Consider the following 57,431-nt stretch of genomic DNA (forward strand, 5'->3'; position numbering starts at 1 on the left):
CCTGATACTTTCTCTTTTTACAGATTATAATTTCATTACTGTAATGATTTTCAGTTAAACCAACATTATTATCGTGCATTATTTAATTAAAACCCATCCAGGAAACATCGAGGTCCACAATGAACGTAAAATCTTTCATTGTTGCATTTTTCGCTTTGTTTTTTTTCTCTCCTTTGTCGCTGGCTATGGTATGCCACGACCAACTCCATCAACAAATTTTTTATATTGATGAAAGTAGTGGCTATTCTTATCAGATAGGGTTTCCTGCCAATAATGGCATCTCTCAACGAGATCCTACCGGCCAATATTATATGCGTCTGCAAGCTGCAAATCCTTTCATGGAAGCCTATTTTGCAAGCTGGGATAGGAAATTAGTCCTGTTGAGGGTAGGTAATCCAGGACCAATGATCATTGGGTTCTGTAATCAGCAAACATTAATGGGAACGCAACCGGTAGTGTTCATACCAGAACTAACATCGGGTAATTATCAGGTTATTGGCGTTCCTGCTAATGCACCTAATATACCAAAATATTTTTCTCCAACACAGCCCGGATACATAAAGATGGTATATGCCACTCAAAAAAATTTAGAAAGTTGCCTCAACAACTCGAAAAGTAAAAATGATTTTTTAAATTGCTCAGTTGAAAGTTTATTCCCACAAACACAAAGAAAAATATATAAATGCGTAGTTTTGTCCGATAATGAACGAGAAGAATGTATTGCTGCCGCAATTTTAGGCCAAAATGAGCAAAAAATCTATCATCAAGTGCGAAAGTGCTATGAGAAACATGATGGGAACATTGAAGAAATGCCCCTTTGCATGGCATCACAACAATTTAACGAAGACACTCAACAGGCTATTCAATGCGCACAAGAGCAATTGCAGGAGGGGCAATTTTCAGCATGGGGCACGATTGCTTGTGTGGGAGGATCCAGATTAAAAATGAATAAAGAAATGACAATAGCCGTACAATGCGCCACGACTTCAGGGGGTGATCCCTGGGTTTGGGCTGGTTGTACTGGTGGACAGCTCACTAAAAATGAAATCGAAAAATGTTTTTCAAGCGGAATCGGTGGTGAAAATGGATGTTTTGGTGATAACAATACAATTGTACAATATCTTAGAAAAGCAGGAGAAATGATTAATTCAGAAATGGGTTCAAACAATGAATTATCAATTGTATTTAACAATGCCATAAATGATATAAGTAATGGCCCCGGTCCCAGTAACGATATAGTCGAAGCAGCGAACACAGTTGTTAATGATCTACATAACGGCCCAGGAGAAGGAAATGACATCAGGAAAACCTTAAATCAAATTTTTCCTGGAATATGGTAAGACAAATTTCATTTCTACATGGTTTATCGATAAATATTTATGCCTCGGACAGAGAGCTTAATTTTAAATCAACAATAAATCATTCATCCTGACTTTTTATTTTATTTAAAAATGATCACATATGAAAATAGAGTCATTGAGAATATTAGCGGTTCGGCCACTCGGAATGCGAGTGAGAAACATCCCGGCAAAAAATGCCAAATCCCTGTCGTGCGTTCTTTTCCATCGGCGTTTATCTGGAATGATTTTTACAATATTCCGCCTTGCTTGGCTGGCATGGACGACAGCGTATGTCTGGCATAGCTGGGCAAAGACCAGCTTCAGGGCAACCTCACTTGTTTGTGGCTGCCATCCGCTTCTTACAAGATTAACCTTCCGGCACTGACATCCAGCGATTCAGGGGCTGAATATAGTCACGTAGCTTTTTAAAATGCCTGTCCAACCTATCCACGTCTTTCCCAGAGATCCCCGGCTATAACATCCGGTTTCCCTCTCCTCCATAACACAGCCCATAACCATTCCCACCCTCACACCACCAGCCGGTCATACCCCTTACAGCGATAATTAATCACAGAGATCGCCCAGAACAGCGCGAAAATTGCGATAGCGGCGTAGCCGACGCTGCCCATGTTGTCATTCAGCGTGCCGACTACCTCCCACAGCCCGCCGTGTAGCGCCAGTTTGTCAGCCAGCAACCCCAGCGCCTCCAGCCCGCCGATCAGCAGTGCGATAACCACGCTGGCCGCGGTGATGGTCATATTGTAATAAAGTTTGCGCACCGGCTGATCGAAGGCCCAGCCGTAAGCGCCCACCATCATAAAATTATCCAGCGAATCGACCAGCGCCATCGCGCTGGCGAACAGCACCGGAAACACCATAATGCTCCAGACCGACATCCCTGAAGAGGCCCCCGCCGCGGAGATGCCGAGCAGACAGATCTCGGTCGCGGTATCAAATCCCAGCCCGAACAGAAAACCCACCAGATACATCTGCCAGCTTTTATTCACCATATTAAAAGCGAAGCCAAAAATCCGGCTGATCACGCCCCCCTGGATGGCGTGAAGTTGTTCATCTGCGGCTGACACTCCCTGTTTTAGCTGCTGAAAACGGCGATAGACATCGCGCAGGATCAGGGTATTCAGCAGGGCCATCAGCAGCAGAAACAGCGCCGAAACCAGCGTGCCGATGGTGCTGCCATACTGATGCAGCCAGCTGATTTTACTGCCAAACACCAGAGACGTGGCAGCGATAGCTACACAGGCCAGCACCACAATGCTTGAGTGCCCCAGCGAGAAAAACGCCCCTACCGCAATCGGACGCTGTCCCTGCTGCATCAGCTTACGGGTGACGTTATCAATCGCCGCCAGATGATCCGCATCGACGGCGTGACGCAGCCCATAGCCATAAGCCAGCAACGCCGCGGCAATCAGCGCCGCATGATGATGGAACAGCGCCAGGGCCCAGCCCCAGGCGAGCAGATTGATCGCCACCAGCCCGGTTAACAGCCAGAGTGCGCGGCGATGCGAAGCAGGGTTAATCATAGAAGTCCTTCTGTGTTATCTGAAGCGTGGCGCTGACGCCGGGCGCAGGCGATTACCGCCTGCCCCAGCGCCAGTCCACCGTCACCCGCCGGAAAAGCCAACGGCATCAAAATGTGAAAAGGCGAAAGAGAGTGGTGCAACAGCTGACGCATCAGCCGGTTATGCAACACACCGCCGCCGAGCGCGATCGTGCGGATGCCGGTCTGGTCGGCGTGAAAACGGGCCAGCGCCGCGAATCCCTGCGCCAGCGCATCGTGAAAGGCAAACGCCCGGGCGGCTGGCGCGGCCTGCCAGTTGAGCCACTGCTGCCAGAAGGTGGCCGAATCGAGCCAAACCCCTGAAGCGGTATGCTGCAACGGAAAAGTGACCGGATGTGAAACACCCCACGCCTGGCGGGCCAGCGCCTCAAGCCGACAGGCCGCCTCGCCCTCCCAGCTCAGCGCCGCGGGCGCACAGCCGACGGCTGCGGCGACAGCGTCAAACAGCCGTCCGCAGGAGGAGGCGAGCGGCGCATTAATCGCCGCGTCGATCGCCTTTGACAGCGGCTGCCACGGGTGGGAAAACAGCACCTGCGCTTCGGGGCGCGTCTGCCAGTCCGGCACAAACGCCTGCCACTGCGCCAGCAAATTACGCCAGGGTTCGCGCGCCGCCCGATCGCCGCCTGGCAGCGCCACCGCCGGAAGTCCGCCCAGATGGCGGCAGTGAAGGTAATCAGCCACAAAACATTCACCGCCCCACAGCGCCGCATGCTTATCCTCAGTGACGCCATAGCCCAGCCCATCCAGCGCCAGCCCGATCACTTCACCGCCATCCAGCGGCCACTGATGCTCGGCCAGACAGGCGGCGATATGGGCGTGATGATGCAGAACATCGACCACTTCAGCGCCGTGACGGGGTGCTGAGGCATGGCTGACATAACCCGGATGCGCATCGCGAACCACCGTCAGCGGCGAGCAGTGATAGAGCCGCTGAAAATGTTCAATCGCCTGCTGCTGCTGGTCGGCGATGTCGCGGCGCGTCAGTGAACCGAAATGGGGACTGAGGATCGCCTGCCCGTCCCCGGCCAGACAGAAGCTGTTTTTGAGATCGCCGCCCAGCGCCAGTAGCGGCGGCTGAGGCGCAAATCCCACCGGCAGCCTCAGCGCATCCGGCACATAACCGCGCGCCCGGCGCAGCACTTCAGTACCCTGCGGCGTCAGCCGGACCAGTGAATCATCGGCGCGCTGGACAATATCGCGGTTATGCAGCAGCCACAGGTCGGCAATCCCGTTCAGCTGACTGAGCGCATCGTGATTGGTCAGCGCCGGGGCGCAGCCGCTGGCATTGCCAGAGGTCATCACCAGCGGCGTCTGGCACGCCTGCATCAGCAGATGGTGCAGCGGCGTAAACGGCAGCATCAGCCCGACCTCATCCAGCTCAGGCGCAATCGCCGCACACAGCGGCGAGTCTGCGCGCTGTTCCACCAGCACAATCGGCGCGGCGGGCGAAGTCAGCAGCTGCCGCAGCGCCGGTTGCGCGCTGTCGTCACTGCATCGGGCGAGCCAGCTTATCTCCGGCAGCATCACCGCCAGCGGTTTAGACGGACGCCGTTTACGCTGGCGCAGACGCAGCACGGCCGGTTGCTGCGTCGCGTCGCAGGCCAGATGAAAGCCGCCCAGCCCTTTGATGGCGACAATCTGACCCGCCCGCAGTGCGGCCACGGCGCGTTCAATCGCGGCCTGATCCCACGCCAGCGGCTGACCATCCTGCAACGTGGCGCTGAGCCGCGGACCACAATGGACACAGGCGACCGGCTGGGCGTGAAAACGCCGGTCAGCCGGGTTCTGATACGCCTGCTGACAGTGCGGACAGAGCGGAAACGTCGCCATGCTGGTCGCGGCGCGGTCGTAAGGCATGGCGTGAATCAGGGTATAGCGCGGACCGCAGTGGGTGCAGTTGATAAAGGCGTAGCCAAAGCGCCGATCGCGCGGCGTCGCCATCTCGCGCAGGCAGTCGGGACAGGTCGCCGCATCGGGCGCGATCTGCGTCGCCATCAGGCTGTGACGGCTCGGCACAATGGTAAAATCGTGCGGCAGCGCGGCCCACTCAAAAGGGGTGACGTGAAGAGCGTCAATGCGCGCCAGCGGCGGGCAGTCACGCTGTAACTGTTCAATAAACAGATCGATATTGACCGGCTGAAGCAGTCTGATCTCCACACCCGCGCTGTCATTACAGACGTCGCCGCATAGCTGAAAGCGCGCGGCCAGTTGCCAGACAAAAGGCCGGAAGCCGACGCCCTGAACTTTGCCGCAGACGCGAATGCGCAGACCAGACATGATTTAATTACACCTCAACCACCGGGATCACATCCTCAACCGCGCTGCGCAGCCGTGCTTTCATCTCGCTGTAGGTCTGCTGTGCATAGTTTTCAGCCCAGCGCTGATCGGCGATCGGTTCAAGCTTCACCGCGCAGTACTTGGTTTCCGGTGTTTTGGAAATCGGGTCGAGGTTATCCTGGGTCAGTTCATTACAGGCACCGATCCACCACTGATAGGTCATGTAGACCGCGCCGGCATTGATGCGCTCATTGAAGTTGACGCGGCTGATCACTTTGCCGCGCCGGGAAGCCACCCAGATCAGCTGCTGATCGCGCACGCCCAGCGCCTGCGCATCAACCGGATTGACCTGTACAAAGCCCGGCTCATCCGCCAGGGTCTGCAACGCCGCGCAGTTGCCGGTCATCGAGCGACAGGAGTAGTGGCCGACCTCGCGCACGGTACACAGCACCAGCGGATAGGCATCATCCGGCACCTCTGCCGGTGCACGCCACGGGGCGGCAAACAGCTGGCCTTTACCGGTCGGCGTGTCGAAGTGGTTGTCGGCGTAGAGGTACTGGGTGCCGGGACTGTCGAGCGTGGTGCAGGGCCACTGAACATGGCCCAGCTCGCCCATCTTCTCGTAGGTCACGCCATAGAACAGCGGGCAGAGGCTGCGCATCTCATCCCAGATTTGCTGGTTATCCTGATAGTGCATCGGATAGCCCATTTCGGTCGCCAGCAGGCTGATAATCTCCCAGTCACGTTTAACGTTATACTGCGGCTCGATCGCTTTTTCGAAGCGCTGAAAACCCCGGTCAGCACAGGAGAAGACGCCACCGTGCTCGCCCCAGGAGGTCGACGGCAGGATCACATCCGCCTGCTCGGCGGTTTTGGTCATAAAGATGTCCTGCACCACCACGAACTCCATCGCCTCAAACCCTTTACGCACCAGGCTTAAGTCCGCCTCGGTCTGGAGCGGATCTTCGCCCATGATGTAATAGGCTTTGACCTTGCCTTCCAGCGCCAGGTGCGGAACTTCGGTGATACGATAGCCGATCTCCGCGTCCATCTGGTTAACATCAATGCCCCAGGCGTCAGCAAATTTCGCCCGGACCTTCGCATCCGTCACCGACTGATAGCCCGGAAACTCATTCGGCAGCACCCCCATATCACAGGCACCCTGCACGTTGTTCTGGCCGCGCACCGGGCCGACGCCGACATTGGCGCGCCCCAGGTTGCCGGTCAGCAGCGCCAGACCCGCCAGCCCTTTCACCACGTCAACCGCCTGACCAAACTGCGTCACCCCCATGCCCCACATAATGGTGGCGGACGGTGCCGCGGCGTAGGTACGCATCGCCTGGCGGATCTGCTGGGCGGAAACACCGGTCAGTTCCGCCACCGCTTCCGGCGAATAATCGGCGACGTTTTTGCGGTACTCTTCAAAGCCTTCGGTATATTTCGCGACGTAGTCGTGGTCATAGAGATTTTCTTCAATCAGCACATGGGCAAAGGCGTTCACCAGCGCCATATTGCAGCCGTTTTTAATTTGCAGATGCTGATCGGCAATGCGGGCGGTTTCGATGCGGCGTGGGTCGCAGACAATAATCTGCGCGCCTTTCTCTTTGGCCTTGATCACCCGGCGGGCAACAATCGGGTGGGAGTCGGCGCAGTTATAGCCGATCACCAGCAGACATTTGGAGTTCTCAATATCGCCGATGGAGTTACTCATCGCGCCGTTACCCAGGGTCGCCTGCAAACCGGCAACCGACGGGCCGTGACAGACGCGGGCGCAGCAGTCGACGTTGTTGGTGCCAATCACGGCCCGCGCGAACTTCTGCATAACGTAGTTGGTTTCATTGCCGGTTCCGCGTGACGAGCCGGTGGTCATGATGGCGCGCGGGCCATGTTTTTCTTTAATCTGCTTCAGGCGCTGGGCGGTGTAGCGGATCGCCTCATCCCAGCTGACGGCTTCAAATTTGCCGCCTTTCTGCCGACGGATCAGCGGCTGGGTCAGACGCGGGGTCAGCAGTTTAGTGTCATTGAGAAAATCCCAGCCGTAGTAGCCTTTCAGGCACAGCTCGCCCTGGTTGGTGACGCCCTCTGCCGCTTCTGCGCGGATAATCCTGCCGTTATCAACAACCAGCTTCATTTTGCAGCCCGCCCCGCAGTAGGGGCAGACCGTGGTGACTTTTTTCATGGTATGAGTTCCTCTATCCGGGGTTAAAACAGCAGCGGGGAGGTGCTGTCGAGCGCAGCGCGGCGGCGTTTTTCTGCGTTCATTTCCTGTAAGTGATTGCGGTCAATCGCAAAGAATGCCTTGGTGGGACAGATCTCCATGCAGGCCGGGCCGGCTGCCCTGCCGTGGCAGAGGTCGCATTTATGCGCTTCCGCCTTGTCAGAGACGGCGGTCATGGCTGCGCCGTTCTGGCGAAAGATCGGTTTGGTGATCACCTCCATCGCGCCATAGGGACAGGCGACGACGCAGGTTTTGCAGCCGATGCAGCGCTCCTGCATCACCTGCACATGGTCGCCGGTACGGGCGATCGCCCCGTTCGGGCAGACGTTGGCGCAGGGGGCGTCTTCACACTGGCGACACATCACCGCCGTACTGAGATTGACGCCTTTAATCACATGCAGGCGCGGGGCAAAGGTGGCGGCCGTCAGCTGCGAGATCTCCTGCGAATCACTGTGCGCCATCACGCAGGCGATTTCACAGGTGCGACAGCCAATGCATTTTTTGGGGTCGGCGATAATAAACCGGTTCATTCTGCTCTCCAGCTACCCGCGCCCGTGACGCCTCAGCCTGCTGGCTACGCAGCTTCGCCTGACTCCCTGACGCCGGTCAGCTCATCACACGCCTCTGCCTGCCACCCTGCCGCGACGCCCGTGACTCAGGGGATCCCTGTGGGTGCTCTTCAGTGGGTTAAAGGTTTTCCTCTGTTGCTATACATAAACCATGCCAGCTTGCGCACGGTTTATTTATTCATCTGATTCAGTAAGTTAAACGGAAACGATCGGAGGTAAGACGCAGGTGTCACTGACGACACCTGCGGTTTCGTCACTGCATCGACAGTTATGTCGAGGGGATAAAGCGGTCGATAGCCAGCCCGCCATCCAGCGCCGCTAAGCAGTGATGCAGCCGATTTACCGCCTGCTCAACCGCCGGGCTGAGAGGAAAGCAGAAGGCGACCACGTCGGGCTGGATACCGATAAAGGTGATGTCGGGAATATCCTCCCGCAGCTGCTGGATTAAAAAGGTCAGCGGCAGGTTGTGGGTGGTCATCATGAACATGTCGGCGATAGCGGACTCGTCGATAATCCGCATTTCACCCGGCAGCAGCCCCATGTCAGTGGCATCGACAATCACCAGACGATCGGGGCGCAGCTCACGTAAATAGCCGATGTCGTTTTCCGGTATCGCGCCGCCATCCACCACCGTCCAGCCGCTCAGGGGCTGGTCGGCACAGAGTTCGGCCAGCCGTGGCCCGGCCCCGTCATCGCCCATCATGCTGTTGCCAACGCACAGCAGTGCGTAGTGGCGAGGAGAGTCAGCCATCGATCCTCCTGACCATCAGGTAGAGCGCGGGATCGTTTTCGATCCGGCCAAGCAGCGCCATCAGCGTATCGCTCCACGCCTGCTGCTGCTGGCTCATCTGCGGACGCGCAGCATGCAGCGCCAGCGCCAGCAGATGGGTATGACTGCTGTCGATGGTGATCTCGCCGAAGCGCTGAACCCCGGCCAGCTTGCGGTGCGCTTCACCATCCCGCGGCAGACAATCGATCCAGTGCTGATAGCCAGTCAGCGGGCATTCCAGGCGGGCGGTCAGGCAGTCGATCACCCCCAGATGATGGCCGATGGCGAGGCTGTAATAGACCACCTCCTGCGCCTTCTGCGTCGTGCGTCGCTGCGCGCTTTTTTCATCGACAAATTTGCGGCTCAGCGAATAGAAAATAACGCGGTTCTTCGCTGGCTGATGGCCGGCACAGGGCTGATGTCGCGCGTAGCGCTGCTCATTTTCAACGTTCATCACACACGCACCTCGCCACGCAGCACCTGCTGGTAGATCTGTTGCAGGTTGCCGACGATTTCGTTAAGCCGCAGATCGCCCTGCTCTTCCAGCCAGGCAGCCAGCCGCTGCTCTGGCGGGAGGGAGCCTGGCGCGCTGACGATCTGCATAAAGCGATCGGCAATCTCACGGCCATAGCGATACCCGGCCATCCGCCGCGCTTCGCGATCCAGCCGCACGCGCAGCGGCTGCGGCAGGTCCGGGTGCAGTAACCTCGCCGGTTCGCTGGCCGCCTTGTCGTGCTGCTGACCTTTGATTTTCTGATCCAGCAGGCCCAGCGCCACTGCAAAGCCGTAGATGGTGGCCGCCGGGGTCGGCGGGCAGCCAGGAATGTAGACATCCACCGGCACCAGAGCATCGGTGCCGCCCCAGACGCAGTAGAGGTCGTGAAAGATACCGCCGCTGTTGCCGCAGGCCCCGTAGGAGATGGCGATTTTAGGATCGGGGGCGGCGTCCCAGGCGCGCAGCGCAGGCATCCGCATGGCGCGGGTGACGGCCCCGGTGAACAGCAGGATGTCGGCATGGCGCGGCGACGGCACCACTTTAATGCCAAAGCGTTCGGCGTCGAACAACGGAGAGATAGCGGCGAAAATCTCAATCTCGCAGCCATTGCAGCCGCCGCAGTCGACGCGATAGACATAGGCCGAGCGGCGTATGCTGCCGAGCAGGGTCGATTTCAGCCGGGCGATGCTTTCATCCAGCGTGACCGGCCGTGGCAGGCCATGCTCATCCCGTGGAGCAATCGGATTGTGATCCATCAATGGGCCTCCGTGGTCATATAGCGGCCAGCATCGATCCGGTCACTGGAGGCGAGACCATGCTGCTTTTTGCACTCCGGGCAGGTTTCATATTGCGGGCGACGCTCAGCAACCTGCTGGTCACTCAGCGCCGCGTGCTGCTGTAACAGGCTGAGCGCAAAGTCGATCTCTTTCTGCACCGCATAAGGTTTGCCGCACTCACGGCAATGGCAGATGGGAAAATCGGCGGTCTCAAACAGATCTTCTTTGCGCCAGACCGCCAGTTCAAACGCCTGCGACAGCCTGATGGCCGCGGTCGGACAGACCTCCTCGCAGCGCGCGCAGAAGATGCAGCGCCCCAGAAACAGCGACCAGCGCAGGCTGTCGCCCTCTTCCGCCAGGTGCATGGTCAGCGCATTGGAGGGACAGGCGTTCACGCAGGCTCCGCAGGCGATGCACTGCTGGGCGTTATAGTGCGGTTTACCGCGAAAGCTGGCCGGCAGCTCCAGCGGCTTAGCGGGATAAGCCAGCGTGGCCGTGCCGGTTTTCAGCACTTTTTTTATCAGTTTCAGCATGTTGCACAGCTCCTCAAAGCGGCGAATTTTTGCGTTCTATGCCGTAACGTTCGATCTCTTTGTAAGGGATCACCCTGGCGGTTTTTTTACGCACATCCACCACGGTCATGCGGTCGGTACAGGAGTAACAGGGATCGAGACTGCCGATAATCAGCGGCGCGTCAGAAACGGTGTTGCCGCGCAGCATGTAGCGCAGCGTCGGCCAGTTGGCGTAGGTTGCCGCCCGGCAGCGCCAGCGAAACAGCTTCTGGTTGTCGCCGGTCATGCTCCAGTGAATGTCGTCGCCGCGGGGCGCTTCGGCAAAACCCAGCGCAAAGCGGTGCGGAATATAGTGGAAGCCCTCGACCGCCAGCGCGCCGCCGGGCAGATTTTGCAGGCCGGACTCAATCATATTCAGCGAGTTATAGACTTCATGGATGCGCACTTTCAGGCGGGAGTAGACGTCGTTGCCGGTTTCGCTAACCAGCTCAAACGGCAGTTTCGCGTAGCCGGCATAGGGATGATCCTGCCGCATATCGCGGCGATGGCCGCTGCCGCGGACCATCGGGCCGACATTACTGAAATCGCGTGCCACCTGCGGGTCCAGCCTGCCGACGCCGACGCAGCGCTGCCCGGTGTTGGGGGTGCTCAGCAGAATATCGACCAGATCGTTAAGCTCACGGCGCATCGTGCCCGCCAGCGCCAGGGTCTGTATCAGATCCTGTTTCAGGATGTCACGACGAATGCCGCCAATCAGGTTCAGGCCGTAGGTTTTACGCGCCCCGGTCAGGATCTCCGCCATCTTCATCGACTGTTCGCGCACGCGGAAAAACTGCATAAAGCCGGAGTCAAAGCCAACAAAGTGACAGGCCAGCCCGAGGTTAAGCAGATGGCTGTGCAGACGCTCCACCTCCAGCAGGATCGATCGGATCATCTGCGCACGCGGTGGCACCACTATCCCCATCGCGTTTTCCACCGAGGAGGTGTAGGCCACGCTGTGAGTAAAGCCGCAGATGCCGCAAACCCGGTCTGACAGGAAGGTGACTTCGTTATATCCCATGCGGGTTTCCGCCAGCTTCTCCATGCCGCGATGGACATAGAACAGGCGATAATCCGCATCAATAATATCTTCACCATCGACAAACAGACGAAAGTGTCCCGGTTCGTCCGAGGTGACGTGCAGCGGGCCAATCGGCACGATTTTGCTGCCCTCTTTCGCTTCGGCGATAAAGGGATAGGTCTCCTGATCGGTGGTGGGTGCCGGGCGCTGGCGATAATCCATCGCGTCTTTGCGCAGCGGATAGAGATCGTCCGGCCAGTCGTCGGGCAGCACCAGCCGACGCTCATCCGGCAAGCCGACCGGGCGCAGACCGTACATGTCGCGCACTTCACGTTCGCCCCACACCGCCGCCGGCACGCGCGGCGTCACCGACGGGAACTCCAGCGACAGCGGATCGACTTCGGTGCGCACGGTGATCCAGCACTTCACCCCCTGCTCCATCGACAGCACATAATAGAGGGCATAGTTGCCGCACAGGGTGCGTTCGTCGTTACCGAACAGCACGGAAAGCCAGCCGCCCTGCTGGTAATAGAGCCACTCCACCACCGCGGGCAGCGCGTCTAGCCGGATGGTGACGGTGGCCTGGGTGTCAGTCTGCCATTCACTGCCCAGCACCGCCGACGGAAACTGTGTCGCCAGCGCAGCCAGATAGTGGTTGCCGACCGGATTTTGATTTAATGCGGTATTCAACTCGCTCATTACAAAGCCTCTTCCCGCCGCGGCGGGATAAGAAAAAAGTCAGGTCAGCCGGTGACCAGCCAGGAAACCAGCGCCAGAAACGCCAGGCCGAACCCCGCCCAGGTGGTGCGGGAGGTGTTGAGAAAGCGCAGGCGAGCCACGCTATTCTCGATAAGCGCGACGATAAAAATGGCGATCGCCAGCTTCGCCAGCGCCAGCAGCGTTGCCGTGAGCAGCGCCAGTGGGGTGATCGCCCCGGCCAGCCCGAACGGGAGAAACAGGCCGAGGAACAGCTGTACCACCACCAGCTGCTTCAGGCTGATACCGAGTTTCAGCACCCCCAGCGCCGCGCCGGAATATTCCGTCAGCGGGCCTTCCTGTAGCTCCTGTTCCGCTTCCGCCAGATCAAACGGCAACTTACCCATTTCGATATAAGTGGCGAACGCGCAGGCCAGCGCGGCCAGCAGCAGCGTGACAGAGGTGTGAGCGGGCCAGTGCAGGACGCGGCTCGCAATGGCACCGAGGGAGGTGGAGCCCGCCACCAGCGCCGCGATCCAGAGTCCGAGCAGCAGGATCGGCTCCACCAGAATGCCGAGCACCGCTTCCCGGCTGGCACCGATGCCGGTGAAGGGGCTGCCGGTATCGAGTCCGGCAATGGCAAACACAAAGCGCACCAGCGCGAACAGATAGATCACCGTGATCAGATCCCCGGCCGCCCCGATGGGCGAGACCAGCGTGATCACCGGCAGCGCAGTGGCGATCACCAGCAGCCCGCCGGTCAGCAGCCAGGGCATACTGCGAAACGCAGCGCCCGCGGCGGCGGGAGCCACACTCTGCCGGGTCAGCAGCTTGGCAATATCACGGTACTCCTGTAGCAGCCCCGGCCCGCGGCGGTTGTGCATCCGCGCCCGCAGCACGCGGCTGAAACCGGCAAACAGCGGTGCCAGCGCCAGCAGCGCCACCGCCTGAAGCAGCGCCAGCGGCCAGAGTGGACCCGCCAGCAGAAAAGGAAAGTGCATAATCAGTTCCTCAGGCAACGGCCACCACCAGCAGCACGGCCAGTTCAATGAAAGCCAGACGATGGCAGAAAACCGCCACGCCGCCCCGGTGCAGTGCTGACACCAGCCCCCCCGGCGTCGCCTGCTGACGCAGACGATAAAGCGGCGCAAACATCACCCGCAGCGGCTGGGCGAAGCCGGTCGCCGTCACCACCATGTCGGCGGAGTGGGCATAACCGCAGGCCCAGGCGTCGCCGCGTGCGCGATGCGGCAGACGCTGGCCGCGCCACAGCAGCGCGACGATCCACGGCAGCAGCGGCATCCCCAGCAGCAGCAGGGTGAGCATCGGCGTGGAAACGGCTGAGGAGCGGGAAAAGATCACCCCCTGCTGAGCCAGCTGTAAGGCGGGCGCGTTGAGCAGCGAGGCGACCACCGCAGACAGGTGCGGAATGATCCACGGCGAGGCGACGCCGGAAATCACACAGAGCAGCGCAGCGAGGCTGCTGCCGAGGGTCATCGCGAGCGGTGCCGGCGTCGCTTCCGCGGCCCGCTGGCTGCGCGGCGCGCCGCAGAAGGTGACGCCAAAGACTTTGGCGATGCACATCAGCGCCAGCGCACCGGTTAACGCCAGCCCCACCGCCAGCAGAGGGCCGAGCAGCCGCAGGATAAACAGCGGCAGCGCACTGAGCTGGAACAGCGACTGATAGAGCAGCCATTCACTGGCAAAGCCGTTCAGCGGGGGCAGCGCCGCCATCGACATCAGCGCAATCAGCATCGCCACCGCCGTCCACGGCATCAGGCGGCCGAGACCGCCGAGCTTTTCCATGTCCCTGATCCCGGTTTGCAGTTCAATTTCACCCGCACCGAGGAACAGCGCGGTTTTAAACAGACCGTGATTAAACAGGTGAAACAGGCCAGCCAGCAGCGCCAGTGACGCCAGCGCGGGCAGCTTCAGCGCCACACCCACCATCGCCCCGCCGATCCCCAGCAGAATAATCCCGATGTTTTCCAGCGAGTGATAAGCGAGCAGGCGACGAATATCGTGCTCCATCAGCGCATAGAGCCCGCCGATAAAGGCGGTCAGCAGCGCCAGCAGCAGCAGTAGCACGCCCCACCACAGCGGCGGAGCGCCGAGCAGATCCAGCCCCACTTTGATGATGCCGATAACGCCGATTTTCAGCAGTCCCGACGAGAAGAGCGCCGCGGCATGGGCGGGCGCGCTGGCGTGGGATTGTGGCACCCAGGCGTGCAGCGGAATCATCCCGGCATAGAGGCCAAAACCGACCAGCGTCAGCAGAAAGGCGGCCGATTTCACCCCAGCCGGGAAGAGGCACTGGCGCAGCAGCGCAAAGCTCAGGCTGCCGCTGCTGTGATAAAGCAGGGCAAACGCCAGAATCAGACAGAGCGTCCCCAGGCGGCCCGCTAAAAACTGATTCAGCCCGGCGCGGCGACTCTTCGCCTCGTCGGTCTGTACGATCAGGAAGTAGGCGCAGAGCGCCGCCAGCTCCATCATCAGGATCAGCTCAACCGCACTGGCGGCCATCACGGCACCGGTCAGCGCCGCCAGCAGCAGATTGCACCACAAAGCGGAACGGGCGCGCTGACGCTGACGGACCTGGGCCAGCCAGCCGCAGGCGTAGAGGCTGCTGAGCAGGGCGGGCAGCGATAGCGCCAGCAACAGCAGGCCGTTCAGCGGCGTCAGCTCCACGCGAAAAGCCAGCAGCGGCAGTTCCGTGGCGGTGGATACCCCGCGGATTAACAGCAACAGCGCGGCCAGCATCACCGCCCCGGACGCCACCATGCCTCCGATGCCGGAGATCAGGCTGCTGAGGCGACCCGCGGCGGCCAGCCCGCCCCCCGCCAGCCCGGCAATCAGCCAGGCCAGCAGCGCCAGCGTCAGCAGCGGGACCGGTTGCAAAACAGGCAGTAACGTCATGGTTTACCCTCCGGGTCAGGTGCGGTGAAAACGGTCAGGGAAGCCGGAAAAACCGTCATGGCGTTAAGGCGTTTCTGCTGACTGGCCGTTTCCGCCAGGCTGGCCGTCACCAGGGTAATCGCCTGGGTCGGGCAGGTTTTAATGCAGGCCGGGCCGTCCGGGCTGAAGCTGCACAGGTCACACTTCACCGCCACCGCGCGAACGCCCGGCACCCAATCGAGCATCGGGCTGACCGGACGCGGCGCGCGCGGCGCAGGCAGCGCTTTGGGGCTGTTGCAGTCGCGGGGAATATCCAGCGGCGTGCTGCCCGCAAAGGTAATGGCCCCAAACGGACAGGCGATGCCGCAGAGCTTGCAGCTGATGCACAGGCTTTCGTTGAGACAGATCGCCTCGTTCTCGCGATTGATGGCGTTGACCGGGCAGACCTGGGCGCAGGGCGCATCTTCACACTGGTGGCAGGTGACGGGGGCGGAATCGAGCCGGTTACGCATCACCTGCAAGCGTGGCGCAGACTGTAAGCCGTGCCGCTGGTGCTCCTGAGAGCAACTGGCCATACAGGTGTTGCAGCCGATGCATAATCTGGGGTCGGCGATGATATATTGATTCATGGAAGTCGGAGGACTCATGACACTCCCTCATTATTTCGTCATATATGACGAAACTGGCGCTTAAATTGACATTTCGACATTTATGTCGCAATTAACCGGGCTGAATCCGGCACGCTAAAGCCATTAACTCCGCGCGACTCACGCTTTTTTCTCCGCGCGGACTCTTTTACTTGCGAGTAATTTTTCCAGCTGCGGCTGAACCGGCTGATTATTTTTCAGCGCGTCAAAAAGCGTCTGATAAATAGCGGCTATTTTATTGAGGTAATGTTCCAGCACGGCGGGTTTATCCTGAATATCGACCATGCCATCCACCCAGCCATCATCGCTGAGGCGGGCGCAGGCAAAAGGCAGGAAACAGGGGGTGGCCTCGCCCTTCGCCATATTCAGGCTGTAGACAATCTCCTGGCTGTGAAACGCCTCTCCCGGCTGAACGCTGAGTAAAAAATGGCTGAACAGCCGGAAGTGAACCCCCCGCCCTTCACTGCCGCTGAACTCATGATTTATCTGCTTATTTTCCTGCATGACCGCCTGTACCAGGCTGGTCCGATAGGTGTGCCATTGTGACTTAAGGCAGTTGTTCCTGCTGGCGATATAGTTCGCCTGGCTGGTCAGTTCGCTGAGAATGCTCATCTTCATTATCCGTAGTTAGCTATGCCGGGTGACGATCAAACACGGCGCTTAGCCTCCTCTTCGCATAAAGCATGCCAGGCTTAAAAATTATTTAATAACTGTCGGGAAATTATATTGTTAGCCCTATTGATGACAGAAAACCAGGTGACAAAAACGGCGCACAAATCTGTCGATGACACCGGTTTCGACAAAAGTGTCATCATTATTCAGCCCGCATCAGCGGCACGTCAGAAATAACAGCCCGCGTTCTGGCACTGTTATTGCAATACCTCCTCCACTTAATGACGCTGCTGAAGATGAATATGCACGAAATTACGTTGTGCCAGAACGCGGTGGAAATCATGCAACAGCTAGGGCAGGAATATCAGGCGCGGAAAATCACCGCGGTGTGGCTGGAAATCGGGGCCTTTTCCTGTGTTGAACCGGATGCTGTGCGATTTTGCTTTGAGCTGGCCTGCCGCGGCACGCTGGCGGAAGGGTGCGAATTACATCTGTCGCTGCCGGCGGCAGAGGGCTGGTGCCGCCGCTGCCAGCAATCCGTCACCTTACTCAGCCCCGGCATCCTGCTCTGCCCGCAGTGTGGCGGGCGTGATTTGCGCGTCACCGCCAGTGACAGCATGAAAATTAACCGAATCGAAATCGAATAACCGGCGTCCAGCGCGCCTGGGGAGAGAGCTATGTGCAGTACCTGTGGTTGTGCCAGTGGTGAGCTTCAGATTGAAGGCGTCAGTCGTGAACAGGCTCACCACCCCCACCTGATCGGCGATCGCACACAGCGGCCGCCTTTTGCCCCGCGCCGGCTGGTGGATATTGAGATGGAGGTGCTGGCGAAGAATAATCATATCGCCGCTCACAACCGCGAGCACTTCGCGGCGACAAACACCCTGGCGCTGAATCTGGTCTCCAGTCCCGGCTCAGGTAAAACCACCCTGCTGACCCATACCCTGACCCGCCTGAGTGGGTCGGTCGCCTGTGCGGTGATTGAAGGCGATCAGCAGACCAGCCATGATGCCGACCGCATTCGCGCCACCGGCGTACCGGCCATTCAGGTCAATACCGGCAAAGGCTGCCATCTGGATGCACAGATGGTGCACGATGCGCTGCACCAGCTCTCGCCCGGCGCGATCCGCCTGCTGTTTATTGAGAATGTCGGCAATCTGGTCTGCCCGGCCAGCTTCGATCTCGGTGAACGGCATAAGGTAGCGGTGCTGTCGGTCACCGAAGGCGAAGATAAGCCGCTTAAGTATCCGCATATGTTTGCCGCGTCACGCCTGATGATCCTCAACAAAATCGACCTGCTGCCCCACGTCAGTTTTGATGTCGACACCTGTATCGCCTATGCCCGCCAGGTCAATCCCGCGATTGAGGTGATCACCCTCTCCGCCACCACCGGTGAAGGCATGGCGTCGTGGCTGGCATGGCTGGAGCAGCAGCGATGTGCATAGGCGTTCCGGGACAAATCGTGGCGCTGCATGAGCAGCGCGCCGGCCACGCCTGGGCCGAAGTGTGCGGACTGCGGCGCGAGGTGAATATCGCGCTGGTGGCGGAGCCGGGCCAGCCACCCGACGCCCTGATCGGCTGTTGGGTGTTAATCCATGTCGGCTTTGCGCTGAGCCGGATAGATGAGCAGGAAGCACAGGAGACGCTGGCCGCGCTGCATGCGATGGAAGAGGTAGAAGCGGATGTCACCCTGTTGCTGAGAAGCGGAGCCACCGGATGATGCGCTTTGTCGATGAATTTCGCGATCCGCAGCTGGCGCAAACGCTGCTTGAGCGGTTACATCAGCGTGCCGCGCGGCTGCCCTACAGCGCTGAACGGCCGATGCAGATTATGGAGGTGTGCGGCGGCCATACCCATGCCATTTTCCGCTTCGGGCTGGATAAGCTGCTGCCGCCGCAGCTGGAATTTATTCATGGCCCTGGCTGTCCGGTCTGCGTGCTGCCGATGGGCCGGATTGATGCCTGCTGCGAAATTGCCGCCCACCCGGCGGTGATCTTCTGCACCTTTGGCGACGCGCTGCGCGTCCCCGGCAAACAGGGCTCGCTCTTACAGGCCAGGGAGCGCGGCGCTGACGTGCGCGTGGTCTACTCCCCGCTGGATGCGCTGCAACTGGCGCGTGACTATCCGCAGCGTCAGGTGGTCTTTTTCGCCCTGGGGTTTGAAACCACGCTGCCGGTCACGGCGGTCACACTGCAACAGGCGCGACGCGAGGGGCTGACCAATTTCAGCGTCTTCTGTCAGCACATCAGCCTGCTGCCGACGCTGCGCAGCCTGCTGCAACAGGATGACGTACGGATTGACGCCTTTCTGGCACCCGGCCACGTCAGCATGGTGATCGGCACTGCGCCCTACGGTTTTATCAGTGAAGAGTTTGGCAAGCCGCTGGTGATCAGCGGCTTCGAACCGCTGGACATGCTGCAAAGCGTTCTGATGCTGGTGGAGCAGGTTTGCGAGGAAGACTGTAAAACGGCCAACCAGTACCGACGGGTGGTGCCGGAAGCGGGTAATCTGCTGGCACAGCAGGCGATGAGTGAGGTGTTCAGGCTGACCGGCGACAGCGAATGGCGTGGATTAGGGCGGATTGAAGCGTCAGGGATCGTGCTGGCCCCGGCGTATGGTTCGTTCGATGCCGAACAGCGCTTTCAGCCGCAGAGTCAGGCGGTGGCGGATGATCCGCGCGCCCGCTGCGGTGAGGTGCTGACCGGCCGCTGCAAACCCCATCACTGTCCGCTGTTTGGCACCGGCTGTACGCCGCATAACGCCTTTGGCGCGTTGATGGTCTCCTCAGAGGGTGCCTGCGCGGCCTGGTATCAGTACCGCTATCAGGAGCCGCAACAGCCAGAAACGGAAGATGTCACAGGAGTCACAGGATGAATCACCAACAGGTTGTCACCATGGCGCACGGCAGCGGTGGCCGGGCGACACAGCAGTTAGTGGAACAGCTGTTTATGGCCGCGTTCGACAACCCCTGGCTTAATCAACGGGAAGATGGCGCGCGGCTGTCGCTGGCCAGCCTGACCGCCCAGGGCGATCGGCTGGCCTTTACCACCGACAGCTACGTCATTGACCCGATCTTCTTTCCCGGCGGCAATATCGGCAAGCTGGCGGTTTGCGGCACCGCCAACGATCTGGCGGTCTGTGGCGCGACGCCCGCCTGGCTCTCCTGTGGCTTTATTCTGGAAGAGGGGTTTCCGCTGGATGCGCTGCGCAGCATCGTCACGGCGATGGCGCAGAGCGCGCGTCAGGCGGGAATGGCTATCGTCACCGGCGATACCAAAGTGGTGCCGCGCGGCGCGGCGGACAAGATCTTTATCAACACCGCGGGGATCGGGGCGATCCCCGCAGGCGTCAACTGGGCAGCCAGCCGCCTCAGGGCGGGAGATAAAGTGATCGTCAGCGGCACGCTGGGCGATCATGGCGCCGCGATCCTCAACCTGCGCGAGCGGCTGGGGATGGATCTGGGGGTGGAGAGCGACTGTGCCGTGCTGGCTCCGATGGTAGCGCCGCTGCGCGCGCTGGCGGGCGTGCATGCGCTGCGCGATGCCACCCGTGGCGGCGTAAACGCGGTGCTGCATGAGTTCAGCGCCGCCAGCGGTCTGGGGGTGGTGATTGATGAAACCGCCCTGCCGGTGAAACCTGCGGTGCGTGGCATCTGTGAACTGCTGGGGCTGGACCCGCTGAACTTTGCCAACGAGGGCAAACTGGTGGCGGTGGTCTCCGCAGAGGCGGAAGCCGAGGCGCTGCACCTGTTACGCCAGCATCCGCTGGGCAGTGACGCCGCGACCATCGGTGAAGTGACCGCCCGGCAGCAGGTTACGCTGCGCGGCCCGCTGGGCATTACCCGGCAGCTGATGTTGCCGCATGCTGAGCCGTTACCCCGCATTTGTTGATCTCCTCACAAGAGCGCGGCGGTCTGAAAGCGTAGACTTTTAACCGCCGCCTGATACCCGGATCGTTTACTGACTTTACAACCAGAGCCCATGTCATGCAGAACGCAACACCGATCACCACAGAACGTAAAGGATTACTGGAGCTGACGCGCACGCTCCTGTTGCAACCGACGATGACCTCACTGCTGGCAACCCTGCAACAGCAGGTCCGGCAGATGAGCCTCGCCGACGCCGTCACCCTGGTGTTGTTCGGTCAGCAGAGTCCGCGCGTCAGCTTTTATGGGCTTGATGCCGGTCAGCAGCTGGTCAGTTATGAAGATGAAACCCTGCTGGCGACCGGACCGGTTCGCACCCTGCTGAGCCATCCCGCCCCCCAGGTGTGGCGCAGTGAGGCGCTGCGCCTGCGTTATCCCCAGCTGGCGGCGCTCAACCTCTATCCGCCTTTCAGCCACTACTGTCTGGTGCCGTTGTCGGAGGCGTCTGGTGTGCTGGGGGGCGCTGAATTTACCCGTCAGTACGACCGGCCATTCAGTGAAGAAGAGAAGCGCCGCCTGCATGAGCTGTGTCTGCTGGCCGCCATCGCGGTGGGCCAGATTCAGCGGCGGGAAAAGGCGCAGTTTCAGCAAAGGCTGTTGCGCCGTGAGCGGGATGATTTCCGCATTCTGGTGGATGTGACGAACGCGGTGCTCTCCAGGCTCGATCTGGATGAGCTGATCGATGAGATCGCCAAAACCATTCACCACTTTTTCCATATCAACGCCATCAGTATTGTACTTTGTGACGCGGATAAAGAGAGCGATCAGGCCAGCGTCTATGCCACTCACTTTCTGGGCCCTCAGGAGGTGCAACGTGAACAGTCACGCATGATGCTGGCCGGTTCCGCAGAACAGCAGGTGATGAACAGCGGCGAGATGTTACTGACTTCGCCCGGCCCGGACGAGGCAGCCGAGAACCCCGACAGCCCGCTGTTCAATACCCTGTGGCGGGGTCAGAGCAAAACCATCTCTATTCTGCCGCTGCGCTTTGGCCCTAAAACCCTCGGGGTACTGAAACTGGTGCAGCGCCAGCCCGATAACCTGAATTTTGCCAATCTGAAGGTATTGCAGCAGATTGCCGAGCGTATCGCGATTGCGGTGGATAATGCGCTGGCCTATCAGCAGATCAAAAGCCTGAAAGAGAAGCTGCAACATGAAAACCTCTACCTGACCGAGCAAATCAACATCAACACCCCGGACTTCTGCGATATTGTCGGCCGCAGTGCCAGCATGTCCGCGGTGCTGAAGCAGGTCGAGATCGTCGCCAAAAGTGACTGTACCGTGCTTATCCTCGGTGAGACCGGCACCGGTAAGGAGCTGATCGCCCGCGCCATTCACAATCTTGGCGATCGTTCGGCACAGCGTATGGTGAAGATGAACTGCGCCGCCATGCCGGCAGGCTTGATGGAAAGCGATCTGTTCGGCCATGAAAAAGGCGCATTTACCGGTGCCACCGCACAGCGCATGGGGCGTTTCGAGCTGGCTGACAAGGGCACCCTGTTTCTGGATGAGGTGGGCGAAATCCCGATAGAACTTCAGCCCAAACTGCTGCGTATTTTGCAGGAGCAGGAGTTCGAGCGGGTCGGCGGTAACAAGCTGATCTCGGTGGATGTCCGGCTGATCGCCGCCACTAACCGCGATTTGCGCCAGATGGTGGCCGATAAAACGTTCCGCAGCGATCTCTACTACCGGCTGAACGTCTTTCCTATCGTCATTCCGCCGCTGCGCGAGCGCCCGGAAGATATTCCACAGCTGGTGAAATTCCTGACTTACAAAATCGCCAAACGCATGAAGCGCACCATCGACAGCATTCCGGCAGAGACCCTGCGCCTGCTGAGCCGTATGCCGTGGCCGGGTAACGTGCGTGAACTGGAGAATGTGATAGAGCGTGCGGTGCTGCTGACCCGCGGCACGGTGCTGGATCTGCAACTTCCCGAACTCAATTATCCGCTGCCGGTCGCGCAGCCGATAATGCGTACCACCACGCCGGTTCCCCCGCTGAATGATGAAGATGAACGCAGCCAGATCCTTCAGGTGCTCAAAGAGACCAACGGTGTGGTCGCCGGTCCGCGCGGCGCGGCACAGCGGCTGGGATTAAAGCGTACTACCCTGTTGTCGCGAATGAAGAAGTTAGGCATTGCCACCCATTAATCAGGCGGGTGTCAGCGAAAAAGATCCCTACTCTTCGTCGACGCGGCTTCTGTCATTGCTGGCAAGAGATAGCATGACAGAAGCCGCGCGGAAGAACCGACGCCCAGGCCGTCAGCGCTGATTGCTCTTAATCGGAATTTTACTAAAAACATTTACCCCAATTAACATTCGACAACCGATAAAGGAAAAATAGCTCATCACAAAAGCAGAAAACCTGCTGTTTATCTTTTCACTTCCGGGCACTGAAAAAAAGCGATCGCACTCTTTGCCATGAAAACCCGGCGTTACCGTTATGAAACCCTCAGCTATTTAAAGAAACCGCAAGAATAGTGAAAATAAGACCAAAAAACCTTATCAGGAAAATCAACAGGGAGGTGGCTAATTCTTTAAATCGTTATTATTTCAGCCCTGATAATTAAAATAACCTGATATAAAACCATCAGGTTTTAGCTGACCACTTCCGACCTGATTATCTTATTTATTCCCGTATGACACTCATTTTTAATGATGACAAAAGATTACTTCAGAGCCCCTGATTAACAACAATCACAAAATGGTGATAATTTTAGTTAAATCAGACCGAACCACTAATAAACGAATATGTTAGCCTACGCCCCCTGAATTAAATATCGCATTCGGGTCTGACTTATTAATCATGAATAAAACTCATTCTGATGAATAACAGCAAACAATAGACCACGCGCTTTATTCATCCTGAATCACTCTCAGATTAATAAGTAAATAGTCAGATGAGCCGCTTAACAGAGGCTCTCTATCTCTCTCATTAACCTGGAGAAAATTATGCGTAAGCTCCTTTTAAATACCGCCATTGTTGGCGCGCTGGCTTCTGTCAGCTTTGCCGGTCTGGCCGCGGATTCGGCCACGCTCACCGTGACCGGTAAGATCACCCCGGCGACCTGTGATGTGTCATTAAGCTCCGCCTCAATAGAACTCGGCAATATCCCCGCCTCAACCCTGACGTCGGTGGTGAATATCAAAGCCGGTAACGATGTCACCCTGAGTGTCGACTGCGACGCCGCTGCCGCGACGGCAATCCAGACCACGGATAACCGCGCCTCAAGCGCCATGACGCTGGCTGACATCTCTGAGCAGATGAATACCACGATTACGGATTTCACCGATGCCAATATGTTTGGTCTCGGCACCGACAGTACAGAGGCGAAAGTAGGTGCGCTGGGTCTGGCCATCAGCGCGGCAACCGCCGACGGCACCGCTAACAGCAATCTGCTTACCAGCAGCGATCAGGCGACCTGGACCGCCGCGACCATCTCTTCCTCGCTGCCTAAGGCGATCGAGAAAAATGGTTATTTCGCCCTGGCCGCTGACGCCGATACCACCGTCCCCGCTGCGCTGAAGAAATCCACCTACACCATCGCCTCACAGGTCATGCTGAAAAAAGCCGATCACTACCCAACCGGTGAAGCGGTAGACATTGATGGCAACATCACTTTCTCGGTGGTCTATCTGTAATTCTTCATTATCTCGGCGAAGGTCAGATGACCTTCGCTTTATCCAGCTACGGGAATGAAAGTTTTGATTAAATTTCTCTCTGTTGCCATTCTGTTTTCATTATCTGCCGCGACCGCCTCTGCCGCGGGCATGAAACCCGAGGTGCCGGTATTATTTCTTGACGATCAAAACCGTGAAGTCACTATTACCGTGCTGAATACCGATAACAGCACTGCGCTGTTGCACAGTCGCCTGCAAACCATCCCGGAAGACCCGGAAAATAAGCTGATTATTACCCCACAACTGGTGCGCGTTGATGGCGGCAAAAAACAGCAGGTGCGTGTGGTGTTAAAAGATGGCGTAAAACTTGATAAACAAAGAATGCAGCGTATCGATTTTGTCTCTATTCCCCAGGATGATGGCAAAAAAAATCGCGCCCGGATTCTGATTGGCCAGAATATTCCGGTGATCCTCTCTCCCGCCGATCTGCCATTAAATACCACGCCCTGGACCGGTCTGACCTTTCACCGCAGCGGTGCATCGCTCAGCGTTGAAAACCCGAGCCGCTATATCGTCAGACTGACCAAAGAGGTCGATCTGCTGCCGGGGAACCAGCAGGTTGAGCTAAAAAAAACCTATATTTTGCCTGGCGAGAAGTTCAGCCTGGCACTGCCCCAGGCCGCCGCCGCCGGCGTGAAGTCTGTGCGCCTGCACCCCGTCACCCGCTACGGGATATTAACCACGCCGTACGATGCGCAACTGTAAGCCAGCCTGCCATTGGTGATGAGAGAGATTCTTTTACTCGGCCTGTTGATCAGTTCCGTCAATGCGCTGGCGGCAAATGGCTTCGATAAAGAGATGCTGAAAGCGCTTGGCTATGATGCCAGCGCCGCCGCGCTGCTTGAGGCGGGCGCCCATTTTCTGCCGGGTGAACAGCCGGTCAATATTATCGTTAATGGGCAGAGCAAAGGCGTGCATACCCTGAATTTTGATCAGGCTGGCACGCCCTGCTGGTCGGCCGCGCTGTTGCAAACGCTGGGCGTCAGTGCCGATCGCTTTAAACAGGACGCTCACACCGCCTGTCTGCAACTCAGAGCAGAGAGCCCGATTCTGATCGAACAGCAGGTCGATCGCAGCACCCTGTTGCTCAGCGTTCCCGCCAGCGATCTGCTGCACGATCGCCACTATTCGAGCGGCGGCAACGCGCTGATAGTGAACTATGATGGCCGTCGGTATCAGTATCAGAACCATAACGGCGGAGATGACGCCTCTCAGACGCTGACGTCTGAGGTGGGTGCCAATATTCACAACTGGATTTTCCGCAGCGGGCAGAGTTATTCCAGCCTGGGTGAGCAGCATCAGCTCACCCGCCTCTACAGCTATGGTCAGCGATCGATCCCCGGCTGGACCTCGGTGATCCAGATCGGTGAGATTACCGCTGGCGACTCGCTGTTTTCCGGCATTAACCTGCTGGGCGCGCAAATCGTGCCGGAACGCGGCTTACAGAGCGGCGGCAACCGGGGCGTTTCATTGGCGCTGCTGGTCACCGAGGCGGGCAGCGTCGAGGTGTGGCAGGCCGGGGTGTTACTCAAAACGTTTCAGGTCACGGCGGGCATGAACACCCTGACGGATATTCCGGCCATCAACCAGTCAGACGATTTTAAGATCGTCAGCCACGATCAATCCGGCAACCGGCAGCAGCAGACCATTCCCTACATTCAGGCCCAATCCAATATCGCGCTGGCCGACGCCGGCCCCTCGCTGGCGCTGGGACGACTGCGCCTGACCGATGAGCAGTTTCCGCTGGTCGTCGGTTCCGCGGGCGTTTATCAGAATCCCTTTATGGCGGTGGAGGCGGGTGGCCTGGTGAGCGGCGACTATCAGGCCGCCTCATGGCGCACCACGCTGCGGCTGAGCCAGCGACTGCTGGCCTCACTCACCCAGACCGCTTCGCTGGCCCACAACAGCGCGGAGAGTCAGGGAAAAAAGCAGGGGTTGAACCATCAGATCAGCCTCAGTGCCGGGGTTACTTCTGGCCTGTCCCTCACCTCCTCCGCCAGCTTTCGCAGCCGCGACTATATGGATCCGGGCAGCGCCTGGTCCGCTAAAAAAACCAGCGCGGAGAATGGGCAGATCAAATCTCAATATGCTGCCGGGCTGAGCTACAGCCAGCCGCGGCTTGGGCTGTTCTCTTTTACCGGCAGCCTGTCGCAGAGCTGGCAGGGATCAGAAACCCTGGGCTATATGTTCAGCTGGAGCCGCACCTTCGGCAGGGTGAACCTTAACCTCAGTCTGCAAAAAAACCGGCTGACTCTGGACCAGCGCCATACCGACGATCGTTACGTTTACCTCAACCTCTCGGTTCCGCTGGGTAACAGCAGCAGCCTGCGCAGCTGGGTCAGTCGCAATAACCAGAAAACGCGGGCGGGAGTGGGCGTGGACAACACCCTGAACGATCACTTCGCCTGGAGTCTGTCAGGGGAGAAAAGTCAGCAGGAGAGCGCATCGCTGGCGGGTTCAGCCACCTGGACCACCAAATATAGTCAGCTGAGCGGAGGCGCTTCGCATAACGAAAACAGCAGCAGCTATAACCTGGGCGCACGCGGCGGCATGGTGTTACACAGCGAAGGGCTGACGTTTACGCCGCGCAAAGTCGGCGATACCTTTGGCATTATTTCCCTCAATAGTCCGCAACCGGACGTCACTATTCATACCCCTGGCGGCACCGTCTGGAGCGATCGCAGCGGTCACGCCATCGCCTCCTGGACGCCGTGGCAGAAAAATAGCGTGCGGATCGAAAACCAGAGCCTGCCCAAAAATGTCCAGATCCTCAGCGGCATTGCGGATGTCACGCCTTATCGCGGCGCGGTGGTGCCGGTGATCCTGCCCGCCTTCACCGTGCGCCGGGCGCTGCTGAGCTTCCCGCCAGACCAGGGTCCGGCGCCAGGCTCAGCGATAAAAAACGGCAAAGGTGCGCTGGTCGCCTTTGTTAATGACGATGGCACGCTGTTCTTCGACGACCTGCCGGATGAGCCGCTCTCCGGCGTACGCCGCGATGGCTCCCGCTGTGCGCTGAAGCTTATCACCCCCTGGTATGATCAACCCGGCAGCCTTTACGCTGCACTTTCTGCGAGATGCGACCGATGAAAACCTACTTTTTACTGTCGCTGCTGCTGGCTGGCAGCAGCTTTCTGACCGCTGCAACCGTCAGGGCAGAGTGCCAGATTCAGCTCAGTGAGTCGCTGATCGACTATGGTGAGATGACGCGCGGCGAACTGATTTCACGTCCCGGAAACTCGCTCTCCGCCACGGAGCTGCGCATGGGTGACGACCGTGAGTCTGAGATCACCGTCAGCTGTGACCGCGAGACGCCGCTGACGCTGGTTTTTAATGGCCCGGCGAAAGATAACGAAAGCTATCTGTTTGGCGAGCAGGGTTGGGTGACGCTGACCCTGCACGACGTGACCCTTGACGATCGTCCGGTAACGATCGAAAGCGCGGGAAAAGAGGCGGCACAGATGGCGTTTACGCCGGGTAATACAATGCAGTTTTTGCAAGAGGGACAGATCGCCGCTGGCAGCACCCTGCGCGCAAAAGTGACCATTGCAGGCTGGCTGCCCGCCGCGGCCACCCGCGTCAGGGATCGGCAGCAGTGGCAGCTGAACGGCAGCTTCCTGGTGGGCAGCGACAGCTGATCATCCGGCACAATAATCTGCTGCCCTGCCCTGTTTTGATCTCAGAGGCCCATGCTATCTTGTGGTTTTGATTTTTTTAGTGGGCAAAATTGATGACAAAGTTGCGGGTAGGGATCGTATTTGGCGGCAAATCGGCTGAACACGAAGTGTCATTGCAGTCAGCCAAAAATATTCTTGAGGCGATCGACAAAACCAGATTCGAGGTCGTGCTGCTCGGCATCGATAAGCAGGGACACTGGCGGCTTAACGATGCCTCGAACTTCTTACTCAACGCCGAAAACCCGGCGCTGATTGCGCTGAATCACGCCGCGGACGATGTGGCGCTGGTGCCCGGCGACGCGCAGCAGCCGCTGATCACCCGTCACAACGCCCATCCCCTGTCGCAGATTGATGTGATCTTCCCGATTGTGCACGGCACGCTGGGCGAAGATGGCTCGTTGCAGGGCCTGCTGCGGATGGCGTCGCTGCCGTTTGTCGGCTCCGACGTGCTCGGTTCGGCGGTCAGCATGGATAAAGATTTCACCAAACGGCTGTTACGCGACGCCGGCCTGAAAGTGGCGCCCTGGCTGAGCGTGACCCAGGCTCAGCGCGCCCGGCTGGACGCGGAAGCAGTGATTGCCCGTTTTGGTCTGCCGCTGTTTATTAAACCCGCCAACCAGGGCTCCTCGGTGGGCGTCAGCAAAGTGGAGCGTGCGGAAGAGTTCGACGCCGCGCTGGCGCTGGCCTTTACCTTTGACCGCAAGGTGCTGATTGAGCAGGAGATCAAAGGTCGCGAAATCGAGTGTGCGGTGCTGGGCAATGACGCGCCGCAAGCCAGCCCCTGCGGCGAGGTGGTGGTGCATGACGCCTTCTACTCTTACGACACCAAATATATCTCAGAGAGTGGCGCACAGACGGTGGTCCCGGCGGCTATTTCGCCTGCGATCAGCGATGCCATCCGTGAGGTGGCGATTAACGCCTTTACCGCGCTGGAGTGCTTCGGCATGGCGCGCGTCGATGTCTTTTTAACCGACGCGGAGGAGATTATCGTCAATGAAGTCAACACCCTGCCCGGCTTCACCAATATCAGCATGTATCCGAAACTGTGGCAGGCGGCCGGACTCAGCTATCAGGATCTTATCAGCCGACTGATCGATCTGGCGATAGAACGCCACCAGCAGGCCAGCAACCTGAAAAGCAGCGTCAGCTGAACCCGTCAGCGACGTGGCGCTACGCCACGTCGCTGGTCAGGATGCGCTGATTAGCCGGTGAGGTCTGATTGCGGCCATTGCGTTTTGACAGATAGAGATTTTTATCGGCTGCCGAGATCAGCCGGTTAATCACCCGATGCCACTCCCCCGCATCTCCTCCGCTGTCGTAAGCCAGCCCCAGACTGACGGTGACGGTGACAGTACCGCCCTGGATCCAGAACTTCTCTTTTGCCATCCGCTGACGGATCGTTTCCGCCAGAAAGTAGAGCTTTTCCGGGTTCTGGTCGAACAGCACCACCACAAACTCCTCGCCGCCAAAGCGGCAGATGTGGCCTTCATTGCCCACCACCCGCTGCATCCGACGGGCGATCTCCTCCAGCACGCTGTCACCGGCGTCATGGCCAAAGTTGTCATTGATCGCTTTGAAATAGTCGACATCCAGCAGGATCACCCCGGCTTTACGCTGCGGCGTGAACGGCTCGGTACGCAGGCTCTCATAGAGACCGGAACGCGACAGCAGCTGGGTCAGAAAATCGTAATTGGCGCGCAGCGCTAAACGCTGGTTCAGCTGGCGGATCGCATCCATGCTGGCGGCCACAATCAGCGGGCTGATGGCGATTGTCGCCACCCCCAGCCGCGCCGAGGTCAGATGGCTGATCGGCAGCAGGTTATCATCGCCCTGAATGTTCATTACGCCGTGCGAAACCAGGATGATTTCAGTAATGCCGGTCAGTAAGATCACCAGGCTGGTGAGCGGCATCGGCAGCACAATGGCGCACCAGACCAGCGCCGGCACCGGAAAGGTCAGGCTGCCCGCGCCGCCCATCATCGCCCCCATCACCAGTGAGAAAATGACGGCGATAAGCGGTGCCAGTTTACGCAGCTGCAATAGCTGACGCGGCGACAGCGATGCCCAGTCGCGCGTCAGTAAAAATGGCAGCAGCATCAGCCCGGTAGAGAATTGCTCGCTGAACCACTCCCCCCACGCCGTCACCAGCCCGCCGTCAAAATCGGCCTGCTGCGCCAGCGCTCCCCAGCTGGCACAGGCCAGCCCCGCCAGCAGACAGGCGGGAAAAATACGCAGCACGCTGTTAATGCGTTCACTGCTGGAGTCGTGTTGCAGGTGTTTCACCAGCAGCGTTACCGCCACCAGGATAAACAGGATATTGGCGAAATTGAGGGTGAACGCTGGCAGCGCCCAGCCTGAGAAAACGCTGTCGTTAAACACCATCGCGGCAAAGCAGGCCAGGTAGTAGCGGGTCTGATGCAGAAAAGGATGACGGACCATCACCCCGGCGACGATGGCGTTGACCGGCCAGAACAGCGAGAGCTCCTGCGGAAAGCGCAGGTGTCCACCAATAAAGCAAAATAGCAGCGTGATCAAAAACAGCGAGAGTGCATTCTTTTTAGCATTGTGCTCTTCAAATAGCTGTACGCGCATACATCCGGACCTTGTCGCAGAGAGGCTGGCCGTCCACGCCCCCGGAACAGGCGCATGGTGTCAGAGTGATTTAATCCTGGATATTCCCAACGTCATCGGGCGATAAAGCCGCTATTTATAGGCTAACTCAGACCAATTGCCCAGCGCAGATTAATAACGGGATGTGACAGTTGAAAACGGGGCCCATTATGCCCCGCCCATAAAAAAATCGGCTATCCGAGATATCCGATTTTTGTTCTGCTGCAAAGTTTACCGTTGCGCTACGGCTACTTCACGGCTACCGGCCACTGACTGAGGCGGATACCACGCTTATCGGCATTTTCGCCGAACTCTTTCAGCACCGCTTTGACGTCGGGATCGAGATACTCCGCGTTGTCATTATCGACAATCACCACGCTGTTCTCCGGGATCTCATCCAGCAGTCCCTGTAGCTTCGGGTTGTGCATAAAGGTCAGGTTCTGCTGGAAGCGCAACACGTAGTGGTCATCATAACGGGTGAGCTGCAACGCATTACGATGGCTCTTATAGATGCTACAGAGGATCTGCGTGGCGATGCCGATACCGATGCCCGCCAGCATCCCCAGCGTAAGAATCCCCACGATCGTCGCCAGAAACGGCACGTACTGTTGCGTCCCCATCCGAAACTGCTCCACAAACAGGCGCGGTGTCGCCAGCTTATAGCCGGTGTAAAGCAGCACGGCGGCGAGGCTGGCCAGTGGGATGGCGTTCAGCATCTCACTGAACCACATGCCGCAGATCAGCAGCAGCACACCGTGAATAAAGATCGAGAGTTTAGTCTGCGCCCCGGCGCTGACGTTGACAGAGCTGCGCACGATCACCGCGGTTATCGGCATCGCCCCCAGCAAACCGGCGGTGAGATTACCGATCCCCTGGGCGAACATCTCTTTGTTCGGCGACGGCGCGGGCGTCTGAGGCCGCAGCTTTTTCAGCGCTTCCTGGCTCAGCAGCGTCTCCAGACTGGCCACCAGCGCCAGCGTCAGCGCCACTACCCAGACCTGCGGATTCTGCCAGGCCATCCAGTCCGGCGTCTCCAGCTCCGCCGCCAGCGCAGAGAGGCTGTCAAAGGCGGGCAGCGAGATGCGTGCCAGCCCGCCTGCCATCTCCGGGAAGAGTCGTCCGCCCGCCACGGTAGCGAGACAGCCGACCAGCACCGCAATCAGCGGACCCGGGATCCACGCCAGCGCTTTGATGCGTTTGACCGGCGCGGTGGTCCAGAGGCATAAGATGGCTAATCCGACACCCGCCACCAGTATGGCCGGCAGCGAGAAAGTCATCTCACCGCTGACCAGCGAAACCAGTTCAGCATCCCCCGCCGCGCCCAGCGCCACCGGGATCTGCTGCATGATCAGCAGCAGGCCAATCGCCGCCAGCATCCCTTTAATCACGCTGCCCGGCACCAGGGCGATAAAGCGCCCGGCGCGCAGCAGGCCAAACAGACATTGCAGCACGCCAGCGATAATCAGCGCGGTCAGAAAGGCGGAGAAGCTGCCGAGTGACGCCATTGAAGCGACCACAATCGTCACCAGTCCGGCCGCCGGGCCGCTGACGGCAAAGCGGGATGGACTGAGGGAGGTGACGACCAGACCGCCAATCACCCCGGTCAGCAGACCGGCGAACGGCGGTAAGCCACTGGCCTGTGCAATGCCGAGACAGAGCGGCAGGGCGACGAGGAAAACCACCAGTCCGGCAGGAATGTCGCGGCGCAGGGTATCGGAATTCATAGGCAAGGCTCCTGTGCAGATTGAGAAATCAGCTCTTTAAGATGACCGGAGCGCAGGTCATATACACAACCAAACACCTCCAGTGGCTGGCCTGACTGCCAGATTTGCCGGACCGGTTCAGATGTCACCAGCCGGGCGAATTGCGCCCTGACGTTGGCCTCGACCAGCCGATCGAGTCGCGCTTCGGGCGACGTCTCTGTCGCCAGCCCGCTCTGAATATCGTCCCGCAGCCTCTTAATGCGTCTCGCCAGCGCGCTATCCTGATCTTCCAGTCCGCTGCCGGGCAGATTCAGCGCGGCTTCCACCCCGCCGCAGCCATAATGACCACTTAAGACGATGCGGGTTACGCCGAGAAAAAAGAGCGCGTATTGCAGCACGCTCAGCAGGTTGTCATCCTCCTCCAGCACCATGTTGGCGATGTTACGGTGGACAAAAAGTTCGCCGGGATGGGAGCCGGTCAGCACCTCTGCCGGAACGCGACTGTCTGAGCAGCCAATCCATAACGAGTGCGGCTTCTGCTGATGCAGGAATTTCTTAAAATAATCGGGATTACGCTGGCGGCGCTGGAGTGCCCAACTGCGATTTTTCGCTAATAACGGTTTAAGTGTCGTCACAATCATCTTCTCTCTGCTACCGGGAATATCGCATCCTGGCCAACCCACCGATATACCGGCACACCGATAAGGCGGACGCCGCCAGGAAATAAGAACCGAGTCACAGAAAAAGGTTATAAACGCTAACCATTGCCAATGCACGACCAATATTTCACAGCCAGTTAACATCATCTGTTTTGTCAATATGGCGTCAGATAAGGTCAGCTAAAGGTAAATTTAATTCAGCGGGCAGCAGCGGCGCGAAAATAGCATAACACTTTTTAAAACCTATAAATCAGTCAGTTATAATAAAATCATTGATAAACTAAAGTTACCGCTGACAAATAAATACACTTAGTGCTTAAGCGGGTATCGTCTGCCATACCAGACCGTCGCCGTTTTATTAAGAATGCTCTTAATTAAAAAATTAACCATTAGCACAATCCACCAGTTTAATTAGCAGCAGCCAGTTTAATAGACCAGGTTTTGGCGCTGAAAGAAGCCAGAGATAATTAATTTAATTCGCGGGAGAATAGTGACAGGGGAAAGTAAATCAGGACCACGGCTTAACAGAGCCTGACCGGGCCAGGCTCTTTTTCTTGACGAATTATTTACCGTTCCAGCTTTGCAGGCGCGACTGGCGCACCGACAGCTGCTGTTCCGGTGTCAGTTTATTGTAATTTTCCGCCATTCCACTCTCCCAGTCGCCATAGAGCGGGTTAGGCAGCACGATAAACTGCGTTCCGAACTGCTGATGATTAAGATTCACAAAATCGCGGCGCTGCTGATTGCCCTGATGCCAGGTCGCGCCGCCAAAATCGTTGAGGTTATCACCGACGTAGAGCACCACGTTATAGCCCGCGTTTTTGATGGCATCAAAACGCGCCTGCTTATCGGAACTGCCGCTCTTCAGCCGTACCGTTTTATCGCTGACTTCAGGAAAGCCGAGCTGTTGCAGGTTGGCGACGGTGGCGGCGTAATCTTTCTGATCGCGGTTAGAGACGTAGAACAGCGTGCCGCCGTTCTGCGTGACGTGTCGCGCAAACGCCAGCGCGCCGGGCACGGCTCTGGCCTGTCGTGCCTGCGTCCAGGCGGACCAGCTTTTATCGCTGAACGGCTGACCGTTTTTCGCCTGCCAAGCGCTGTAGGCGCTGTTATCCAGCATGGTTTCATCCAGATCGACAATCACCGCTTTGGGTTTACCGGTCAGCGACGGCGCCTGATCAAACGCCATGCGCGCGCTGTTAAACGCCTGCCAGCTCAGCGCCTGATATTCGCCGGACTGCTGGAACCAGTTGACCGCCAGTACCGATTGCTGACTCAGCTGCTGCTGCGCAGTTTGCTGAGATGACGAGGCGCAGCCGGTGAGTAACAGCGCGACCAGGCCAGACGCAGCGAGTTTTGCGGAGGTTTTCATCATTTCATCCTTAAGGTGAGAAAGGTCTGAGGGAACGCTTCAAAAATGTAGCAGTTAACGTAAGCTGTGGGCAGCTCAATGCCCGCTGTGATAACAGGAGATTCTTATGGCCGTGACCCCGCGCTCATCCTTACTCGATTCGCTGGAGTGGCTCGACTATGCGTTTCAGGCCGCCGGTGCGCCGCCTCCGGCTGACGCGGCCTACGGACATCAGCGTCACAGCGCCACGGTGGTGACTGACGTGGAGAACTGGCCACCCAAAAGTGTCGAATCCGATGGCATTATCGCCACCGGCAGCCGCCCGGTGGCGGTCTACACCGCTGACTGCCTGCCAGTGCTGTTCGCCGATCGGCAGCGTAAAACCGTGGCGGCGGTTCATGCCGGACTGAAAGGCACGCTGGCGGGGGTGCTGATCCGCGCGGTGGAAAAACTGTGTGAACAGGGCAGCGATCCGCAGCAACTCTGTGTGGCAATCGGCCCGGCGATGGGGCCCTGCTGTTACGAACTGGCTGGTCCGCAGCTGGCGGAGATGGAACAGCGCGCCGACCTCGCTGGCTGGCTGCGCTGGCACCACAACCAGCCGGTTAATCCCCTGGCGCAGCGTCCGCAGGCCACCGCCCGGCAGCAGGGTGTCTGGTTTGATCTGCCCGCGCTGGCGACCCGGATGCTGATTGCCGCAGGCGTCCCCGCCGCGCAGATCGATAACCTCAATCTCTGCACCTACTGCATGGCCGAGCCCGGTTCAAGCTACCGCTTCAATACCCACTTCAGCAGCGGCTATCACTCGCGCTACTCCTGGATCCGGCGGCGCTGAGCGGGCCGGGTCTGGCGTGAGCGGCGCGATGTTGATTTGACTCACAGCCTGACAACCTTTCACTTTTTTTTAACACAGAAGGCGCTAGAGTAAACTCATCCGACCACTTTAGCGTGAGTGATTATGGCCCCGCTCAATCCTGACTATCCGGCGCTGTTTACGCCGCTGGACCTGGGTTTTACCCAGCTTAAAAACCGCTTTCTGATGGGTTCAATGCACACCGGGCTGGAAGAGCATCCCGATGGCGCCGCCCGGCTGGCCGCTTTCTATGGCGAACGGGCGCGCGAAGGTGTCGCGCTGATCGTCACCGGCGGCATCGCCCCCAATCCGCAGGGCGTGACCACCGCGCACGGCGCGATGCTCACCGACGAAGCACGGTGCGGCTGGCACCAGCAGATCACCGCGGCGGTACATCAGCATCAGGGCAAGATCGCCCTGCAAATCCTGCACACCGGCCGTTACAGCTATCAGCCCGACCTGGTTGCCCCTTCGGCCCGCCAGGCACCGATTAACCCCTTTACCCCGCAGGCGATGAGCGAGGCGATGATTGGACAGACCATCGATGACTTTGCCCGCTGCGCCCGGCTGGCTCAGCTGGCGGGCTACGATGGGGTGGAGATCATGGGCTCAGAAGGCTACCTGATTAACCAGTTCCTGGTGAAGCACACCAACCAGCGCAGTGACCGCTGGGGCGGCGACTTCCGCCAGCGGATGCAGTTCGCGCTGGCGATCACCCGCGCCGTGCGCGCCGCCACCGGCGACGCCTTTATCATTATCTTCCGGCTGTCGATGCTCGACCTGATCGAAGAGGGCAGCACGCTGGATGAGACCCTGCTGCTGGCGAGCGAGCTGGAGCAGTGCGGCGTGACGCTGTTCAATACTGGCATCGGCTGGCACGAAGCGCGCATCCCGACCATCGCCACCTGTGTGCCGCGCGCCGCCTTCGCCTGGGTGACGCAGCGGCTGCGCAGTCATGTCTCGGTGCCGGTGATCGCCACCAACCGTATCAACCATCCCGCCGTCGCTGAGCAGCTGTTGCAGTCGGGCTGCGCCGATATGGTGTCGATGGCGCGCCCTTTTCTCGCCGATCCCGCCTTTGTCAGCAAAGCGCAGCGTGGCGATCCCGACAGCATCAATACCTGCATCGCCTGTAATCAGGCCTGCCTCGACCAGGTATTCGCCGGTAAGATCACCTCCTGTCTGGTCAATCCGCGCGCCTGCCATGAGTCGCTGATGCCGGTGACAGTCACCCCCGCACCACGCAGGCTGGCGGTGGTGGGCGCGGGTCCGGCGGGCATGGCGTTTGCGCTCCAGGCGGCCCAGCGCGGACACCAGGTGACGCTCTATGAAGCCGCACCGGAAATCGGCGGCCAGTTCAATCTTGCCCGGCAGATCCCCGGTAAAGCGGAGTTCAGTGAAACGCTGCGCTATTTCCGTCACCAGCTGGCGGCGGCGGGGGTACAGGTGATCACCGGCTGCCAGGCCGACGCCGACCGGCTCAGCGGGGCCGACGAGGTGATCCTGGCGACCGGCATTCAGCCGCGCACGCCGACGATTCCGGGCATCGATCACCCTTCAGTGCTGAGCTACCTTGAGGTGCTGCGTGATAAGCGGCCGGTGGGCGCACGGGTGGCGATTATCGGCGCAGGCGGCATCGGCTTTGATGTGGCGGAGTATCTGTCGCAGCCCGGCCACGATGAGGATCTGGCGGCGTTTTACGCCGAATGGGGCATCGATCGCAGCCTGACCCGGCGCGGTGGCGTGATCGCGCCCCAGCCGCCCGCCGCGCAGCGGCAAATCTGGCTGCTGCAACGCCGGTCAGGAAAACCGGGCGCGGGGCTGGCTAAAACCACCGGCTGGATCCATCGCGCCAGCCTTCAGGCGCAGGGTGTGGCGATGTGGGGCGGCGTGGAGTATCTGGCGATTGATGATCAGGGGCTGCATCTGCGGCGCAACGGCGAAACGCTGCTGCTCGCCGTTGATAATGTGATTATCTGCGCCGGGCAGGAGCCGCAGCGCGAACTGGAAGCCGCGCTGCGTGCCAGCGGCAAGCCGGTCAGGGTGATCGGCGGTGCCGACGTGGCGCAGGAGCTGGACGCGCGCCGCGCTATCGCGCAGGCGACCCAGCTGGCCTTAACGATCTGATTAGCGCATTTTCACCGCGCGCAGCACCACAAACTTCTGGTTTGAGGCGATCAGCGTGCAGTTACCAAACAGCTTTTTCAGTTTCTGGTGATAGTCGAGGTGGCGGTTGCCGACAATGCGCAGCTCGCCGCCATACTGCAAGGTGCGTTTGGCGTCGCGGAACATCTGCCACGCCAGGTGATCGGTGACCGCATGCTGCTGATGAAACGGCGGATTACAGAGCACCGCGTGCAGGCGATCGGAGGGATAGCCGCTCAGCACGTTGTTGACCCGGAACTGGCAGCGCGCCAGATCGTCGGGACGGTTTACCTCGACGTTGCGCTGGCTGGAGGCGACCGCCATATAAGACTCATCAAGGAAATGTACCTCGGCCTGCGGATTCTGCTCCAGCGCCACCAGCCCCACCACGCCGTTGCCACAGCCGAGGTCGACAATCTCGCCCTCAATGTTTTCCGGCAGATGCTGCACAAACAGCCGGGCGCCAATATCCAGTGAGGCGCGCGAAAAGACGTTGGCGTAGTTATGGATCTGATAAGGTGTGCCATCCAGTGGCCAGACCAGGGTTGGATTTGCCTCACGCAGCGCAGGCTGGCTGAACTGGCTGAAGATCAGCCGCGCTTTTTTCCACGCCAGTGAGGTTCTGGTTTCGCCAATAATCTGTTCAAACAGCTGTAAGGTTGAGTTATGGATCTCTTTGGCGCGCGCCGCCGCCAGAATCACCGTCTGCGGTGTGGCGACTTCACGAATGGCGCGCAGCTGATGCTCCAGCAGGGCGAGGGTTTTTGGCACTTTAATTAATACCACCGCCGGTGAAGCGGGCAGCTCCGCCAGGCTATCGAGAAAGTGAACCTCGCTATCGTCCAGCGCGTTGAACGTCAGGTTCTGACGGGTCGCCTGCTGGCTCAGCCAGGAGTCGCTGACGTGCCAGATGGGGCGCGGATTCAGCGCGCAGGTTAATGCACCGAAGCTGTCGTTAAAGATCAGCACCGGTCCCTCCGGCAGCGCCTGCTGTAACAGATATTCATCAGCCGCATCCCAGGCTTGTAATGGACTTTCGTCACGCATCTGCGGGAAGCGATGCAGGGTCAGTGTGCGATCGTTCAGTTCAAGTTGGCTCATGAATTCTCCGGCGTGGTACACTTTGGCTAATTTTCGCCCCGATAAAAAGGGCGCGCAGTATACTCTCTTTCGCCGGGAATCCCTAATGTCCTCACTGATCTACCTACAGGGTTATCCTGCCCCTCTTCTTGAGCAGGTTCAGACGCTGATCGCCCATCAGCGCTTAGGCGCGTTTTTGCAGGAGCGCTACCCCGATACCCACGACGTGATGAGTGATAAAGCGCTCTATGACTACACCCAGGCGCTGAAAAACCGCTACATGCGCAACGCGCCGCCGATCAGCAAAGTGATGTGGGATAACAAAATCAAGGTGATGAAACATGCGCTGGGGCTGCACACCGCCATCTCGCGCGTGCAGGGCGGCAAACTGCGGGCCAAAGCGGAGATCCGTATCTCCACCTTTTTCCGTCTCGCCCCGGAGCCGTTTCTGCGGATGATTGTGGTGCATGAGCTGGCACACCTGAAAGAGAAAGAACACGATAAAGCGTTCTACCAGCTCTGCTGCCATATGGAGCCGGACTACCATCAGCTCGAATTTGATGCGCGGCTGTGGATGACCGACCAGGCGATGCGCGGCAACGCCGCTTAAAGGAACTCCTGCGCTTTCTGGATCAGGCTGGTTTTGGTCAGCGCTCCCAGGAAGCGCCGCTCGACAGGATTGTTCAGCACCGGCAACCGCTCCAGCGTCACCGTGGCAAACGCTTCCCACCCTTCGCGCATACTCTGATTCTGATAGACCACCGGGAAATCCTGATCCATCACGCACTGCACCGGAGAGTCGAGGGTGATCTCCTGCGCCAGCACCCGGCGCGAAATCTCATGAATCGACACCACGCCGAGGAAAGCCCCGGCGGCGTTAATCACATAGACGTAGCGTTCACGCTTCAGTGAACTGACCGCCAGCGCCTGCCCCACCGACTCCTCCGGCTGCAACGCCGCACCGGCGATGATCAGCTCGGCGATGCGCATGTTATCAAAATCATATTTCGCCTCTGAGCGGTTGAAGTGATTACTCACTACCGGATAGGTACTGGCGGATTGCAGCCGATAGACCACCATCGACGCCAGCACCGAGGCGATCATCAGCGGAAACAGCAAGCTGCTGTTGAGCGTCATCTCCAGCACCATCAGCATCGCCATCAGCGGTGCCTGACTGACCGCCGCCAGCACCGCCGCCATGCCAATCGCCGCATAGAGCAGCAGGTTGCCGAGCGGCAGATGCAGCGCCGCGCCTGCGCTGGCGAGGATCACCCCCAGCAGCGCGCCAATCAGCAGTGAGGGGGTAAACAGCCCGCCGACCGCGTTGGAGCCCACCGACAGGCTGGTGGCGAGCGTTTTCAGCAGCAGCAACAGCAGCAGACCGGGCAGCAGATAGTGACCCGCCATCACTTTGACAATTACCTCGTAGCCGTTGCCGAGAATATCGGTGGAGATCAACGCCAGTAACCCCACCGCGAATCCGCCCGCGCCGAGGCGCAGCGGCAGCGAGGCAATCCGGCTGAACAGCACTTTGCTGCGGGCGATGCATTTAATCAGCAGCCAGCCCGCCAGCCCGGCGCAGAGTCCAATCACCACCGTCATCAGCAGGCTACTGAGATCCATGCCGAAATTCGCGTCCGCCAGCGGATAGAGCGCGCTGCGGAATCCCAGCGACCACATGGTCATCACCGCCACGGCGGAGGCGATAATCAGCGGGATCAGCCGCTGAAGCGCGGAAATGCCAAAGGCGATCTCCGCCACGAAAATCGCCGAGGCGAGCGGCGCATGGTAGACCGAAGAGAGACCGGCGGCGGCGGCCATCGCCACCACATCGCTGTTTTTCAGGTTCAGCGACGCCGGCAGCAGGCGGCCGATAACGCTGCCGCACAGCGCTGAAAGCTGCACCATCGGCCCCTCTTTCCCTATCGATGCGCCGCTGCCGATACTGGCAATTGAGGACAAGGCGCGAAACAGCGAGGTCCGGGTCGGCACCGCATCGAGACGGGCGTTGATCACTTCGAGGTAGTCGGTTTTCACCGTCTTTTGCTGTTCAATGGCGACCGCGTAGCGCAGAAAAAAGCCCGCCAGCACCCCGCCCGCCCCCACCAGCAGCGGCCAGAATATCCACGGCCAGAGATGCAGCGACTCGGTAATCTCGCCATCACGGGCGAACAGCAGATGGTTGATCAGTTCGATCACCCCGCGAAAAGCCAGCGTCACCAGTGACGCGGCACAGCCGACCGGAATGGCGATCAGCAGGGTGGTCCAGTTTAATGCGTGCTTACTCGCTTTCACCTGCGCTCCCTGGTTGGTGCTTAAAAATCATTGCGACAGCATAGTATTGGAATGCGGATCGCAGGATCAATCCCTGCCCGGCCCGCGACCTTGCAGCGCGTCGGGAAGATGTTACTCTGCCGCTTTACCGCTGCCGGAGAGATGACGTGATTCGTTTTGCCATTGTGGGAACAAACTGGATTACACGCCAGTTTATTGATGCCGCGCAGGAGACTGGCGCGATGAAGCTCAGTGCGATCTATTCCCGCACTCAGGCACAGGCCGACGCTTTTCGCGCCGACTATCCCTGCGAGCAGACCTTTACCTCGCTGGATGAGCTGGCCGCCAGCCCGGAGATCGATGCGGTCTATCTTGCCAGCCCCAACGCCCTGCACTGCGAGCAGGCGCGGCTGTTTATGTCGCACGGCAAGCATGTGATATGCGAAAAACCGCTGGCCTCAAATCTGGCGGAGGTGGAGCAGCTGATCGCCTGCGCCCGCGAACATCAGGTGGTGCTGTTCGAGGCGTTTAAAACCGCCAGCCTGCCCAACTTCCTGCGGCTGCAACAGGCACTGCCCGAAGTGGGCAAGCTGCGTAAGGCGTTGCTGAGTTACTGCCAGTACTCCTCACGCTATCCGCGTTATCTCAACGGTGAAAACCCGAATACTTTTGATCCGCGCTGGTCGAACGGCTCGGTGATGGATATTGGCTACTACTGTCTGGCCGCGGCGGTCACGCTGTGGGGCGAACCGCAGCGGGTGCAGGCCAGCGCCACGCTGCTGGCGAGCGGCGTCGATGCGCATGGCGTGGTGCTGCTGAGCTACGGCGATTTTGACGTGACCATCCTGCATTCAAAAGTCAGTGATTCCAGCCTGCCGAGTGAGATTCAGGGCGAAGCGGGCGCGCTGCTGATTGAGAAGATTTCGGAGTGTCAGCAACTGAGCTTTGTGCCGCGCGGCGGTGAGAAGCAGCTGCTGAGCCAGCCGCAGCACAGCAACACCATGCGCTATGAAGCTGACACCTTTGTCCGGCTGGTGGAGCAGCGCCAGGTGGATCATCCGGCGTTGGAGGTTTCCCGGATCACCGCCGCGCTGCTGACAGAGATCCGCCGCCAGACCGGGGTGATCTTCCCCGCCGATCGGCACGAAGTGTAAATATTTCAAAATATGACTGAGAGTGATTGCTTACCGGGCGGCGAATCCGTAACTTACGATGTTGCAAAGGGGAGTAACTTGTAAGCTGATTGATCGTCATTACGTTGCGTAAGCATCCGGTCATCAGGCAACCCGGAATCAATTTCTGTGTTGTAAGTGAGACCTTGCCGGAAGGCGAGGTTTGCTTACACAAAAATAAGCGGCTGATGTCTTCTGACTTCAGCCGTTTTTTATTTTTAAGACAGGATACGAATATGCAAACTGTGGGTACGCCTCTGCTCTGGGGCAGCTTTGCGGTTGTGGTGGTGATTATGCTGGCTATCGACCTGCTGTTGCAGGGACGCCGTGGCGCGCAGACCATGTCTTTCAGGCAGGCTGCGGTCTGGTCACTGATCTGGGTTTCCGTCTCTCTGCTGTTCAGCGCCGCTTTCTGGTGGTATCTGGAGGGCAGCGCGGGACGGGAAGTGGCCAACACCCAGACGCTCGCCTTCCTGACCGGTTATGTGCTGGAGAAAGCGCTGGCGGTGGATAACGTTTTCGTCTGGCTGATGCTGTTCAGCTACTTCTCGATTCCGGCCAACCTGCAACGCCGGGTGCTGATCTACGGGGTACTGGGCGCTATCGTGCTGCGTACCATCATGATTTTCGCCGGTAGCTGGCTGGTGACGCAGTTCAGCTGGATCCTCTATGTGTTCGGCGCTTTCCTGCTGTTTACCGGCGTGAAAATGGCGCTGGCGAAAGAGGACGATCACGCGGTCGGCGACAAACCGGTGGTGCGCTGGCTGCGTAAACATCTGCGCATGACCGAGACGCTCGACGGTGAGAAGTTCTTCACCCGCAAAAACGGCGTGCTGTTTGCCACACCGCTGCTGCTGGTGCTGATCATGGTGGAAATCAGCGACGTGATCTTTGCCGTCGACAGCATTCCGGCGATCTTCGCCGTCACCACCGACCCGTTTATTGTGCTGACCTCCAACCTGTTCGCGATTCTCGGTCTGCGCGCCATGTACTTCCTGCTGGCGAACGTGGCGGAGCGTTTCTCAATGCTGAAGTATGGCCTGGCGATTGTGCTGGTGTTCATCGGTTTCAAAATGCTGATTGTCGATCTTTACCATATTCCGGTCGGCATTTCGCTGGGCGTGGTCGGTGCGATCCTGGCGTCAACCCTGCTGATTAACGCCTGGGTGAACCGCAAAAGAGACCAGAAACGGATCTCGCCATAATTACCTGCGGGGGCAACGGATGCCCCTGTTTTATTTTGCAGCCACCGGTCGTGGCATTTCATATCTCTGTCACACTTCCCCTATCCAGCATAATAAAAACCTGACTGCCGCCACACCCACAGAACTTTCTCTTTTCTCATCCGATCTTTTCCTTATACTCCGCCGGGCAAACCGTTTTAGCCGCTGTAAAACATCGCCGCTAAAACACCATCCGCGACAAAATATAGAAACTATTATGCCGAAAACTCTCTCCTCACATCTGGGCAGGCTGTTCGCCGGTAGCCTGGTGAAGCAAATCATGGTTGGGCTGGTCGCCGGTGTCGCGCTCGCCTGGATCTCACGCGATGCCGCGCTGGCGGTGGGCCTGCTGGGTGAACTGTTTGTCAGTGCGCTGAAAGCGGTCGCGCCAATGCTGGTGCTGATGCTGGTGATCGCCTCTATCGCCAACCACCAGCAGGGCCAGAAGAGCAATATCCGGCCGATTATTATGCTCTATCTGCTGAGTACCTTTTTCGCCGCAGTGGTAGCGGTTGTGTTCAGCCATCTGGTGCCGCAGACGCTGACGCTGGCAGCCGGATCGACCGAAATCGTTCCGCCTTCCGGTATTACCGAAGTGTTACGCGGGCTGCTGATGAGCATGGTCGCCAACCCGATCACCGCGCTGATGCAGGCCAACTACATCGGTATTCTGGTGTGGGCGGTTGGGCTGGGCCTTGCGTTTCGTCACAGCAGTGACACCACCCGCACCCTGCTGAACGACGCCTCACACGCCGTGACCTGGCTGGTACGCTGTGTGATCCGCTGTGCGCCGGTAGGGATTTTCGGGCTGGTGGCCTCGATTCTCGCCTCCACCGGTTTTGGCGCACTGTGGCAATATGCCCATCTGCTGGCGCTGCTGATCGGCTGTATGCTGCTGATGGCGCTGGTGGTGAATCCCCTGCTGGTGTTCAGCAAAATCCGGCGCAACCCCTATCCGCTGGTGTTTACCTGCCTGCGTGAGAGTGGCGTGACCGCCTTCTTTACCCGCAGCTCCGCCGCCAATATTCCGGTGAATATGGCGCTGGCGAAACGGCTGGGGCTGGATGAAGATACCTATTCGGTGTCGATTCCGCTGGGCGCGACCATCAGTATGGCGGGCGCATCGATCACTATTACGGTGCTGACGCTGGCGGCGGTGCATACGCTGGGTATCAGCATCGATGTGCCGACGGCGATTCTGCTGAGTCTGGTGGCGTCACTCTGCGCCTGTGGCGCGTCGGGCGTGGCGGGCGGTTCACTGCTGCTGATTCCGGTGGCCTGCAACATGTTTGGCATACCCAACGATCTGGCGATGCAGGTGGTGGCAGTCGGCTTTATTATCGGCGTGTTGCAGGACTCGGCGGAAACCGCGCTGAACTCCTCGACCGATATTCTGTTTACCGCGGCGGTCTGTCAGGCAGAAGCCGAACGCGAAACCAGTCGGGCTTAATCGTCATTATCGTCGGTTACTCCTCTGCCCTTCGCGGGTGGCAGAGTCCGATCGCAAAGTCGCTTACGCATCCCTGCTCGCTCGGCCCGCGCCTTCCCTGGCGCGGGACGCTTTGCTCTTCGGACTCTGCCACCCGCTCTTTGAGCTTTTGAGCTCTCTGAACGATCAAGGTCGTCATTTTCCTGCCTGACAAACTATAACGTTACCCCGCTTTTGAAAATCGCCAGCTCGCGGAAGTCGTTCTTCTCATTGTTGGTCGGCTGACCGCTGGCTATCGCCACAATAGTGTCAACAAAGTCAGCCAGCATCTCATCCATGCTCATTCCCTCAATCAGACGGCCAGCATTAAAGTCGATCCAGTGCGGCTTTTTCTCCGCCAGCGGCGTGTTGGTCGCCAGCTTCACGGTCGGCACAAAACCGCCATACGGCGTGCCACGCCCGGTGCTGAACAGCACCATGTGACAACCCGCTCCGGCCAGCGCACTGGTGGCAACCGCATCATTGCCCGGCGCGCTCAGCAGATTCAGCCCCGGCGTTTTTAGCCGCTCGCCATATTTCAGCACATCAACCACCTGGCTCTGCCCCGCTTTCTGGGTACAGCCCAGCGACTTCTCCTCCAGCGTGGTGATACCGCCCGCCTTGTTGCCCGGCGAGGGGTTTTCGTAGATCGGCTGCTGGTGATCGATAAAGTACTGTTTGAAGTCGTTGATCATCGCCACCGTTTTGTCGAAGGTGGCTTCGTCACGACAGCGGCTCATCAGAATGCGCTCCGCACCGAACATCTCCGGCACTTCCGTCAGTACTGTAGTGCCGCCGTTGGCGATCATCTGGTCGGAGAAACGCCCCAGCAGCGGGTTGGCGGTGATGCCGGAGAATCCGTCCGAACCCCCACACTCCAGACCAAACTTCAGCTCGCTGAGTCGGCCAGGCTCCCGCCGGTCGTGACGCATTTTCTGATAGAGCGCATGCAGCCGCTCCACGCCCGCTTCCACTTCATCGTCATGCTGCTGGCAGACCATAAACTCAACCCGGTCGCTCTCAAACGCGCCGAGGGTGTCACGGAACACATCGACCTGATTGTTTTCACAGCCAAGACCAATCACCAGCACCGCGCCCGCGTTGGGATGGCGCACCATGTTTTGCAGCATGGTGCGGGTGTTCTCATGATCCTGGCCGAGCTGCGAACAGCCGAAGGTGTGGCTGAACAGAAACGCGCCATCAATATCCTCCGCCTGCTGGGTCTCCTTCAGGAAACGTTGCAGGATCTGCCGTGCGATGCCGTTGACACAGCCAACGGTCGGCAGGATCCAGAGTTCATTGCGAATGCCCACTTCGCCGTTAGCGCGACGATAGATCTGCACTTCCCGATCGCCCGCCTGGGGTGGCAGCGTCACGAATTCCGGCTGGTAAGTATAGTGATCCAGATCGCTGAGATTGGTGCGGGCATTCTGCGAGTGGATCAGCTCACCCGCCGCCACCGGCTGCGTGGCATGGGCAATCGGCAGACCATATTTGATCACCCGTTCACCCTGGGCGATCGGTTGCAGCGCGAACTTGTGTCCGCGTCCGACCGCCTGTTGCAGCGTGACGCTCGCTGGCGAAAGCGCCAGTGTCTCGCCCGGCTTCAGGTCACGCAACGCCACGGCGACGTTGTCGCGAAGATCTATCTTAATTGCGTCTTGCATAGCGTTATCTCAGTTGGCTCAGCGCCTCACGCATTCCGTGGGCGATGATGTTTTGCAGGTGTCGGGTGACAGCGTCAGCCAGTCCAGGCTGCTGATTTAAATCTTCTCCCCAGTGTTGCGCGTCGCCGAGCACGTCGTGCACCAGCTGTCGCGGCGTGATCTGCTGCGCGTCAACGGCTTGCCAGCCGCTGGCGTAGCGCGCTAACCACTGCGGCTCATCCTGTAACGGCCAGCTTTTCCCGGCTGACTCGCCGCGATAGAAAGCGATCAGCGCCGCCAGCGCAAAGGTGATGTGCGCCGGCCAGACACCGCTCTGCTGATGCGCGGCCAGCAGCGGCGTCAGCAGACGGGTGCGGAATTTGGTCATGCCATTAAGGGCAATCGACAGCAGCGCGTGGCGGATAAAGGGATTGCGGAAGCGGCGCAGCACCGCGTCGGCAAACGCATGCAGTTCAGTGGCGGGCAGATCAAGCGTCGGGATCACTTCGTCACGCAGCAGGGTATCGATAAACCCGGCAATCGCCGGATCGGCCATCGCCTCGCCTACGCTCTCCAGACCGGCCAGAAACGCCACCGGCACCATCGCGGTGTGCGCGCCGTTCAGGATCGCCACCTTCTGCGCTTTATATGGAGCGATGTTGTCGACGTGCCGCACCTGCGGCGACAGCGCGTTCAGCTTCAGCTCCGTAAACAGCGCCGACGGCCCCTGAATCACAAACTGGTAGTAGACTTCGCCCGCCACCAGATAGCGATCTTCATAACCCAGCTCGCGTTGCAGCTGCTCGCTCTCCGCCGGGAAGCCGGTGACGATGCGATCGACCAGGGTGTTGTAGAAAGCACAGTGGTGATCAACCCAGATTTTAAATTCTGACGGCAGATGCCAGTGATCGGCGTAGCGCAGCACCAGATCGCGCAGCGTATCGCCGTTGTGGTCAATCAGCTCACAGGGCACCACCAGCCAGCCGCGATCGCTGGCCCCGTTAAAGTGGGTGTAACGCGCCCACAGCAGCTGAGTCAGTTTGCCGGGGAAGCTGCTGGCCGGCTGGTCAGTGAGCTGATCGCTGCTGACAAAGGCGATGCCCGCCTCGGTGGTGTTGGAGAAAACCATGCGCAGATCGGGATTGTGCGCCAGCGCCATAAACTCAGCGAACTGCTGATAAGGCTGGATTTCCCGGTTCAGGCTGCGGATCAGCCGGGTTTCGCTGACCTGCTCGCCCTGATCGTTCAGTCCGCGGATCAGCGTGGTATAGAGTCCATCCTGCTGATTCAGGCTGTCGCTGACCTCACGGTTGCGCGGCCGCACCACCACGATCCCGGCATCGGTGCCCTGATGTTCATTGAGCCAGTCAATCTGCCAGTCAATAAAGGCGCGCAGGAAGTTGCCTTCGCCGAACTGGATCACCCGATCGCGATAAGCCGCGCCCGGAAAGTCGTGGCGGTTTAGCCTTTTCATCATCAGGCTCCCAGCTCGATGCCGAAGTAATCGCGGGCGTTGTTAAAGCAGATGTTCTGGACCATCTGGCCTAACAGCGCTTCATCGGCTGGCGCTTCACCCTGCTCCACCCAGCGGCCAATCATCTGGCACAGCAGACGGCGGAAATATTCGTGACGGGTATAGGAGAGAAAGCTGCGGCTGTCGGTCAGCATCCCGACGAAGCGGCTCAGCAGGCCAATCTGCGCCAGCTGGGTCATCTGACGCTGCATACCATCCAGCTGGTCGTTAAACCACCAGGCGGAGCCGAACTGCATTTTGCCCGCCTGACCTTCACCCTGGAAGTTGCCCGCCATGGTCGCCAGCACTTCGTTATCGCGCGGGTTCAGGCAGTAGAGAATGGTTTTCGGCAGCGCGTTATTGAGATTCTGCGCGCCCAGCAGCCGGGCCAGCGGTTCCGCCAGCGGCTGATCGTTGATGGAGTCGAAGCCCACATCCGGTCCCAGCAGCTGATACTGCCGTGGGTTAGTGTTGCGCAGTGCGCCAATGTGATACTGCTGCACCCAGCCACGACGGGCATATTCGCTGCCCAGCCAGACCAGTACCGCGGTTTTGAACTGTGCCGTTTCGTGCGCATCCGGCGCGGTGCCGCTGCGGCGGCGGGCCAGAATCGCATCCAGCGTGGCGTCATCCGCCTCGGCGTAACAGACCACATCCAGCGCGTGATCGGAGACTTTACAGCCGTGGGCCGCAAAATGATCCAGCCGCTGGCTTAAGGCGCTGCGCAGGTCGTCAAAACGCTGCACGCTGATGTCGGTCAGCTGCTCCAGCTTCTCAATCCACGGCAGGAAAGTTTCCGCTTCAATATTGAAGGCTTTGTCTGGCCGCCAGCTCGGTAACACCTTCACGCCGAAGCTGGCATCCTCCGCCAGGGTACGATGGTGGCGCAGGTCATCCAGCGGATCGTCAGTGGTGCCGACCATCTTCACCTTCATCTGCTGCATGATGCCGCGCGTGGTGAAGCTATCCTGTGCCAGCAGCTCGTTGCAGCGCTGCCAGATGCTGTCCGCGGTCTTCTCAGACAGCAGCGTATCGGTGATGCCGAAAGGCCGGCGCAGTTCCAGGTGGGTCCAGTGATAGAGCGGGTTACCGATGGTGTGCGGCACGGTGCGCGCCCAGGCGTCAAACTTCTCGCGATCGCTGGCATCACCGGTACAGAACGCCTCAGCCACACCGTTGGCGCGCATCGCCCGCCACTTGTAGTGATCGCCCTTCAGCCAGATGTCATAAAGGTTGGCGAAGCGATAATTTTCGGCAATCTGCTGCGGCGGTAAGTGGCAGTGATAGTCGAAAATCGGCTGATCTTTCGCGTAGTCGTGATAGAGACGACGGGCGAACTCGCTATCCAGCAAAAAATCCTCGGTCATAAAACGCGACATAGATGCTTCCTCATCAACTGAACCACTGATGGCTCAAAGTTATCATACCAATTTTAGGGCGTTACGCATTTATTTGCGATCCTGCTCACATAAACGGCAGCAGCTGGCGGCCGCTATGGACATTTTTGTCGCCGGTAACGCGCTAAATGGCTGTCATTACGCAGGTTTCCAGTATCCCACAGCGCAGAAAGGGTTTTTGTGATGGCTCTCAACTTTTAAAGTTGTATAACAAGTTAGGCTCACTCCCCATCGTGAGGTCATTAGCGACTCACAAACGGCAAGGTCATAACAGGGTCGCTCAGACAGGACCTGCGGGCGTGAGCAGAGCTGCGTCACGAGCTGTCCCGCTCCAGATAACAACAGCGGCAAGACCGCATACAGAACTGGAAGAGGTAGAGGATGCGTAAAATCAAAGGGTTACGCTGGTACATGATTGGGCTGGTGACGCTCGGGACGGTGCTGGGTTATCTGACCCGTAACACCATTGCGGTAGCGGCCCCGACGTTACAGACTGAACTGCATATCACCACGCAGCAGTACTCCTACATTGTAGCGGCCTACTCAGCCTGCTACACGCTGATGCAACCGGTGGCGGGCTACGTGCTGGACCTGCTCGGCACCAAAGTCGGTTACGCGGTGTTCGCCGTGCTGTGGGCGATCTTCTGCGCCGCTACCGCGATGGCGGGCAGCTGGGGCGGCTTCGCGCTGGCGCGTGGCGCGGTGGGTGCGGCGGAAGCCGCGATGATCCCGGCGGGTCTGAAGGCGAGCAGCGAATGGTTCCCGGCCAAAGAGCGCTCGGTCGCGGTGGGTTACTTTAACGTCGGCTCTTCGATAGGCGCGATGCTGGCACCGCCGCTGGTGGTCTGGGCGATCATGGCGCACAGCTGGCAGATGGCGTTTATCATTACCGGGGTGCTGAGTATGGCCTGGGCGCTCTGCTGGCTGCTGTTTTACAAACACCCGAAACAGCAGACGAAGCTCAGCGATGAAGAGCGCGACTACATTATTTCCGGCCAGGAAGCACAGCATCAGACCGGCAACACCCGGAAAATGTCCGCGCTGGAGATCGTGCGCAACCGCCAGTTCTGGGGCATCGCGCTGCCGCGTTTTCTGGCTGAACCTGCCTGGGGCACCTTTAACGCCTGGATCCCGCTGTTTATGTTTAAGGTTTACGGCTTCAATCTGAAAGAGATTGCGCTGTTCGCCTGGATGCCGATGCTGTTCGCTGATTTTGGCTGCATCCTGGGTGGCTATCTGCCGCCGCTGTTTCAGCGCTGGTTCGGCGTTAACCTGATCGTCTCCCGGAAACTGGTGGTAACGATGGGCGCGGTGTTGATGATTGCCCCCGGCACCATTGGCCTGTTCACCAGCCCCTATATCGCCATCGCGCTGCTGTGCGTCGGCGGCTTTGCCCACCAGGCGCTCTCAGGCGCGCTGATTACCCTCTCGTCCGATGTCTTTGGCCGTAACGAAGTCGCTACCGCCAACGGTCTGACCGGGATGGCGGCCTGGACTGCCAGCACCATGTTCGCGCTGGTGGTGGGTGCGCTGGCTGATACGCTGGGCTTCAGCCCGCTGTTCGCCGCGCTGGCGGTGTTCGATCTGCTGGGCGCGGTAGTAATCTGGACCGTGCTGAAAAATAAACCGATTTCAGAACTGAACACCGAAGCGGCGATACCGCCCGCGAACGCCATTCGCAGTTAATCCATCGGGCTGGCGCAAGCCAGCCCATTTCCTCGCACGTCCTGAAGTGGTATAACAACTTATCTGTCTGCTACCAGGATTGTGCTATGGACCTCACCGAATCCCGTCGACTTTATCAACAGCTGGCCAGCGAGCTGAAACGCCGTATTGAAACCGGACTCTATCCGGTTGGCGAAAAGCTGCCGGCTGAGCGATTGATCGCCGAAGAGATGGAGGTGAGCCGCACCGTGGTACGCGAAGCGATTATTATGCTGGAAGTGGAAGGCTACGTTGAGGTCCGCAAGGGATCCGGCATTCATGTGATCGCCAGCCAGCAACAGAATCGTATCGCCGCCACCAGTAGCCAGCTCGAATTCGCCACCTTTGGTCCGTTTGAGCTGCTTCAGGCGCGTCAGCTGATTGAGAGCAACGTGGCCGAGTTCGCCGCCACCCAGGTGACACGACAGGATATTATCGACCTGATGGCGATTCAGGAAAAAGCCCGCCAGGAGGATCACTTCCGCGACTCCGAGTGGGATATGCAGTTTCATGTGCGTATCGCGCGATCGACACAGAACAGCGCGTTAGCAGCCATCGTTGAAAAGATGTGGCTGCACCGCCTGCACAACCCCTACTGGCTCAAACTCCACGAGCATATCGACCAGCGCAGTATCCTCAGCTGGTGCGACGATCACGATCAAATCCTCAAAGCCCTGATGCGTAAAGATCCCGCCGCCAGCAAACTGGCGATGTGGCAGCATCTGGAAAACACCAAACAGATGCTGTTCAATGCCACCGCCGATGATTTTGAGTTTAACGTCGACCGTTACATGTTCGCTGAAAATCCGGTGATCCTGCCCGACGGGTCGAATAACGTCCGCTAGCGCCGTCTGAAAAAGCGCCAACATGGTCAGTTAATCTGCAATAGTGTCAGCTCATGTAAAGCTCCTTTTTACACACCGTTTCACAAGGTAAAACTCCTGTGCGTCAGAGAGTTTTCCTGTCTCAGACTGGCGATTTTTGTTACAGTTACCGCCCTTTTATTACCCTTTGCGACAGGGTTTTATAAAATCGCTGAATTAACAATCTATTCTGGAAGGACCCGGAAAGTCCCGCTCAGGCTGTGCTCCTAAAATTTACAACTTAATGCCGGTCTCAGCTTCAGTCCCAAAAGGGCATGTTTAACAATGATGTTCAGGAATGATTGATGGATATTTTTCAAGCTTTGCTTCATGCCCTGTGGCAACAGGATTATGAAACCCTCTCCGATCCCGCGCTGGTATGGGCCATTTACGGCGTGCTGTTTATGATTTTGTTTTTAGAGAATGGCCTTCTTCCCGCCGCGTTTCTGCCGGGTGACAGCCTGCTGATTCTGGTCGGCGTACTGATTGCCAAAGGCACCATGAGTTTCCCATTGACGATTCTGGTTTTAACCACCGGCGCCAGTCTCGGCTGCTGGGTGAGCTACATACAGGGCCGCTGGCTGGGTAACACGCCCACCGTCCAAAAATGGTTATCCCATCTTCCCGCGCAGTATCATCTGCGGGCGCACAGCCTGTTCCACCGCCACGGTTTGTCCGCCCTGCTGATTGGCCGCTTTATCGCCTTTGTCCGCACGCTGCTGCCAACCATTGCCGGGCTGTCGGGCCTGAGCAACGCCCGCTTTCAGTTCTTCAACTGGGTGAGCGCTTTCCTGTGGGTGGTGATCCTCACCGTGCTGGGCTTTGCGCTGGGGAAAACCCCGATTTTCCGGCGTTACGAAGATGAGCTGATGTTCTTCCTGATGATGCTGCCACTGGCGCTGCTGGTAATCGGACTGGTGGGCTCGCTGGTGGTGTTATGGCGTAAGCGACAGGCAAATCAGAACGGGAAAGCGGAGTAATGAAACGATTACAGGCTATTCCTAAACGCTGGCTACCCTGGCTGGCGGCTGGCGTCCTGGCGCTGGCGGCGCTGTGCGTCGCACCCACGCTGATTCACCATGAAACCGTGGTGCAGATTCGCGTTTCGCATGCGGGAGCCACGCTGCCGGACGGGTTTTATCTCTACCAGCAGCTGAGCGCCCAGGGGATCCGCATCAAAAGCATTACCCCTTCTGGCGATGCGCTGATCATTCATTTTGATAACGAAGAGCAGAGCCTGGCGGCACAGAAAGTGTTGCGCCGTCTGCTGCCACAGGGCTTTATTGTGGCGCAGCATGAGCAGTCTCAGCACCTCTCACTGGCCTAATCTTCCGGCCCACTCTCTCTACAGGCCGTTGCGCAACCGCGTAACGGCCTGAAATGCCCGCTATCTCCCGGTCTTTTTTGAACTTTTTACTCCCGGTGTCTATGCTTACACCAGAGTCGATTCTCACCGCCCGGCACGGCCCGCTTTGCCGGGTGCTGATGGGTCAGGTCGCAATGGAAGGTAAAAAGCCTGATGAAATATCAAGTACTACTGGGAATAGCCCTGCTTTCGGTATCGGGTTCGCTGCTGGCGGCAGAGGCGCTCTGTCAGCAGAAAGAGCAGGATATTCAGCATGAAATTGAGATGGCGCAGAAGCACAACAACCAGCGTCGGGTTAACGGCCTGGAGCGCGCGCTGACCGAAGTGCGCGCCGACTGTAGTGACAAGAAACTTGAAGCAGCCCATCTGGAAAGAATTAACGCTCAGAAGCAGTCGGTTGCTGAACGTGAACACGCACTCAGGGAAGAGCGCGATAAAGGTGACGACAGGGAGAAGATCGCGAAACGAGAACAAAAGCTGGACGAAGCGCGCCGGGAGCTGAAGAAGTTACAGGCGGAGCCCTATTAATCGGAATTAATCTACTGATGTTAAAGGAGTATTTTATGTCTAAAGACACATCATCGGAACATTTGCGTGCTGAACTGAAAAACCTTGCTGACACCCTGGAAGAAGTGCTGAGCAGCAGCACTGAGAAATCAAAAGGTGAGCTGGATAAGCTGCGCCATAAAGCGCGTGCGGCGCTGGATAGCTCACGTGAGCGTCTGGGCGAGTCCAGCGAGCGTCTGGCGGCAACCACACGTGAAGCCGCGCAGAAAGCGGAAGGCTACGTGCGTGAAAATCCATGGCAGGGTGTCGGTATCGGTGCAGCGATTGGCGTCGCACTGGGCATCCTCATTTCGCGTCGCTGATTATGGCTGATTCACAGCACAACCACGGCCCGGCCAGAGGGGTCATCAACATCGGCCAGCGCGTTGTTACCACGCTGGTTGGCATGGTAGAGACGCGCGTTCGCCTGGCAGTGGTGGAACTGGAAGAAGAGAAAGCTAACCTGATACAGCTGCTGTTGATGGTTGGCCTGACGATGCTGTTTACCGCGTTTGGCCTGATGAGTCTGATGGTGTTGATCATCTGGGCGGTCGATGCGCAGTATCGCCTGATGGCTATCGGTATCACCACCGGCACGCTGTTCCTGCTGGCGGTGATCTTCGGGCTCTGGACGCTACACAAATCGCGTCAGTCCACACTGTTGCGCCACACCCGCAAAGAGTTGCAGACGGACCGCGACCTGCTTGAGGATCAACGCTGATGAGCCGCCGCGAACGTGAAGAACGCCTCCATGAACTGCTTAAGCATGTGCAGCAGCAGCGGCTGGATTTGAGCGCGGCGCGGCGTGACTGGCTGGAAGGGACCGCCCATTACGATCGTGGCTGGTTCACTTTCCTCAGCCTGCGTCGCTATCTGGCCATTGGCAGTAGCGCCCTGGCTATCTACTCCATCCGCAGTCCCAGTAAGCTGTTACGCTGGGCAAAACGGGGATTTGGCGCCTGGAGCACCTGGCGCATGATCAAGTCCGCCATGCCACCGCGTTAATCCGCCTGAAGCCGGTCCTGAACAGACCGGCTTTTCTTTATCAAATTTCCTGATAAACACCGACAGTATATCTCGCTTACAACCTTTTCACGCCGCGATTATCATCTTCAGCTATCAACCCAATGAATGGCAGCACTGCTTTCAGCGGGCTTAAACCCTGCGGGCAGCCTGCCCTGCACTTTTGATAGCGCTGGAGTAAATGATGAAAAAATTTGAAGACACTGGTTTATTGCTGGCTCGCATCCTGATGCCAATCCTGTTCATCACCGCTGGCTGGGGCAAGATCAACGGTTATGCGGCGACGCAGCAATATATGGAAGCGATGGGCGTGCCTGGCTTTATGCTGCCGCTGGTTATCCTGCTGGAATTTGGCGGCGGCCTGGCGATTCTGTTCGGTTTCCTGACCCGCTTTACCGCCCTGTTCACCGCAGGCTTCACGATTCTGACTGCGTTTCTGTTTCACAGTAACTTCGCGGAAGGCGTTAACCAGCTGATGTTTATGAAGAACCTCTCTATCGCTGGCGGCTTCCTGGTACTGGGTCTGGTCGGTCCGGGCGCTTACAGCATTGACCGTCTGATCAGCAAAAGAAAGCCGCAGTCGGCGATTGCGCGCTAATCTCACATAAGGCGTAATGCCACATATACTTAGCAGGGCGGGGAAATTTCCTCGCCCTGTTTGCATTGGAGCCAATATGGGACAGTTAATTGAGGGTGTCTGGCATGACACCTGGTACGACACCAAATCAACCGGCGGACGCTTTAAGCGTTCAGAGTCAGCGTTTCGCAACTGGGTGACTGCCGATGGCAGCGCGGGTCCGGTCGGCAAAGCGGGATTTGTCGCCGAGCGCGACCGCTACCACCTTTATGTCTCTCTGGCCTGCCCCTGGGCGCACCGTACGCTGCTGATGCGGCAGCTGAAAGGTCTGGATAGCATGATTGACGTCTCCGTGGTGCATCCGCTGATGCTGGAGAATGGCTGGACCTTTGACGATGAATTCCAGGATGCGACCGGCGATAAGCTCTATCAGAACGAGTTTCTTTATCAGCTCTATCTGCACGCCGATCCGCACTACAGTGGCCGTGTCACCGTGCCGGTATTGTGGGACAAGCAGCAGAGCACCATCGTCAGCAATGAGTCTGCCGATATTATTCGGATGTTTAATAGCGCGTTTGATGCGGTCGGCGCACGCGCCGGGGATTACTACCCGGTTGCCCTGCGCGAGAAGATTGATGAGCTGAATGGCTGGATCTACGACACTGTGAACAACGGCGTCTACAAAGCCGGTTTTGCCACCTCGCAGTCCGCTTATGACGAGGCGGTCACCGCACTGTTCCATTCCCTCTCCCGGCTGGAGCAGATACTGGGGCAGCACCGTTATCTCACCGGCGATCAACTGACGGAAGCAGATCTCCGCCTGTGGACCACGCTGGTACGCTTTGATCCGGTCTATGTGACCCATTTTAAATGCGATCGCCATCGCATCAGCGATTTCAGAAATCTTAGCGGTTTTCTGCGCGATATTTATCAGATGCCGGGCATCGCGGAGACGGTGAACCTGCCGCATATTCGCCATCACTACTATTGCAGCCACAAGACCATCAACCCGAACGGCGTGATTTCGCTGGGTCCGGCGTTTGACTGGGATGAGCCGCACGGCCGCGGTTAGCGGGCGGGGATGTAGGTTGTCATTGTGCTGGCTGAAGCAGGCGCGTGGTGAGCAGAGATTCATCATGCCTGCCATGAGGGCCAGAAAGCAAAAACCCCGCCGAAGCGGGGTTTTTTAAGAAAGAAGCCGAAGCTGACCGTTAAGCCGGGTTCTGTCGTGGACAGTCATTCATCTAGGCCAGCAATCGCTCACTGGCTCAAGCAGCCTACCCGGGTTCAGTACGGGCCGTACCTTGTGAACCCCTATTTGGCCTTGCTCCGGGTGGAGTTTACCGTGCCACGAACTGTTGCCAGTCGCGCGGTGCGCTCTTACCGCACCCTTTCACCCTTACCTGATCCCATTGCTGGGCCATCGGCGGTTTGCTCTCTGTTGCACTGGTCGTAGGCTTGCGCCTCCCAGGCGTTACCTGGCACCCTGCCCTATGGAGCCCGGACTTTCCTCCCCTCTGCCCGTCTCCCCACAAGTGAGGACGACGACAAAGCGGCGACTGTCTGGTCAGCTTCGGCGCGGGATAATAGGACATTCGCCGCCGTTTGTCACGCCTCTTGCTGCTCCAGCGCATACTTATAGAGCGCATTCTTCTTCACGTTGTGGATCTCGGCGGTCAGCGCGGCGGCGCGTTTTAACGGCAGCTCTTTTTGCAGCAGCGCCAGCGTGCGCAGCGCATCAGGCGGTAGCGCCTCTTCATCCGCCTTGTGCCCTTCAACAATCAGCACCATCTCCCCTTTGCGGCGATTTTCATCCTCTTTCACCCAGGCCAGCAGCTCGGCGACCGGTGCGCCATAGATCGACTCCCAGGTTTTGGTCAGCTCGCGCGCCAGCACCACATAGCGATCGCCCCCCAGCTCGCTCACCATATCCTGGAGGCTGTCGAGCAGACGGTGGGTCGATTCATAGAAGATCAGGGTGCGTGGCTCCTGCACCAGCGCGCGCAGTGCATCGCAGCGGCCTTTGGTTTTGGCAGGCAGAAATCCTTCGTAACAGAAACGATCGGAGGGTAAACCGGCGGCGCTTAACGCGGCAATGGCGGCACAGGCACCCGGCAGTGGCACCACGCGAATCCCCGCCTCACGACAGCGACGCACCAGATGGTAGCCGGGATCGTTGATCAGCGGCGTGCCAGCATCGGAAACTAAGGCTATGCTTTGACCCTCCTGCAACTTCGTCAGCAGCAGCTCCGCCTTCTGTTGTTCGTTGTGGTCGTGAAGTGCGAAGAGTCGCGCATTGATGGCGAAATGTTGTAGCAACAGCCCGGTATGACGTGTATCTTCCGCAGCGACCAGATCGACGCTCGAAAGCACCGTCAGCGCCCGCTGGGTGATGTCACCCAAATTACCAATCGGGGTTGGAACGATGTAGAGCGTGCTGGCAGAAATCTCTGCCCGATCGAGTTGTTTCATTGTTTCATCCGAATTGCCGATTTAATATTGAGCATCTTGAAAAAAACATCACTGGATACA

At 58.6% G+C, this 57,431-nt stretch carries 51 protein-coding genes and 1 other RNA gene; 28 read left to right on the forward strand and 24 right to left on the reverse strand.

Annotation, left to right across the window (positions count from 1 at the left end; translation table 11 throughout):
- Positions 1-119: 119 nt before the first annotated feature.
- Positions 120-1,340 (forward strand): hypothetical protein, encoded by a 1,221-nt coding sequence (locus ACCW71_RS17515; protein WP_436373561.1) that lies wholly within the window; start codon positions 120-122, stop codon positions 1,338-1,340.
- 527 nt (positions 1,341-1,867) lie between these two features.
- Here ACCW71_RS17515 and ACCW71_RS17520 read toward each other — a convergent pair.
- From ACCW71_RS17520 to ACCW71_RS17580, 13 genes are all read right to left on the reverse strand, one after another.
- Entirely contained in the window at positions 1,868-2,881 is a 1,014-nt protein-coding gene (locus tag ACCW71_RS17520; RefSeq protein WP_436373563.1) for a HoxN/HupN/NixA family nickel/cobalt transporter, read from the reverse strand.
- Complete coding sequence (gene hypF, locus ACCW71_RS17525) at positions 2,878-5,196, reverse strand: carbamoyltransferase HypF (RefSeq protein WP_436373565.1); 2,319 nt, start codon at positions 5,194-5,196, stop codon at positions 2,878-2,880. Before hypF ends, ACCW71_RS17520 begins: the two co-directional genes overlap by 4 nt.
- 7 nt (positions 5,197-5,203) lie before the next feature.
- The gene (gene fdhF, locus ACCW71_RS17530; protein WP_436373567.1) at positions 5,204-7,375 is read right to left on the reverse strand and encodes a formate dehydrogenase subunit alpha; all 2,172 of its coding nucleotides are present in this window, start codon (positions 7,373-7,375) and stop codon (positions 5,204-5,206) included.
- 23 nt (positions 7,376-7,398) lie between these two features.
- Positions 7,399-7,944: an electron transport protein HydN gene (hydN, locus tag ACCW71_RS17535; protein ID WP_436373569.1), complete on the reverse strand. Its 546-nt coding sequence runs from the start codon at positions 7,942-7,944 to the stop codon at positions 7,399-7,401.
- 307 nt (positions 7,945-8,251) lie between these two features.
- A complete protein-coding gene (hycI, locus tag ACCW71_RS17540; protein ID WP_436373571.1) occupies positions 8,252-8,734 on the reverse strand; it encodes a hydrogenase maturation peptidase HycI in 483 nt (160 codons plus the stop codon).
- The gene (locus tag ACCW71_RS17545; RefSeq protein WP_436373573.1) at positions 8,727-9,206 is read right to left on the reverse strand and encodes a formate hydrogenlyase maturation HycH family protein; all 480 of its coding nucleotides are present in this window, start codon (positions 9,204-9,206) and stop codon (positions 8,727-8,729) included. Before ACCW71_RS17545 ends, hycI begins: the two co-directional genes overlap by 8 nt.
- Positions 9,206-10,003: an NADH-quinone oxidoreductase subunit B family protein gene (locus ACCW71_RS17550; protein WP_436373575.1), complete on the reverse strand. Its 798-nt coding sequence runs from the start codon at positions 10,001-10,003 to the stop codon at positions 9,206-9,208. Before ACCW71_RS17550 ends, ACCW71_RS17545 begins: the two co-directional genes overlap by 1 nt.
- On the reverse strand, positions 10,003-10,557 hold the full coding sequence (locus ACCW71_RS17555; protein WP_436373576.1) for a formate hydrogenlyase complex iron-sulfur subunit: 555 nt from the start codon (positions 10,555-10,557) through the stop codon (positions 10,003-10,005). Before ACCW71_RS17555 ends, ACCW71_RS17550 begins: the two co-directional genes overlap by 1 nt.
- A gap of 13 nt (positions 10,558-10,570) precedes the next feature.
- On the reverse strand, positions 10,571-12,295 hold the full coding sequence (locus ACCW71_RS17560; protein WP_436373578.1) for an NADH-quinone oxidoreductase subunit C: 1,725 nt from the start codon (positions 12,293-12,295) through the stop codon (positions 10,571-10,573).
- Positions 12,296-12,339: 44 nt separating this feature from the next.
- Positions 12,340-13,293 carry a respiratory chain complex I subunit 1 family protein gene (locus ACCW71_RS17565; protein WP_436373580.1) on the reverse strand — a complete coding sequence of 318 codons (954 nt, stop codon included), beginning with the start codon at positions 13,291-13,293 and terminating at the stop codon, positions 12,340-12,342.
- Positions 13,294-13,303: 10 nt separating this feature from the next.
- Positions 13,304-15,208, reverse strand: a complete 1,905-nt coding sequence (locus ACCW71_RS17570) for a proton-conducting transporter transmembrane domain-containing protein (RefSeq protein ID WP_436373581.1) — start codon at positions 15,206-15,208, stop codon at positions 13,304-13,306.
- Positions 15,205-15,834 (reverse strand): 4Fe-4S dicluster domain-containing protein, encoded by a 630-nt coding sequence (locus tag ACCW71_RS17575; protein WP_436373583.1) that lies wholly within the window; start codon positions 15,832-15,834, stop codon positions 15,205-15,207. Before ACCW71_RS17575 ends, ACCW71_RS17570 begins: the two co-directional genes overlap by 4 nt.
- Positions 15,835-15,954: 120 nt before the next feature.
- On the reverse strand, positions 15,955-16,446 hold the full coding sequence (locus ACCW71_RS17580) for a formate hydrogenlyase regulator HycA (protein ID WP_436373585.1): 492 nt from the start codon (positions 16,444-16,446) through the stop codon (positions 15,955-15,957).
- A 302-nt stretch (positions 16,447-16,748) separates the two neighbouring features.
- Here ACCW71_RS17580 and hypA point away from each other — a divergent pair, with 302 nt between their 5' ends.
- The 11 genes from hypA (at position 16,749) to ddlA (ending at position 28,877) form a co-directional block, all read left to right on the forward strand.
- Positions 16,749-17,093, forward strand: a complete 345-nt coding sequence (hypA, locus tag ACCW71_RS17585) for a hydrogenase maturation nickel metallochaperone HypA (protein WP_436373586.1) — start codon at positions 16,749-16,751, stop codon at positions 17,091-17,093.
- Between the two features lie 30 nt (positions 17,094-17,123).
- Positions 17,124-17,891: a hydrogenase nickel incorporation protein HypB gene (hypB, locus tag ACCW71_RS17590; protein WP_436373588.1), complete on the forward strand. Its 768-nt coding sequence runs from the start codon at positions 17,124-17,126 to the stop codon at positions 17,889-17,891.
- Positions 17,882-18,166 (forward strand): HypC/HybG/HupF family hydrogenase formation chaperone, encoded by a 285-nt coding sequence (locus ACCW71_RS17595; protein WP_436373590.1) that lies wholly within the window; start codon positions 17,882-17,884, stop codon positions 18,164-18,166. The genes hypB and ACCW71_RS17595 overlap by 10 nt, the downstream gene beginning before the upstream one ends.
- Complete coding sequence (gene hypD / locus ACCW71_RS17600) at positions 18,166-19,320, forward strand: hydrogenase formation protein HypD (protein ID WP_436373758.1); 1,155 nt, start codon at positions 18,166-18,168, stop codon at positions 19,318-19,320. The genes ACCW71_RS17595 and hypD overlap by 1 nt, the downstream gene beginning before the upstream one ends.
- On the forward strand, positions 19,317-20,336 hold the full coding sequence (gene hypE / locus ACCW71_RS17605; RefSeq protein WP_436373592.1) for a hydrogenase expression/formation protein HypE: 1,020 nt from the start codon (positions 19,317-19,319) through the stop codon (positions 20,334-20,336). Before hypD ends, hypE begins: the two co-directional genes overlap by 4 nt.
- 95 nt (positions 20,337-20,431) lie before the next feature.
- Positions 20,432-22,522, forward strand: coding sequence for a formate hydrogenlyase transcriptional activator FlhA (gene flhA, locus ACCW71_RS17610; protein WP_436373594.1), 2,091 nt, complete (start codon positions 20,432-20,434; stop codon positions 22,520-22,522).
- Between the two features lie 801 nt (positions 22,523-23,323).
- Positions 23,324-24,013, forward strand: a complete 690-nt coding sequence (locus ACCW71_RS17615; RefSeq protein WP_436373596.1) for a DUF1120 domain-containing protein — start codon at positions 23,324-23,326, stop codon at positions 24,011-24,013.
- A gap of 54 nt (positions 24,014-24,067) precedes the next feature.
- Entirely contained in the window at positions 24,068-24,757 is a 690-nt protein-coding gene (locus tag ACCW71_RS17620) for a fimbria/pilus chaperone family protein (protein WP_436373597.1), read from the forward strand.
- An 18-nt stretch (positions 24,758-24,775) separates the two neighbouring features.
- Entirely contained in the window at positions 24,776-27,139 is a 2,364-nt protein-coding gene (locus ACCW71_RS17625) for a fimbria/pilus outer membrane usher protein (protein WP_436373599.1), read from the forward strand.
- Positions 27,136-27,687, forward strand: coding sequence for a hypothetical protein (locus tag ACCW71_RS17630; RefSeq protein WP_436373600.1), 552 nt, complete (start codon positions 27,136-27,138; stop codon positions 27,685-27,687). Before ACCW71_RS17625 ends, ACCW71_RS17630 begins: the two co-directional genes overlap by 4 nt.
- 92 nt (positions 27,688-27,779) lie before the next feature.
- Positions 27,780-28,877, forward strand: coding sequence for a D-alanine--D-alanine ligase (gene ddlA / locus ACCW71_RS17635; protein WP_436373602.1), 1,098 nt, complete (start codon positions 27,780-27,782; stop codon positions 28,875-28,877).
- A gap of 19 nt (positions 28,878-28,896) precedes the next feature.
- Here ddlA and ACCW71_RS17640 read toward each other — a convergent pair whose 3' ends face one another.
- From ACCW71_RS17640 to ACCW71_RS17655, 4 genes are all read right to left on the reverse strand, one after another.
- Positions 28,897-30,318, reverse strand: a complete 1,422-nt coding sequence (locus tag ACCW71_RS17640) for a diguanylate cyclase (RefSeq protein WP_436373603.1) — start codon at positions 30,316-30,318, stop codon at positions 28,897-28,899.
- 266 nt (positions 30,319-30,584) lie between these two features.
- The gene (locus tag ACCW71_RS17645) at positions 30,585-32,060 is read right to left on the reverse strand and encodes a SulP family inorganic anion transporter (RefSeq protein WP_436373605.1); all 1,476 of its coding nucleotides are present in this window, start codon (positions 32,058-32,060) and stop codon (positions 30,585-30,587) included.
- Complete coding sequence (locus ACCW71_RS17650; RefSeq protein WP_436373607.1) at positions 32,057-32,680, reverse strand: carbonic anhydrase; 624 nt, start codon at positions 32,678-32,680, stop codon at positions 32,057-32,059. The genes ACCW71_RS17645 and ACCW71_RS17650 overlap by 4 nt, the downstream gene beginning before the upstream one ends.
- A 580-nt stretch (positions 32,681-33,260) precedes the next feature.
- Positions 33,261-34,070, reverse strand: coding sequence for a 5'-nucleotidase, lipoprotein e(P4) family (locus tag ACCW71_RS17655; protein ID WP_436373609.1), 810 nt, complete (start codon positions 34,068-34,070; stop codon positions 33,261-33,263).
- A gap of 106 nt (positions 34,071-34,176) precedes the next feature.
- Between ACCW71_RS17655 and ACCW71_RS17660 the strand changes: the two genes are divergently transcribed.
- Both ACCW71_RS17660 and ACCW71_RS17665 read left to right on the forward strand, forming a co-directional pair.
- On the forward strand, positions 34,177-34,884 hold the full coding sequence (locus tag ACCW71_RS17660) for a polyphenol oxidase family protein (protein ID WP_436373611.1): 708 nt from the start codon (positions 34,177-34,179) through the stop codon (positions 34,882-34,884).
- Between the two features lie 123 nt (positions 34,885-35,007).
- Entirely contained in the window at positions 35,008-37,029 is a 2,022-nt protein-coding gene (locus tag ACCW71_RS17665) for an FAD-dependent oxidoreductase (RefSeq protein WP_436373613.1), read from the forward strand.
- Here the strand turns inward: ACCW71_RS17665 and rlmG are convergent, their stop codons facing one another.
- The gene (rlmG, locus tag ACCW71_RS17670; protein WP_436373615.1) at positions 37,030-38,148 is read right to left on the reverse strand and encodes a 23S rRNA (guanine(1835)-N(2))-methyltransferase RlmG; all 1,119 of its coding nucleotides are present in this window, start codon (positions 38,146-38,148) and stop codon (positions 37,030-37,032) included.
- Positions 38,149-38,233: 85 nt separating this feature from the next.
- On the opposite strand from rlmG, the gene ACCW71_RS17675 reads away from it, so the two are divergent.
- On the forward strand, positions 38,234-38,737 hold the full coding sequence (locus ACCW71_RS17675) for a M48 metallopeptidase family protein (protein ID WP_436373617.1): 504 nt from the start codon (positions 38,234-38,236) through the stop codon (positions 38,735-38,737).
- Here the strand turns inward: ACCW71_RS17675 and ACCW71_RS17680 are convergent.
- Complete coding sequence (locus tag ACCW71_RS17680) at positions 38,734-40,422, reverse strand: chloride channel protein (protein ID WP_436373619.1); 1,689 nt, start codon at positions 40,420-40,422, stop codon at positions 38,734-38,736. The two genes, ACCW71_RS17675 and ACCW71_RS17680, sit on opposite strands and share 4 nt — an antisense overlap.
- A 146-nt stretch (positions 40,423-40,568) precedes the next feature.
- On the opposite strand from ACCW71_RS17680, the gene ACCW71_RS17685 reads away from it, so the two are divergent.
- The 3 genes from ACCW71_RS17685 (at position 40,569) to sstT (ending at position 44,246) form a co-directional block, all read left to right on the forward strand.
- Entirely contained in the window at positions 40,569-41,555 is a 987-nt protein-coding gene (locus ACCW71_RS17685) for a Gfo/Idh/MocA family protein (RefSeq protein ID WP_436373621.1), read from the forward strand.
- 254 nt (positions 41,556-41,809) lie between these two features.
- Positions 41,810-42,778 carry a TerC family protein gene (locus ACCW71_RS17690; RefSeq protein ID WP_436373623.1) on the forward strand — a complete coding sequence of 323 codons (969 nt, stop codon included), beginning with the start codon at positions 41,810-41,812 and terminating at the stop codon, positions 42,776-42,778.
- Between the two features lie 235 nt (positions 42,779-43,013).
- Positions 43,014-44,246, forward strand: a complete 1,233-nt coding sequence (sstT, locus tag ACCW71_RS17695; protein WP_436373625.1) for a serine/threonine transporter SstT — start codon at positions 43,014-43,016, stop codon at positions 44,244-44,246.
- Between the two features lie 194 nt (positions 44,247-44,440).
- On the opposite strand, the gene ACCW71_RS17700 is transcribed toward sstT, so the two are convergent.
- The 3 genes from ACCW71_RS17700 to uxaC are packed head-to-tail and all read right to left on the reverse strand — an operon-like array spanning position 44,441 to position 48,802.
- Entirely contained in the window at positions 44,441-45,931 is a 1,491-nt protein-coding gene (locus ACCW71_RS17700; RefSeq protein WP_436373626.1) for a UxaA family hydrolase, read from the reverse strand.
- Positions 45,932-45,935: 4 nt separating this feature from the next.
- Complete coding sequence (locus ACCW71_RS17705; RefSeq protein ID WP_436373760.1) at positions 45,936-47,384, reverse strand: tagaturonate reductase; 1,449 nt, start codon at positions 47,382-47,384, stop codon at positions 45,936-45,938.
- Positions 47,385-47,386: 2 nt separating this feature from the next.
- Positions 47,387-48,802 carry a glucuronate isomerase gene (gene uxaC, locus ACCW71_RS17710; protein ID WP_436373628.1) on the reverse strand — a complete coding sequence of 472 codons (1,416 nt, stop codon included), beginning with the start codon at positions 48,800-48,802 and terminating at the stop codon, positions 47,387-47,389.
- A gap of 399 nt (positions 48,803-49,201) precedes the next feature.
- On the opposite strand from uxaC, the gene ACCW71_RS17715 reads away from it, so the two are divergent.
- The 10 genes from ACCW71_RS17715 to ACCW71_RS17760 all read left to right on the forward strand — a co-directional run bounded on the left by ACCW71_RS17715 (position 49,202) and on the right by ACCW71_RS17760 (position 55,971).
- On the forward strand, positions 49,202-50,506 hold the full coding sequence (locus ACCW71_RS17715; protein WP_436373629.1) for an MFS transporter: 1,305 nt from the start codon (positions 49,202-49,204) through the stop codon (positions 50,504-50,506).
- An 86-nt stretch (positions 50,507-50,592) separates the two neighbouring features.
- Positions 50,593-51,369, forward strand: a complete 777-nt coding sequence (gene exuR / locus ACCW71_RS17720; RefSeq protein WP_436373631.1) for a transcriptional regulator ExuR — start codon at positions 50,593-50,595, stop codon at positions 51,367-51,369.
- A 323-nt stretch (positions 51,370-51,692) separates the two neighbouring features.
- Positions 51,693-52,367 (forward strand): DedA family protein, encoded by a 675-nt coding sequence (locus ACCW71_RS17725; protein ID WP_436373633.1) that lies wholly within the window; start codon positions 51,693-51,695, stop codon positions 52,365-52,367.
- A complete protein-coding gene (mzrA, locus tag ACCW71_RS17730) occupies positions 52,367-52,714 on the forward strand; it encodes an EnvZ/OmpR regulon moderator MzrA (protein ID WP_436373635.1) in 348 nt (115 codons plus the stop codon). The genes ACCW71_RS17725 and mzrA overlap by 1 nt, the downstream gene beginning before the upstream one ends.
- A gap of 192 nt (positions 52,715-52,906) precedes the next feature.
- Positions 52,907-53,281, forward strand: coding sequence for a DUF1090 domain-containing protein (locus ACCW71_RS17735; RefSeq protein WP_436373637.1), 375 nt, complete (start codon positions 52,907-52,909; stop codon positions 53,279-53,281).
- Positions 53,282-53,316: 35 nt separating this feature from the next.
- The gene (locus ACCW71_RS17740; RefSeq protein ID WP_436373639.1) at positions 53,317-53,622 is read left to right on the forward strand and encodes a DUF883 family protein; all 306 of its coding nucleotides are present in this window, start codon (positions 53,317-53,319) and stop codon (positions 53,620-53,622) included.
- A gap of 2 nt (positions 53,623-53,624) precedes the next feature.
- Positions 53,625-54,020, forward strand: coding sequence for a phage holin family protein (locus ACCW71_RS17745; RefSeq protein WP_436373640.1), 396 nt, complete (start codon positions 53,625-53,627; stop codon positions 54,018-54,020).
- Positions 54,020-54,304, forward strand: coding sequence for a YqjK-like family protein (locus ACCW71_RS17750; protein ID WP_436373642.1), 285 nt, complete (start codon positions 54,020-54,022; stop codon positions 54,302-54,304). Before ACCW71_RS17745 ends, ACCW71_RS17750 begins: the two co-directional genes overlap by 1 nt.
- Positions 54,305-54,506: 202 nt before the next feature.
- Positions 54,507-54,920 carry a DoxX family protein gene (locus ACCW71_RS17755; RefSeq protein WP_436373644.1) on the forward strand — a complete coding sequence of 138 codons (414 nt, stop codon included), beginning with the start codon at positions 54,507-54,509 and terminating at the stop codon, positions 54,918-54,920.
- A 76-nt stretch (positions 54,921-54,996) separates the two neighbouring features.
- Entirely contained in the window at positions 54,997-55,971 is a 975-nt protein-coding gene (locus tag ACCW71_RS17760; protein ID WP_436373646.1) for a glutathione S-transferase family protein, read from the forward strand.
- A gap of 124 nt (positions 55,972-56,095) precedes the next feature.
- Here the strand turns inward: ACCW71_RS17760 and rnpB are convergent.
- An RNA gene (gene rnpB / locus ACCW71_RS17765) (RNase P RNA component class A) lies at positions 56,096-56,474 on the reverse strand.
- A gap of 33 nt (positions 56,475-56,507) precedes the next feature.
- On the reverse strand, positions 56,508-57,371 hold the full coding sequence (gene rsmI / locus ACCW71_RS17770) for a 16S rRNA (cytidine(1402)-2'-O)-methyltransferase (protein ID WP_436373648.1): 864 nt from the start codon (positions 57,369-57,371) through the stop codon (positions 56,508-56,510).
- Between the last annotated feature and the right edge of the window lie 60 nt (positions 57,372-57,431).

The organism is Pantoea sp. C2G6 (genome assembly GCF_051336815.1).
Lineage (GTDB): Bacteria > Pseudomonadota > Gammaproteobacteria > Enterobacterales > Enterobacteriaceae > Pantoea.

Coding starts and splice junctions, on each gene's coding strand:
- ACCW71_RS17650 (WP_436373607.1), bottom strand. CDS start 32,680: ATGATTGTGACGACACTTAAACCGTTATTAGCGAAAAATCGCAGTTGG.
- ACCW71_RS17700 (WP_436373626.1), bottom strand. CDS start 45,931: ATGCAAGACGCAATTAAGATAGATCTTCGCGACAACGTCGCCGTGGCG.
- ACCW71_RS17715 (WP_436373629.1), top strand. CDS start 49,202: ATGCGTAAAATCAAAGGGTTACGCTGGTACATGATTGGGCTGGTGACG.
- ddlA (WP_436373602.1), top strand. CDS start 27,780: ATGACAAAGTTGCGGGTAGGGATCGTATTTGGCGGCAAATCGGCTGAA.
- hycI (WP_436373571.1), bottom strand. CDS start 8,734: ATGGCTGACTCTCCTCGCCACTACGCACTGCTGTGCGTTGGCAACAGC.
- ACCW71_RS17660 (WP_436373611.1), top strand. CDS start 34,177: ATGGCCGTGACCCCGCGCTCATCCTTACTCGATTCGCTGGAGTGGCTC.
- ACCW71_RS17520 (WP_436373563.1), bottom strand. CDS start 2,881: ATGATTAACCCTGCTTCGCATCGCCGCGCACTCTGGCTGTTAACCGGG.
- ACCW71_RS17515 (WP_436373561.1), top strand. CDS start 120: ATGAACGTAAAATCTTTCATTGTTGCATTTTTCGCTTTGTTTTTTTTC.
- ACCW71_RS17615 (WP_436373596.1), top strand. CDS start 23,324: ATGCGTAAGCTCCTTTTAAATACCGCCATTGTTGGCGCGCTGGCTTCT.
- ACCW71_RS17575 (WP_436373583.1), bottom strand. CDS start 15,834: ATGAGTCCTCCGACTTCCATGAATCAATATATCATCGCCGACCCCAGA.
- mzrA (WP_436373635.1), top strand. CDS start 52,367: ATGAAACGATTACAGGCTATTCCTAAACGCTGGCTACCCTGGCTGGCG.
- hypB (WP_436373588.1), top strand. CDS start 17,124: ATGTGCAGTACCTGTGGTTGTGCCAGTGGTGAGCTTCAGATTGAAGGC.
- ACCW71_RS17645 (WP_436373605.1), bottom strand. CDS start 32,060: ATGAATTCCGATACCCTGCGCCGCGACATTCCTGCCGGACTGGTGGTT.
- flhA (WP_436373594.1), top strand. CDS start 20,432: ATGCAGAACGCAACACCGATCACCACAGAACGTAAAGGATTACTGGAG.
- ACCW71_RS17565 (WP_436373580.1), bottom strand. CDS start 13,293: ATGCACTTTCCTTTTCTGCTGGCGGGTCCACTCTGGCCGCTGGCGCTG.
- ACCW71_RS17595 (WP_436373590.1), top strand. CDS start 17,882: ATGTGCATAGGCGTTCCGGGACAAATCGTGGCGCTGCATGAGCAGCGC.
- fdhF (WP_436373567.1), bottom strand. CDS start 7,375: ATGAAAAAAGTCACCACGGTCTGCCCCTACTGCGGGGCGGGCTGCAAA.
- ACCW71_RS17755 (WP_436373644.1), top strand. CDS start 54,507: ATGAAAAAATTTGAAGACACTGGTTTATTGCTGGCTCGCATCCTGATG.
- hypF (WP_436373565.1), bottom strand. CDS start 5,196: ATGTCTGGTCTGCGCATTCGCGTCTGCGGCAAAGTTCAGGGCGTCGGC.
- hypA (WP_436373586.1), top strand. CDS start 16,749: ATGCACGAAATTACGTTGTGCCAGAACGCGGTGGAAATCATGCAACAG.
- ACCW71_RS17555 (WP_436373576.1), bottom strand. CDS start 10,557: ATGCTGAAACTGATAAAAAAAGTGCTGAAAACCGGCACGGCCACGCTG.
- ACCW71_RS17580 (WP_436373585.1), bottom strand. CDS start 16,446: ATGAGCATTCTCAGCGAACTGACCAGCCAGGCGAACTATATCGCCAGC.
- ACCW71_RS17745 (WP_436373640.1), top strand. CDS start 53,625: ATGGCTGATTCACAGCACAACCACGGCCCGGCCAGAGGGGTCATCAAC.
- ACCW71_RS17735 (WP_436373637.1), top strand. CDS start 52,907: ATGAAATATCAAGTACTACTGGGAATAGCCCTGCTTTCGGTATCGGGT.
- ACCW71_RS17560 (WP_436373578.1), bottom strand. CDS start 12,295: ATGAGCGAGTTGAATACCGCATTAAATCAAAATCCGGTCGGCAACCAC.
- ACCW71_RS17725 (WP_436373633.1), top strand. CDS start 51,693: ATGGATATTTTTCAAGCTTTGCTTCATGCCCTGTGGCAACAGGATTAT.
- rlmG (WP_436373615.1), bottom strand. CDS start 38,148: ATGAGCCAACTTGAACTGAACGATCGCACACTGACCCTGCATCGCTTC.
- ACCW71_RS17675 (WP_436373617.1), top strand. CDS start 38,234: ATGTCCTCACTGATCTACCTACAGGGTTATCCTGCCCCTCTTCTTGAG.
- ACCW71_RS17655 (WP_436373609.1), bottom strand. CDS start 34,070: ATGAAAACCTCCGCAAAACTCGCTGCGTCTGGCCTGGTCGCGCTGTTA.
- ACCW71_RS17690 (WP_436373623.1), top strand. CDS start 41,810: ATGCAAACTGTGGGTACGCCTCTGCTCTGGGGCAGCTTTGCGGTTGTG.
- ACCW71_RS17760 (WP_436373646.1), top strand. CDS start 54,997: ATGGGACAGTTAATTGAGGGTGTCTGGCATGACACCTGGTACGACACC.
- exuR (WP_436373631.1), top strand. CDS start 50,593: ATGGACCTCACCGAATCCCGTCGACTTTATCAACAGCTGGCCAGCGAG.
- ACCW71_RS17570 (WP_436373581.1), bottom strand. CDS start 15,208: ATGACGTTACTGCCTGTTTTGCAACCGGTCCCGCTGCTGACGCTGGCG.
- ACCW71_RS17630 (WP_436373600.1), top strand. CDS start 27,136: ATGAAAACCTACTTTTTACTGTCGCTGCTGCTGGCTGGCAGCAGCTTT.
- ACCW71_RS17640 (WP_436373603.1), bottom strand. CDS start 30,318: ATGCGCGTACAGCTATTTGAAGAGCACAATGCTAAAAAGAATGCACTC.
- ACCW71_RS17665 (WP_436373613.1), top strand. CDS start 35,008: ATGGCCCCGCTCAATCCTGACTATCCGGCGCTGTTTACGCCGCTGGAC.
- ACCW71_RS17625 (WP_436373599.1), top strand. CDS start 24,776: ATGAGAGAGATTCTTTTACTCGGCCTGTTGATCAGTTCCGTCAATGCG.
- ACCW71_RS17750 (WP_436373642.1), top strand. CDS start 54,020: ATGAGCCGCCGCGAACGTGAAGAACGCCTCCATGAACTGCTTAAGCAT.
- hypE (WP_436373592.1), top strand. CDS start 19,317: ATGAATCACCAACAGGTTGTCACCATGGCGCACGGCAGCGGTGGCCGG.
- ACCW71_RS17740 (WP_436373639.1), top strand. CDS start 53,317: ATGTCTAAAGACACATCATCGGAACATTTGCGTGCTGAACTGAAAAAC.
- hydN (WP_436373569.1), bottom strand. CDS start 7,944: ATGAACCGGTTTATTATCGCCGACCCCAAAAAATGCATTGGCTGTCGC.
- uxaC (WP_436373628.1), bottom strand. CDS start 48,802: ATGTCGCGTTTTATGACCGAGGATTTTTTGCTGGATAGCGAGTTCGCC.
- sstT (WP_436373625.1), top strand. CDS start 43,014: ATGCCGAAAACTCTCTCCTCACATCTGGGCAGGCTGTTCGCCGGTAGC.
- ACCW71_RS17620 (WP_436373597.1), top strand. CDS start 24,068: ATGAAAGTTTTGATTAAATTTCTCTCTGTTGCCATTCTGTTTTCATTA.
- ACCW71_RS17550 (WP_436373575.1), bottom strand. CDS start 10,003: ATGGATCACAATCCGATTGCTCCACGGGATGAGCATGGCCTGCCACGG.
- ACCW71_RS17705 (WP_436373760.1), bottom strand. CDS start 47,384: ATGAAAAGGCTAAACCGCCACGACTTTCCGGGCGCGGCTTATCGCGAT.
- hypD (WP_436373758.1), top strand. CDS start 18,166: ATGCGCTTTGTCGATGAATTTCGCGATCCGCAGCTGGCGCAAACGCTG.
- ACCW71_RS17545 (WP_436373573.1), bottom strand. CDS start 9,206: ATGAACGTTGAAAATGAGCAGCGCTACGCGCGACATCAGCCCTGTGCC.
- rsmI (WP_436373648.1), bottom strand. CDS start 57,371: ATGAAACAACTCGATCGGGCAGAGATTTCTGCCAGCACGCTCTACATC.